This window comes from Dietzia psychralcaliphila, from assembly GCF_003096095.1.
GTDB lineage: Bacteria > Actinomycetota > Actinomycetes > Mycobacteriales > Mycobacteriaceae > Dietzia > Dietzia psychralcaliphila.
Genome location: NZ_CP015453.1, coordinates 918,912 through 975,841 on the forward strand (window position 1 = coordinate 918,912; position 56,930 = coordinate 975,841).

The following is a 56,930-nucleotide window of genomic DNA, read 5'->3' on the forward strand; positions in this document are numbered from 1 at the left end:
AACAGGGTGCGCATGGAGGACAGGTCGTACTTCCCGACCTCCCCGCCTTCCGGGTCCACCTTGCGGATCGCCCTGATGGCGGTCGGGGCGGTGAACAGGGCCACGGCCCGGTGGTCGGAGATCACGCGCCAGAACGCGCCGGCGTCCGGGGTGCCGACAGGTTTGCCCTCGTAGATGATCGACGTGGCGCCCACCAGTAGGGGCCCGTAGACGATGTAGGAGTGGCCGACCACCCAGCCGACATCCGAGGCCGTCCACCAGACCTCACCGGGGCGGACCCCGTAGACGTTCCACATCGACCACGCCAGCGCGACCGCGTGACCGCCGTTGTCCCGGACCACGCCCTTGGGCAGGCCCGTGGTCCCGGAGGTGTACAGGATGTAGAGCGGGTCCGTCGCCGTGACGGGGACCGGTGCGGCGGGTTCCGAGGAGGCGACGGCCTCATCCCAGTCGGTCCAGGTGGTGCCCGGCGTCTCGGGGAAGGTCTCGTCCGGGAACTGGTCCGGACGGCCGGCCACGATCACGGCACCCGGGGCGTGCCGCGTGAGCCCCAGGGCCTTGGCGACCATCGGGAAGTACGGCACCTTGCGGGTGGGTTCGATGCCGCCGGGCGAGGTCACCACGACCTTCGGCCGGGCGTCGTCGATCCGGATGGCCAACTCCGGTGCGGCGAAGCCCCCGAACACCACGGAGTGCACGGCACCGAGCCGGGCGCACGCGAGCATCGCCACCGCCGCACGCGGGACCATCGGCATGTAGATGACGACCCGGTCCCCGCGCCCCACCCCCTCGGCTGCGAGCGCACCGGCGAACGCCTCGACCTGCGCGAGGAGTTGGGAGTAGGTGATGGTCTCCTTGACCCCGGTCACCGCCGAGTCGTAGATGAACGCCGCCTGATCCCCACGTCCCGCCTCGACGTGGCGGTCTATGCAGTTGTAGGACGTGTTGAGTTCGCCGTCGGGAAACCAGCGGTAGAAGGGCGGTCGTGAGCCGTCGACCGCGGTCGTGGGGGGTGTGGTCCAGTCGATCCCCCCGGCCACCTCGAGCCAGAAGGCGTCGGGGTCGGCGATCGAGAGCCTGTGCGCGTCGGCGTAGGTCGACGAGGTCGGGGAATTCGACATCGGGTGGGCCCCTCACGTGCGGGAGTGTGTCCGCCGATCAGAGCCGACGGACTGTGACCCGGTTCACTCTAGTCGCAGGCCGAGCTCCCGATAGCGGGACATCCGCTCCGCGTACCTCCGCTCGGGGGGACGCCGCCGGACCTCGATCAGCGCGGAGGCGACGGCGTCGGCCATGCGGTCACAGAAGGCGTCCGGCTCGTCCGCCGCGTCCGGCCGCTCGGGTACCACCACGTCCACGATCCCCGCCTCGTGGAGGTCGGCCGAGGTGATTCCCTGCGACCGCGCCACCTCGGGTGCCCGGGAGGTGTCGTGGTACAGGATCGCGCTCGCCCCCTCGGGAGGGAGCGGGGCGAGCCACCCGTGACGGGCGCACAGCACCCGGTCGGCCGGGAGCATCGCCAGCGCGGCGCCACCCGTGCCCTGACCGAGGATCACCGAGACCGTCGGGGTGGGCAGGGTGACCAGATCGGCCAGGCTGCGCGCGATCTCACCGGCCAGGCCCCCCTCCTCCGCCTCGCGGGACAGCGCCGCACCGCGGGTGTCGATCAACAGGACCAGTGGGACCCCGACCTCGGCGGCGATCCGCATGCCGCGTCGCGCCGACCGCAGAGCGGACGGGCCGAGCGGGCTCGTCTCGTTCTCCGCGTCACGGTCCTGGGCCAGTACCACGGCGGACTGGCCACGGAACCGTGCCAGGGAGAGCAGGAGCGAGCCGCTGTCCTCGCCCTGCCCGGTACCGGACAGGGGCACCCGGTCCGGGGAGACCCGGGCGAGGAACGCGCGCGCCCCCGGGCGGTCGCCGCGGCGGGACCGGGTGATGGCGTCCCACGCGTCCGGTGCCGCGGCGTCGTCGGTCTCCGGCTCGGGGACGGGGCCGTGCGGCGGCGTCGGCTCGTCCCGGGAGGGCGGGTCCTCGCAGAGCACACGCAGTGCCCGTGCGGTGAGATCCCGGACCCCCTCGGGAGGGAGCACCCCGTCGATCATCCCGCGGCGGGCGAGGTTCTCCGAGACCTGGACGCCCTCGGGGAAGGGGGCGTCGTAGAGGGCCTCGTAGACCCGGGGCCCCAGGAACCCGATCAGGGCGCCGGGTTCGGCGACGGACACGTGGCCCAACGACCCCCACGAGGCGAACACGCCACCGGTGGTCGGGTGGCGCAGGTACACCAGGTAGGGCAGTCCGGCCGTCTTGTGTCCGGCCACGGCGGCGGAGATCTTGACCATCTGGAGGAAGGCGATCGTGCCCTCCTGCATGCGGGTCCCGCCCGACGTCGGAGAGGCCAGGATCGGCAGGCGCTCGGCGGTGGCGCGCTCGATCGCCGACACGATCCGTTCGGCCGCCGCGATGCCGATCGACCCGGCCAGGAAGTCGAACTCGCAGGCGATGAACACGACTCGCCGACCCAGAAGGGTCCCCTCACCGGTGATGACGGACTCGTCCACACCGGAGGCTCGGGCCGCGCGCTCGAGGGACGCCTCGTAACCCGGGACCGAGTCGACCTGAGGTGACCGCAGCGGGGCGCCGTCCCAGGACCGGAACGAGCTGTCGTCGAGGACCATGTCGAGGATCTGCATAGCTCCGGTTCGTGCCATGGACGCATCGTACGGTGGGCACGCTCACCAGCAGGTATCGTCGGTCGCGGGGTGCAGGGTAGTACCCCCGCGACGTACCAGCCCGCGACGTACCAGGAGGCCCCGCCGCCATGATCGACACACGCAGGGACGGTTCCGTCGCCGTCGTCACCATCGACCGGCACAGCACCCGCAACGCCCTCGACGCCGAGGTGTGTACGGCCCTGCGGGAGGCGATCGACTCCGCGGGCGCCGCGGCCGAGGGCGAGGACCCGGTTCGCGCGATCGTCGTGACCGGGGCGGGGACGGCCTTCTGCGCCGGCGCGGACCTGTCAGGTGGTGTCTACAACCTGAACTTCTACGACGCCCACGCGGCGATGCTCAGGGCCGTGGAGTCGGTGCCGGTCCCTGTGATCGCGGCCGTCAACGGGCCCGCCGTGGGCGCCGGGGTCCAACTCGCCCTGGCCGCGGACCTCCGCGTGGTGGCTCCCGGCGCGGTGTTCGCCGTCCCCGTCGTCAAGGTGGGCCTCGCACTGGACAACTGGACGATCAAGCGACTCGCCAACGTGGTCGGGGGAGGGCACGCCCGGTCGGTCCTCATGGCCGCTCGTCCCGTCGGGGCGGAGGAGGCGGCCCGGATCGGGTTGGCCAACGAGATCGGCGGCCTGGACACGGCGATGGAGCTGGCCGCCGAGATCTCGCGTTTCGCCCCGCTCAGCCTGCGGCACATCAAATCCGTGATCAATGACGACGACGCACGGCTCCTTCCCCGCGAGGAGCACACCGAGCTCCAGCAGCGGGCCTGGCGCAGCGAGGACATGGCGGAGGCGCGCGCCGCCCGCGAGGAGAAGAGGCCCCCCGTGTTCCGCGGGAGATGACCTGACCGTCTGCGGTCCCGGCCGGTTACTATTCCAGCGCCCGGATCCGCCCGAGGAGGCGATTGGCATGCGCCCCGGGGACCGGAGACCGCAGGGGGAGAGCCGAGGATGGCCGCCAGGCACAGTGCGTCGTCGCGCGGGGAGAAGTCGACGGCCCGCGGGGTCGTCCACGTGGGACTGGGGCTCCTGGCGGCGGTCCTCATCATCGGGGTCGTGGTCGCAGGCCTGTCCAGGGCCGGGGTGGGAGGGTTCTGCATCGACGCGGCCGAGGTCACCGTGGCCGCCGAACCCGACATCGTCGACCACGTGGAGACCCTCGCCGGCGGGGCGGGAGGGTGCTACTCCTACGAGGTCGCGGCGGCCTCCTCGGCGGACATGGCGGTTCGGTTCGTCTCCGGGCAGGATCTGCCGGACATCTGGGTCCCGGACTCCGCGGTCCGACTCGCACAGGTGTCCCAGGACGTGCAGATCCCCTTCGAGACCGTCCTCAACTCCATCGCGTCGACCCCGGTGATCATCGCCTCCAGTGGTATCGAGCTCGATTTGTCCACGTGGACGTCCGCTCTCGCCACGCCGCGGCTGGCGATGGGCGACCCGGTCCGTTCCGGATCCGCCGACGCGCCGATCCTCGCGGCGACCTCGGAGGTCGAGACGATGCGTTCGACGGCCGAGGCGCTCGCCACCTCCATGGCCGCGCTCGCGCAGGGCCAGGCCGGCCGCCAGGACGTCCCCCCGACGGCGCGCGACCTGCTCGACCGGGTCTCCGGCGCCGGCGGTGCCGCGATCGTGAGCGAGCAGCAGGCCGAGCTGGCCCGGCGGGACGCACCGGAGTCGGGGCTCGTCCTTGCTGCTCCGCGTACCGGCGCGGTGTTCCTCGGGTACCCCCTCGCCGTGACCACCCAGGACCCGGTCCGCAGGGACGAGGTCACCGAGGCCGCGGAGGAGTTGCGTGCCGCCACCGCTTCGACAGATTTCGCCTCCGGGCTCGCCGAGGACGGGTTCAGGGGCGCGGACCGGGCACCTCTGGCCGGAGGGGCAGGAGTCGGTGAGGTCGAGGCCCTGGTGGTCCGCGACCCGAACCGTCTGCACAGCGCGCTGCAGCGATGGCGGTTGCTCGCCACTCCGGGCCGATCCCTGGTCCTGGTGGACACCTCGGGGTCCATGGGTTTCCCGATGGCGGGGACGGACTACACGAGGATCCAGGCACTCGTCGACACCGCGGCGGCGGGCCTCGGACAGTTCCCCGACGACGCCGCGCTCGGAGTGTGGGCGTTCGGCGGGGCCGCGGGGCGGGACGGGAACCCGTACGTGGAGGTGGCCCCGATCCAGCGCCTCGAGGTCCCGACCGCCGAGGGGATCCACCGGGACTCGCTCGCGGCTGCCCTGGCGTCGCTGCCCGGTGTGGTCGGTGGCGGCACGGATCTCCATCGGACCGTCCTCGACGCATACGCAATGGTCCGATCCACCTACGACCCCGACATGATCAACTCCATCATCGTGATCTCCGACGGGGCCAACGACACCGTGTCGGGCCTGGCCGGGGATGATTTCCTGGACAGACTCCGTGAGATGGTCGACCCGTCCAGGCCGGTGATCGTGGTGACCGTCGGCCTGCTCGACGACGCGGATCCGGAGACCCTCGCCGAGATCTCCCGGGCGACGGGAGGCAGTAGTCACGTGGCCCGTACGCCCGAGGAGATCGTCCGCGTGTTCGCCGCCGCGATAGGCCAACGGGGCGGCGTCTGACCCGGTCACCGAGCCGCCGACCCCCCGGATTAGGTGACGGCACCCCACGGATGGGGGTGCCGTCACCACCGCATTTGCCGTCCCCGCCCATGCCGGGGGGATTCGTCTCGGCAAACTCCTGTGTCACGTGTCACACTTCTCCAGTCCTAGTCTGTGAGGCGCATCACTACAGAGGTGTGCCTCGAGAGAACCGAAACGGAGGACCTCCGTGTCCCAACCAGCTGATCCCCCGGTGGGAGGATCGTCCCGACGCAGCCCGGAAGCGGCTGACTTCGAGGCGATGCACTCCAGCCCGGAATTTCAGGAGTTGCGCAGCAAGTTCAGGGCGTTCGTCTTCCCCATGACGATCGCCTTCCTCCTCTGGTACTTCCTCTACGTGCTACTGGCGGTCTACGCGACCGATTTCATGGGGACCAAGGTCTTCGGGAACATCACCTGGGGTCTGATCATCGGGCTGGCACAGTTCGTCACGACGTTCCTCATCACGTTCCTCTACATCCGGTTCGCCAACCGCGTGATCGATCCCCGCGCGGCTGCGATCCGCCACGAGCTGGAAGGTGAGGTGGCCTGATGGACGACTGGCTGATCAACATCAACGAACTCACACCGGGAGAGCAGGTCGGAAGCACCCTGCTCAACATGGTCGTGTTCGGCGTCTTCATCGTCATCACCATGACCCTCGTGCTGCGCGCCTCCAAGTCGACCAAATCCACCAAGGACTTCTACACCGGTGGCTCGACCTTCACGGGACCGCAGAACGGGTTCGCGATCGCCGGCGACTATCTCTCGGCGGCCTCGTTCCTCGGCATCGCCGGCGCCATCGCCATCAACGGCTATGACGGTTTCCTCTACTCCATCGGCTTCCTGGTGGCCTGGTTGGTCGCACTGTTGCTCGTCGCCGAGCTGATGCGTAACACCGGTCGGTTCACCATGGCCGACGTGCTCAGTTTCCGACTCAACCAGCGGCCCGTCCGCATGGCCGCCGCGCTGGCGACCCTGGCGGTCTGCCTCTTCTACCTCATCGCCCAGATGGCGGGCGCGGGTGGACTGGTCGCCCTGCTGCTCAACATCAACGACTCGACCGGACAGGCGATCGTCGTCGCGGCCGTCGGACTCCTGATGATCGTCTACGTCCTTGTCGGCGGCATGAAGGGCACGACCTACGTGCAGATGGTCAAGGCCGTTCTGCTCGTCGGCGGCGTGCTGATCATGTGTCTGTTCGTCCTGGTGGCGGTGCGGGGCAACTTCTCGGCCCTCCTCGGCGAGGCCGTGGCCAATTCCGGCAAGGACCTCCTCAGCCCGGGTCTCCAGTACGGTGCCACCGAGACCAGCAAGCTCGACTTCATCTCGTTGTCGATCGCCCTGGTCTTCGGTACCGCCGGCCTCCCGCACGTGCTGATGCGCTTCTACACCGTCCCCACGGCCAAGGAGGCCCGTCGCTCGGTCACCTGGGCGATCGCGCTCATCGGGTCCTTCTACCTGTTCACCCTCGTCCTCGGCTTCGGTGCCGCGGCGATGGTGGGATCGGACGTCATCGAGGCGGCGCCGGGCGGCGTGAACTCGGCGGCCCCGCTGCTGGCCTTCGCGCTCGGCGGCGAGATCTTCCTCGGAATCATCTCGGCGGTGGCCTTCGCGACGATCCTCGCGGTGGTCGCGGGCCTGGCGATCACCGCGTCGGCGTCGTTCGCCCACGACATCTACAACGGGGTGATCAAGCACGGGCAGGCCACCGAGAAGGACCAGTTGCGCGTGTCGCGGATCACCGTGGTCGTGATCGGTATCGCGTCCATCATCATGGGCATCGGGGCCATGGGGCAGAACATCGCGTTCCTCGTCGCCCTCGCCTTTGCCATCGCGGCCTCGGCGAACCTGCCGACGATCCTCTACTCGCTGTTCTGGAAGCGGTTCAACACGACCGGTGCGCTGTTCTCCATGTACGGCGGTCTGATCAGCACACTCCTGCTGATCGCGCTGTCGCCGGCGGTCTCCGGCAGTGAGAAGTCGATGATCCCCAACATGGACTTCGCGCTGTTCCCCCTGTCCAACCCGGGCATCGTGTCGATCCCGCTGGCGTTCCTGCTCGGCATCATCGGTACGTTCCTCGGCAAGAAGGACGAGTTCCCGCAGAAGCGGGTCGAGATGGAGGTCCGCTCCCTCACCGGCGTCGGTGTGGAGAAGACGATCAACCACTGATCCACCCGCCCGGGCGAACCCGGTACCGACCCGCCCGACCGTGGACAACGGTCGGGCGGGTCGCGTCGTCGGGGAAGTGCACCGTCGGGACGGAACCTCGACGGGAGGGAAGTCGTGGGGGAAAGGGACTACCCTCGGTGACCACCACACCGATTCGGAGGCGGTTGAAGCAGATGTATCCCGGACAAGACGACCAGACGCGGCGCATGGGGCAACCCGATTCGCGCGCGTACTCGCAGATGGGCGGAGACCCAGGGTACGACGAGCCCTACTCGAACGAGGCCGCGTATCCGGAGCGCCGCGAGTCCCGCGGCCCCGCACTCGACGTGGGGAAGTTCCTGGGCAGCGTCGCCGCCACGGCACTCGTGGCGGCGATCGCCGGGTGGCTGATCGCGTGGGTGGTCGACGCGGTGTTCGGCCGCTTCGGGCACCAGTGGGCGAACGGTGGCAACACCCCCACCATGTACGCCGTGTACGGGGCGGTGGCCGCGATCCTGGCCGGGCTCCTGTGGTACCTGCTGCTGGTGGGCACCGCCAACCCCCAGCAGTTCTTCTCCTGGACCGTCGGATTGCTGATCATCGCCGCGGTGGCGCTGCCGTTGCTCGTGACGGTGCCGTTCCTCGACGGGTTGGCCGCAGCCATAGTGCACCTGTTCATCGGCCTGCCGATCCTCGCGCTCACCGGGGCGTTCTCCGCGACCCTGCGACGCTGACCCCCGTGATGCACCCGAGCCCGCTGATGACTCATCAGCGGGCTCGGGTGCGTTAGACGGGTCAGACGGGGTGACTGCAGGTCAGGCGGCGTGCTTGCAGGTCGCGCAGGTGCAGTCGTCGCAGACGCAGTTCGCGCACTCGTGGCGCTCCCCGCAGTTGTCGCATGAGCACACGTTGTGATTGCAGGTCGGGCACGTGCAGTCCGTGCAGGTGCACACGGCGCAGCTGTCAGTGCAGTTGTCACACGAGCAGGTGGTGCACTCGTCGTAGTGGCCGTCGTGCTCCCGGTGCAGGTGGCCGTCGTGCAGGTAGTCGACGTGGTCCTCGTGAACCACGGCCTCGTGGCCGCAGCCGGGTCCGTGGGTGTGTGAGTGGGACTCGGCGGTGGGGTGGTCGGTCACGGTCATGGCTGTTGCTCCTGGTTGTGGCGGAAGGCGTCGGGTCACACGTGGCTCACGTGCTCGTCGGTCAGGGGGTGACTGGCGTCCCGGCCCTGGCGCACCGAGGTCGCGCGCCGCGCGCCGCGCGCCGCGCGGCAGCCGGAGGCGGAGGCGGTCACCCTGACATGCACAGATCATTATACGTGCATGAAAGCGTGTCAAGGGCTCGCGCGGGCCACCCCGGCGGGCGCGGTCCACTCCTGGCACTCCTGCGATCCTGACCGGCTCGGCAACGCCACGCGGCCGGTGGAGCCGGTCGGGTCGGGGCCCCGGGTCTGTCGACGGTGGGAAACGGCGGTGGGAAACGGCGGTGCGGAACGGCGGTGCGAATCAACGGTGCGAAACGGCGGTGCGAAATGACGGGGCATGCCGTCGGTGCGTCCCGTCGGTGCATCGGGGGTCTCGGCACGTGCAGTCTCGGTTCGCGCCGACTCGTGATGTGCGGTCTCGTCACGTGCGCTGTGGTGCCCTCGAGAGGAATCGAACCTCCGACACCGGCTTTAGGAGAGCCGTGCTCTATCCACTGAGCTACGAGGGCGGGAACCGGGGGAGAGTCTAACTGATGGTCGCCGGTCGCCGTGATCGGCGAGTTGGAGTGTCGTCCCCCGGGCGGTAGGCTAGGCCGCTGGCGTCCGTGTCGTCCCCGTTGCCGGGGATCGACGGACCGCCTCCGCGGGTCACCACCGGCCGCCGCGCGAGGGGGTGGGCGTCCGACAGGCCGGCAGCCCCACTAGACAGACAGAGGTATCGCCTGTGTCCACGTACACCCCCAAGCCCGGGGACGTGACGCGCGCCTGGTACGTCATCGACGCCACTGATGTGGTTCTCGGTCGACTCGCCGTACAGGTCGCCAACATTCTCCGCGGCAAGCACAAGCCGCAGTTCGCCCCGAACGCCGACACCGGCGACTTCGTCATCATCATCAACGCCGACAAGGTCGCGATCTCGTCTAACAAGCGCGAGCGCGTCATGCATCACCGCCACTCCGGTTTCCCGGGCGGGCTCAAGTCGCAGTCCCTCGGCAAGGCCATGGACACGCGCCCCGACCGCGTCGTCGAGAAGGCTGTCAAGGGCATGCTCCCGAGCAACAAGCTCGGTCGTGCCGTTGCCTCCAAGCTGAAGGTGTACGCGGGCCCCGAGCATCCGCACGCCGCCCAGCAGCCCGTGCCCTACGAGATCAAGCAGGTGGCCCAGTGACCGACGAGAACATCACCCCCGAGGCCGAGCTCGCCGATGACACGGTGGCGGAACTCGCCGCCGAGGTCGCCGAGGACTACAGCGAGGCCGACTACGCCGGTGGCAGCGACTTCGTGGCCGACGCCGAGACCCAGCTGGCGCCGATCGTGTCCTCCGGTCCGACGCAGGCGGTGGGACGTCGCAAGGAGGCCGTCGCCCGCGTCCGCCTCGTGCCCGGCTCCGGTCAGTTCACCCTGAACGGTCGTACTCTCGAGGAGTACTTCCCGAACAAGGTGCACCAGCAGCTCGTCAAGTCGCCGCTGGTCCTCGTCGAGCGCGAGGAGCAGTTCGACATCGTGAGCCTCCTCCACGGTGGTGGGCCCTCGGGTCAGGCCGGCGCGCTGCGCCTGGCCATCGCCCGTGCGCTCATCGAGTACGCCCCGGACGACCGCCCGGCCCTCAAGAAGGCCGGCTTCCTCACCCGGGACGCCCGCGCCGTCGAGCGCAAGAAGGCCGGCCTCAAGAAGGCCCGTAAGGCACCGCAGTACTCGAAGCGCTGATCTACGCGCTCGATACCCCAGAGCAGGCGCCCGCACTCGCGGGGGCCTGCTCTGGCTCGTTTTCCAAGGGACCTCACGGCCGGGGATATCCTTACCCGGCCCGGTACACCCACCTCGCGTGCGGTGGCGGTCCCACTACCCCGGAGGATCACGCACCATGACCCGACTTTTCGGCACCGACGGGGTTCGCGGACTCGCCAATCGGACGCTCACCGTGGACCTGGCGGTCCGCCTCGGGGCGGCTGCCGCGTCCGTCCTGGCAGCCGAGACCGGTGCCACCCTGGCGCGGAACACCTCGACCCGCCCACTGGCGGTGATCGGCCGGGACCCCCGGGCGTCGGGGGAGATGCTGGAGGCGGCCCTCGCCGCGGGCCTGGCAAGCCAGGGCGTGGACGTCCTGTGTGTCGGTGAACTCCCGACCCCGGCCGTCGCTCATCTGACGGCCCAGCACGGCGCGGAGCTCGGTGCGGTCATCTCGGCCTCACACAACGCGATGCCCGACAACGGGATCAAGTTCTTCGCCGCGGGCGGGCACAAGCTCGGCGACCACATGGAGGACCGGATCGAGGGTGCCCTGACGGAGGGCGCGATCACCGGCCCCACCGGGGCGGCGGTCGGCCGGATCTCACGCGCATCGTCGGAGGACGCCCTGGACGGTTATGTCCGGCACCTGCTCGACGCCACGCCGGGACGGCTGGACGGTCTCGTCGTCGTGGTCGACTGCGCCAACGGCGCGGCCAGCGTCGCGGCGCCGCGTGCCTACCGTGACGCGGGGGCGACCGTGATCGAGCTCCACTCCAGCCCCGACGGCTACAACATCAACGACGGGTGCGGTTCCACCCATCTCGACGACGTCCGGGCGGCGGTACGCGAGCACGGCGCGGACCTCGGCCTGGCACACGACGGCGACGCCGACCGCTGCCTCGCCGTGGACGCCTCGGGCGAGGTCGTCGACGGCGACCAGATCATGGCGATCCTCGCCCTGGCGATGCGGGACTCCGGAGAGCTCGCGGGGGACACCCTCGTGGCGACGATCATGAGCAACCTCGGTCTCAAGGTGGCCATGCAGGCCGCCGGGATCCAGGTCACCGAGACCAAGGTGGGGGACCGATACGTCCTCGAGCGTCTCCGCGAGGGCGGGTACAGCCTCGGTGGCGAGCAGTCCGGACACCTCGTCCTCCCTGCGCACGCGACCACCGGCGACGGCGTCCTCACCGGTCTCCGCATCATGGCGCGGATGGCGGAGACGGGCAGAGCACTGGCCGAGCTCGCCGCCGTGATGACGGTGCTCCCGCAGGTACTGATCAACGTGCCGGTGGACGACAAGGCAGCGGTCGTGGCGTCCTCGGTGCTCGGCGACGCCGTGGCCGCCGAGGAGGCGCGACTCGGTTCGAGCGGCAGGGTGCTCCTGCGCCCGTCGGGAACCGAGCAGCTGGTCCGTGTGATGGTCGAGGCCGAGGATGCGCACTGCGCCCGTGAGGTGGCCGAACGACTGGCGGGGCTGGTCACCGCGGTCTGAGCCGGCCGGGGCAGGTCTGACCTGTCCGGGGCGGTGAGCCGCCCTCAGGTGCCGGTGACGCTCTTGACCAGCCTGAGCAGCGGCGGTGCGCCGGCCACCAGGTCGCCGTCTTCATCGTCCAGCAGCTGGTCGGTGACAGTGACGGTGTCCTTGAGCTTCTCCTCCGGGTCCGCGAACACCGAGTAGGTGTCGTCACCGGCGAGCGTGGTCAGGAGATACCCCGCCAACAGTGGGCGCACCGCGCGTTGCGTGCGGCGGTCCGGGTCCGCGAGCCCGACGTACTTGAGCAGTGGCGCGCCCTCGACCAGGCCGGTCTCGATGGCCTTCTCGAGGCGTCGGTGCACGATCGGGCCGCGCCATGCCAGGTGGAGCGCCTTCGCGTCCTCGGCGTGGACACCACCGGACGCCGACAGCAGCAGTGCCGGTGCGTCGATGGTGATCGCGCGGTCGGCGGCGTCGGGAACGGTCTCGGTGGGGAAGACCATGGCCACCGCCTCGATATCGGTGCGTTGGGAGGCCAGTAGGGCGCAGACCCCGCCGCCGAGTCCGTGCCCGGCCAACCCGATCCGGCGCGGATCCGCACGGACGGTCCCCCGGCCGAGTCTGGCCTGCAGGACGTCCTCGATCGCGGCCGACAGGTGGTCGGCGAAGTGCTGGTGGTTCGGGCGGGGGGACCTGTCGGTCGCCGGCGCCACCACGACGAAACCCCACGACGCGAGGTGTTTGAGCGTGTCGACGTAGTCGCGGGGCCCCTTGGTCCAGTCGTGGGCGAAACCCACCAGTGGGGCGGGCGACGGCGCGTCACGCGGGACGAACACGGCGCCGGGCGTCCCGGTGAACCCGAGGTCGCCGGTGTCGACCCCGTAGGGGCCCCGCCGGTTCACCTTGTTGAGCAGTTCCTTGGTCTTGGTGGCCACGAGGGCAACAGTATCGCCTCTGGGGGGCCGACGGTGCCGGGGCGTCGGGGCGGCCTGGCTACACTTAGCGGCCATGTGCGGAATCGTCGGTTATGTGGGGCATCAGGCTGCCCTCCCTGTTGTGGTCGAGGCCCTGCGGCGGATGGAGTACCGCGGATACGACTCGTCGGGCGTGGCCGTCCTCGACGGCTCGGGCTCCTCCCGTGTCGAGAAGAAGGAGGGCAAGCTCGCCAACCTCGAGGCCTCGCTCGACTCCGCCGGGCACGACAGTTTCCCCGGGACCACCGGGATCGGCCACACCCGCTGGGCGACCCACGGACGCCCCAGCGACCGCAACGCGCACCCGCACGTTTCGGGCGATGTGGCGATCGTCCACAACGGCATCATCGAGAACTTCGCGCCGCTCCGTGCCGAGCTGGAGGCCGCGGGGGTCGAGCTGGAGTCCGACACCGACTCCGAGGTCGCCGCGCACCTGCTCGCCTGTGAGATGGCGTCCGGGCCGAACGCAGGCGACTTCGTCGCCTCGTGCCGTGCCGTGTTGAACCGCCTCGAGGGCGCCTTCACGCTCGTGTTCAGCCACGCCGCGCACCCGGACATCCTCGTCGCGGCGCGCCGGTCCACCCCGTTGGTCCTGGGGGTGGGGGAGGGCGAGATGTTCCTCGGCTCGGATGTCGCCGCCTTCATCGAGCACACCCGCGAGGCGGTGGAGCTCGGACAGGACAACGTCGTGGTGCTGCGTGCCGACGGGTACGAGATTACCGACCTCGCCGGCGAGCCGACGGAGGGGCGACCGTTCCACATCGACTGGGATCTCGCCGCCGCCGAGAAGGGCGGCTACGACTACTTCATGCTCAAGGAGATCGCCGAGCAGCCGAAGGCCGTGGCGGACACCCTCCTGGGGCACTTCCAGGACGGTCGCATCGTGCTGGACGAGCAGCGGATCAGCGACCAGGACCTGCGGGACATCGACAAGGTGTTCATCGTGGCCTGCGGCAGCGCCTACCACTCCGGGATGGTGGCCAAGTACGCCATCGAGCACTGGACCCGCCTGCCATGCGAGGTGGAGATCGCCTCGGAGTTCCGCTACCGCGACCCGGTCCTGGACCGGTCCACCCTCGTGGTGGCCATCTCCCAGTCGGGCGAGACCGCCGACACCCTCGAGGCGGTGCGACACGCCAAGGCCCAGAAGGCCCGCGTACTGGCGGTCTGTAACACCAACGGTTCGCAGATCCCCCGGGAGGCCGACGCCGTGCTCTACACGCACGCCGGTCCCGAGATCGGGGTGGCCTCCACCAAGGCCTACCTGGCCCAGATCACCGCCAACTACCTGGTCGGACTGGCGTTGGCGCAGGCCCGGGGCACCAAGTACCCCGACGAGGTGGCGGCCGAGTTCCGTCAGCTCGAGCGGATGCCCGAGGACATCCAGAGGGTCGTCGACTCCCTCGACCCCGTTCGGGAGATCGCGCGCGAGCTGGCCGACTCGAAGTCGGTGCTGTTCCTCGGCCGTCACGTCGGGTACCCGACCGCGCTCGAGGGAGCGCTCAAGCTCAAGGAGCTCGCGTACATGCACGCCGAGGGCTTCCCGGCGGGCGAGCTCAAGCACGGGCCGATCGCGCTCATCGAGGACGGACTGCCCGTCTTCATCGTGATGCCGCCGGTCGAGGGTCGCGGGGTCCTCCACTCCAAGCTGGTGAGCAACATCCAGGAGATCAGGGCGCGGGGTGCGCGGACCATCGTGATCGCCGAGGAGGGGGACGAGGTGGTGCGACCGCTGTCGGACTACTTCATCCCGATCCCCGCCTCGACCACCTTGTTGCAGCCGCTGCTCGCGACGATCCCGTACCAGGCGTTCGCCGCCGAGGTCGCCGCCGCTCGCGGGTACGACGTGGACAAGCCCCGCAACCTGGCCAAGTCCGTCACGGTGGAGTGACCCGACGCAGGGTCTGAGACCGAGCAGGGACTGACGATCATGATGCGTGCGCACCCGGTCGAAGCGATCAGGGCCGCCGAGCACCCGCTACTCGAGGCGGCGACGGCGGCCGGTGACCCGGACGCCGTGATGCGCGTCGCGGCGGCGGGCGTCGCCCACCACACCGCCGCGCTCCTGCGGGAGCGGGCCGGAGGGGTCTACGGGCGTTCGGTCCTGCTGATCGTGGGCAGCGGGGACAACGGCGGTGACGCCCTCTACGCCGGCGCGGTCCTGCGTGGGCGGGGTTGTCGCGTGGAGGCGGTGTTGCTCGACCCCGACCGGGTCCACGGGCGGGCCCTCCGGGCCCTGCGGAGAGCAGGGGGGCGGACGGTCGTCGGGGGGACCGGGGCGATCGCGCGCACGGCGAGCACCCCGGACGTGGCGATCGACGGAATCGTGGGACTCGCAGGGAGGGGCCCGCTGCGGGAACCCGCGGCGTCGACGGTGGCGGCGCTCACCGGGGCCGGGGTCCCGTTCGTCGCGGTGGATCTCCCGAGCGGGGTGGACGCCGACACCGGCACGGTTCATGAGGCGCACGTGCGAGCCGACGTCACCGTCACCTTCGGCGCCCTCCGGCGCGCTCATCTGCTCGCCTCGCCGACGTGCGGGAGGGTCGAGGTGGTCGACATCGGTCTGGCCGGGTTACGGTCCGGACCGCAGACGATGTTCGGCCCGGTCCGGGCCGAGGTGGGTAGGGCGTGGCCGGTTCCGGGGCCGGGCGACGACAAATACACCCAGGGTGTGGTCGCGATACGCGCCGGATCCGGCCGCTATCCGGGTGCCGCCGTGTTGTGCGCCTCCGCGGCGGTGGCGGCCACCTCCGGGATGGTCCGGTACGTGGGCCCGGGCGCGGCGGACGTGCTCGCGGGCCGTCCGGAGGTGGTGTGCCACCCCTCGGTCGCCGAGGCCGGGACCGCGCAGTCCTGGGTGGTGGGCCCGGGAGCGGGGACCGGAACCGGGGCGGTCGCCGACATCGACGCGGTACTGGGCCGGGGACGGCCGACCGTGCTCGACGCGGACGCGCTCACGTGTGTCGCGAGCCATCCCGTGTTGCTACGGAGCGCGAGCGCGCCGGTGCTTCTCACGCCTCACGCCGGCGAGTTCGATCGGTTGACCGGAGGGTGGGACCGAGCGGACCGACCCGGCGCGCTGCGCCGCTACGTCGCGGGTCTGCGGGACCGGGGGATCGAGGCGACGGTGCTGCTCAAGGGGCGGGTGACGCTCGTCGACGACGGCGAGACCACCTGGGCGATAGACGCAGGTTCCTCCTGGGCCGCTACGGCGGGTTCCGGGGACGTGCTTTCCGGAGTAGTCGGCGCGTTGCTCGCGAACGGCATGGGGGCCGGAGGGACGCCCGCGTGGCCGGCGGTTGCGGCGGCGGTGGCCCATGGTGAGGCCGCGCAGGTCGCCGCGCGGCGTACGGGCGGTGCGGGCGCGCCCATCGGGGCCGGTGATCTGCTGTCCGCGTTGCCGGCGGCGATCTCCGCGCTCCGCGGTGCGTGAATGGCCTACGGCGGCCGGAGTTTGGCAGAATGGACAGAATGGGTCCAATTGTCCCGCTGTCCGTCCCGCCGTCGCCGTGCCGCGCCGAGATCGATCTGACCGCGATCGAGCACAACTCCCGCGTCCTGGTGCGAGCTGCGCGCGGTGCGCGCGTCATGGCGGTGGTCAAGGCCGACGCCTATGGCCACGGAGCCGTACCCGTCTCGCTCGCCGCGTTGCGCGGGGGAGCGGACGCGCTGGGTGTCACCACGATCGGTGAGGCGGTGGAGTTGCGCGAGGCGGGGATAGACGCCGAGATCCTGGCCTGGTTGTTCGCGGTCGGGGACGACGTCGGTGCGGCGCTCGAGGCCGGTGTCGACCTGGCGGTCCCGAGCCCGGGCCACCTCGACACGGTGCTCGACGCCGTCCGCCGCACCGGACGCCGCGCCCGGGTGACCCCCAAGATCGACACCGGGCTCGCCCGCTCCGGCATCACCCTCGATGAGTGGCCCGCACTGCTCGATCGGCTCGTGGGCGCGTCGGATGGGGGGCTCGTCGAGGTCACCGGGCTGATGGCGCACTTCGCGCACGCCGACGATCCGGGCAATCCGGTGATCGACCACCAGGTCGACCGGCTGCACGCGTGCGTGGCGCAGGCCCGTGCCCGGGGCCTGGACTGCCCGGTCAACCACCACGCCAACTCCGCGGCCACCCTGACCCGTCCGGAGGACGGTTTCGAGATGGTCCGCCCCGGGATCGCCCTGTACGGGCTCAACCCCGTCGACGGCCTCGAGGCCGATCTGGTCCCGGCGATGACGTTCTCCGCCGAGGTACTGATGGTCAAGCGCATCGCCGCCGGTCAGGGGGTGAGCTACGGGCACACCTGGCACGCCCCGCGGGACACCACCGTGGCGCTCGTGGCGGCGGGCTACGCCGACGGGGTGTGGCGCCTGCTCTCGGGCAGGCTCGACGTGTCGATCGACGGACGCCGGTACCCGAACGTCGGACGGGTCTGCATGGATCAGTTCGTCGTCGACCTCGGCCCCGACCCGGGCGAGACGGTGCGGGCGGGTGACACCGCCGTCCTGTTCGGCACCGGTGCCGACGGCGGCCCCACCGCCGCCGAATGGGCCCGGACCCTGGGGACCATCCACTACGAGGTCGTCACAGCCGTCCGCGGCCGAGCGGCCCGACATCACGTTCTCGGGGCCCGCGGCGTTCCCGGTGGGCAGAGGGAGGGGTCACTATGAGTGGAGAAGACGACTCGACCGGGCGCCGGAGGTCGATGCCCCGACTCCGGCTACCCCGCCGTCCCTCCCGGTCCAATGCGGGGGAGCCGGTCGAGATCCGGTCGCCCGAACTCGTCGGCGGAGCGACTCGGGACGCCGACGCCGTCGATGAGCAGATCCGGGCCCCCGGAGGTCTCGCCGCGGGTCTGAGTGCACTCGGTGCCGCCACGATCGGCTCCGTGGGCACGCTCCTGCCCGGTCGCCGGGCGGGCGACCCGTGGGTCGGCGAGGACATGTGGGAACTCGGTGTTGACCGCGGCTCGATGGTCGCCGCCTCGGACGGCGTCCCGCTCGCCGTGCGGGAGGCCGGACCGACCGATGCGCCGATGACCGTCGTGTTCGCCCACGGGTACACACTCTCGATGGATTCCTGGCACTTCCAGCGCCGTCACCTCCAGGACCGTTTCGGTTCCGAGGTCCGGCTGGTCTTCTACGACCAGCGTGGTCACGGACTCAGTGGTAAGAGCTCCCGCGACAACTCGACCATCGCCCAACTGGCGTCCGATCTCAACTCGGTCATCTCGGCCACCGCACCGACGGGTCCGATCGTGGCGATCGGCCATTCCATGGGTGGGATGTCTGTTCTGGGTTACGCCGTGCGCCACGAGGAGGCGGTCCGCGAGCGGGTGCTCGGCGTGGGTCTGGTCGCCACGGCGATGGCGGAGCTGTCGGAGTCGGGCCTGGGAGCGGTGCTCGACAGCAGGGCGGTCAGCAGGTTCGTCGGGCTCGCCGGCCGCACCCCCGCGGTGTTCACCAGCAGCCGCAAGGCCCTCGGCGCGATCATCTCGCCGTTCATCTACGGCGGGTCGTTCGGCGACCCGGCCAAGATGAGCCCGACCGTCGCCAGGTTCGTGGACAAGCTCATCGCCTCGACGGACGTGCTGACCATCGCGAACTTCTTCGAGACCCTCACCCGGCACGACGAGTCCGCGGCCATGCCCGTGCTCCGGGACGTGCGCACCACGGTCCTGTGCGGCGACCGCGACCTGCTGACCCCTCTCGACCGCTCGGTGGACATCGCCGAGGAGTTGCCGGACGCCGAGTTCGTCGTGGTCCCCGGCGCCGGACACATGGTGATGCTGGAGGAGCCGGCGCACGTGTCGGAGGTTCTCGGTGACCTCATCGCGGACGCCATCGTCGAGTGGCGCGCACGTACCCGCGGGCCTGCGGTCGACACCGGGCCTGCGATCAAGACCGGGCCGGCGGCCGGCAGCGGTCCGTCGATGGGCCGCAGCAAGGCGTCGTGACGATCGGGGTGCCGGGACAGCGGACGCTGCCCACGGTCGAGGACACCCGTGCACTCGGCGCCGAACTGGCGGGACTGCTGCGGGCTGGTGACGTCGTGGTGCTCGACGGACCGCTCGGTGCCGGCAAGACGGCGCTCACCGTGGGGATCGCCGCCGGACTCGGTGTCCGTGGCAGGGTGACCTCCCCGACCTTCGTCATCGCCCGCCGCCACGCCCCCGGCACACCGGACGGCCCGGGGATGGTCCACGTGGACGCCTACCGGCTGGTGGGGGGCCAGAACCCCGACGGGTCGCACCCCTCGTCGGTGGACCTGGCCGACCAGTTGGAATCCCTGGACCTGGACTCCGCGCTCGACCATGACGTGGTGGTGGTGGAGTGGGGCGCCGGGTTCGTCGATTCCCTGGTCTCCGCTCCGCTCGTCGTCACCCTCGCTCGCGGCGCCGACACCGAGGTGCGCTCGGCCGCCTGGCACCGGGCCGGTCGGCCGCCCGGCCCGGCGGTACCCTGACCCCGTGCTGGTCCTCGCCGTCGACACCTCGACCCCCTCCGTCACCGCAGGGGTCTGCCGGCTCGTCCACGGTGACCACGATCCGGTCGTCACGACCCTGGCCACGCGGGTCACCGAGGATGCGCGCGCCCATGCGGAGCTGCTCACCCCACACATCCTGGACAGCCTCGCGGAGGCGGGACTGACCCCGGCCGACCTCGACGCCGTCGTGGTGGGAGTGGGACCGGGACCGTTCACCGGGCTGCGGGTGGGGATGGCCACCGCGGCCGCGTTCGCCGACGCCGTCGGCCGACCCGTGTACGGAGTGGGTTCGCTCGACGGGCTCGCGGAACGGGCGCGCGCCGCCGGGGTGGCGGGAGAGCTCGTCGTCGTCACCGACGCCCGGCGCCGCGAGGCGTACCACGCCCGGTACTCCCCGGACGGAACCCGCGTCTCCGGTCCCGCGGTCGGACCCGCGGCCGACATCCCCACCGACGGAGTCGATCACCTGGTCGGCGACGCCACCCGACTCGCTGAGATCGCCGGCGGGACGCGACACGCAGAGGCCGGCGGCGAGGTGTCCACGGCGTCGGACGGGGTGACCGCACCGGACCCGGCCGGGCTCGTGACCGTCGCCGCCGTGGACATCCTCGGCGGAGTGGAGCCGGCCCCGCTCGAGCCCCTCTACCTGAGGCGACCTGACGCCGTACCGCCCCGCCGGGTGGAGCCGTCCCCGGCGTTGCGGGGCGTCGACCGCAGTGGAGGGACACAGCCGTGAGTGGTCGGGTGCCGGATGGCGCCGCGGCGGATCGTGACGCCACGGATGGCGCCGCCCCGGACCGTGCCGCCACGAACAGTGTGATCTACGATCCGCTGGTCGCGGGCGACGCGGTGCGGTGCGCGGAACTCGAACTGGTCCTCTTCCGCGGTGACGGGCCGTGGTCTGCTGCGTCGTTCCTGTCCGAGATCGGCTCCGGACACACCACCTGCCTGGCCGCCCGGTCGGGCGACCTGCTGGTCGGTTACGCGGTGTTGGCGGCGCTCGGGCGGGAGGGTGACCGCGAGTTCGAGGTCCACACCATCGGGGTCGCCCCCGCGCACCGGGGCCGGGGGATCGGACGCACGATGTTGCGGCGGCTGCTCGCCGTGGCGGATGCGGAATCGGCTCCGGTCGTCCTCGACGTGCGTACCGACAACGTCCCGGCCCGCTCGCTGTACGAGTCACACGGTTTCGAGGTGGTGGGGCTGCGACCCCGGTACTACCGTCCGAGCATGGCCGACGCGCACCTGATGGTGCGCCCGGCGCGCTACGGGCCCGACGGGGGAGAGGGGAACGGCTCGTGAGGACCGTACTGGGGATCGAGAGTTCGTGCGACGAGACGGGCGTGGCGATCGCGCGGGTGCACGACGACGGACGAACCGAGCTGCTGTCCGACGTGGTGGCCTCGTCGATGTCCGAGCACGCGCGCTTCGGCGGGGTGGTTCCCGAGATCGCCTCACGCGCCCACCTCGAGGCGCTCGTGCCGACCGTCCGGGCCGCGCTCGCCGAGGCGGGCGTGGACCGGCCCGACGCCGTGGCGGCGACCATCGGTCCCGGACTGTCCGGCGCGTTGCTGGTGGGCTCGTCCGCGGCCAAGGCCTACGCCGCGGCGTGGGGCACGCCGTTCTACGCCGTCAACCACCTGGTGGGCCACGTTGCCGTGGCCGGGTTCGACGGCGGACCGCTCGGGGAGTGCGTGGCGCTGCTGGTCTCCGGTGGTCACACCCAGCTCCTGCACGTGCGGTCGCTCACGGAACCGGTGGTGGAACTCGGCTCCACGGTCGACGACGCGGCGGGGGAGGCCTACGACAAGGTCGCGAGGCTCCTGGGGTTGGGATATCCGGGCGGTCCGGTGATCGATCGACTCGCGGCATCCGGTGACCCCGCGGCCATACCCTTCCCACGCGGGATGACCGGACCCCGGGACGCACGACACGACTTCTCCTTCTCCGGGCTCAAGACCTCGGTCGCGCGCCGGATCGAGGCCGCCGAGCGCGACGGGTCACACCTCGAGGTGGCCGACGTGGCCGCGTCCTTCCAGGAGGCGGTGGCGGACGTGCTCACCATGAAGGCCGTGCGCGCCTGCACCGACCTCGGGGTGCGGACCCTGCTCATCGGTGGAGGCGTGGCGGCGAACTCGCGGCTACGGGAACTGGCGGCCCAGCGGTGCGCCGACGCCGGGATCCTCCTCCGTGTCCCCCGGCCGCGGCTCTGCACGGACAACGGAGCGATGGTCGTGGCGGTGGCGTCCGCGCTCCTCGCCGCGGGTGCCGAGCCCAGCGCCCTGACCGTGGCGGCGGATCCTGGACTCACGGTCGAGGTGACCCAGGTGGTGTGAGGTGAGTGCGTCAGAAGCCGAGTAGGGCGAAGCCGTACCCGGTGAACAGCAGCATCCCGCAGACCAACAGAGCGATGAGGGCCAGCCAGAGGTATCCCACCGCGAGGGCGGTGAGGGCGAGTCCGCGCCCGCCCTGTCCGGTCTGACGGATTCGGACCAGGGCGAGATGGCCGAGCAGAACCGACGTGAGGGCGAAGACTGCGGGGAGCAGGGGCAGGAACAGCCCGAGGAAGGACCCGAAGACGACGTTTCCCACCGCCAACACGACCGCGGCGAGTGCCGTCCCGTTGACCGCGGGAGGGCTCGCGTGCGAGTCGTGAACGGGCTCGTCCGGTCCCCGGCGATCACGGTGATCGGACGCGTCCGCATCACCGGAGGGTGGACGGGGCATGGGCGACGACTCCTCCCGGGGGCGGCGGGACCTGTCGCCGATCGTACGCGTGGGCCCGGCTCCCGTCGGGGTCCGGAACCGGGCGTGTGGGGTCCGGGTGTTGTTCGCCGTCCGCGAACGCGGCAGGGTCGTGCACCCGGGACACTTGAGTGCTGGCACTCGCGCATATAGAGTGCCAATAGGCATGGACCCCGGCTGCGTCACCCGCGACGACGCCTACCCGGTGCCCCGCCCCCTGAACACACCAGTCATCTACACACGGAGGATCCATCGTGGCGATCAAGCCGCTTGAGGACAAGATTCTCGTCGAGGCCACCGCTGCCGAGACCACCACGGCATCCGGCCTCGTCATTCCGGACACCGCCAAGGAAAAGCCCCAGGAGGGCACCGTCGTCGCGGTCGGCAAGGGCCGATTCGACGAGGACGGCGACCGCATCCCCATGGACATCAAGGAGGGTGACAAGGTCATCTACTCCAAGTACGGCGGAACCGAGATCAAGTACGAGGGCAAGGAGTACCTGATCCTCTCCTCGCGCGATGTTCTCGCGGTCATCGACTGACGTGAGCTCGTAACCCCCGCCCCGGTGGCGCCGGCCAGTGTCCGGCCCGCCGGGGCGGTGGTGTCTCACCGGTGTCTCACCGGTCTCATACGCAGAACGACCCGTCCGTCCCGAACACCCTCTTCCCTCCAGGAGTCCCATCAATGTCCAAGTTGATAGCGTTCGACGAGGAGGCCCGTAAGGGCATGCTCGCCGGTGTCGACCAACTCGCCGACACCGTCAAGGTCACGCTCGGCCCCAAGGGTCGGCACGTCGTGCTGGCCAAGGCCTTCGGTGGTCCCACCGTCACGAACGACGGTGTCTCCATCGCCCGCGAGATCGAGCTCTCCGAGCCGTTCGCGAACCTCGGTGCCCAGCTGGTCAAGAGCGTCGCCACCAAGACCAACGACGTCGCCGGTGACGGCACCACCACCGCGACGGTGCTCGCGCAGGCGCTCATCCGTGAGGGACTGCGCAATGTTGCCGCCGGCTCCAACCCGATGGCCATGGGCAAGGGGATCGAGAAGGCGTCGGCCGCCGTCGTGGAGTTCCTCAAGTCCGCCGCCACCCCGGTGTCCGGGTCCGAGGGGGTGGCGCAGGTCGCCACCGTGTCCTCGCGAGACCCCGAGGTGGGCCGGATGGTCGCCGAGGCCATGGACGCCGTCGGTGTCAACGGCGTCGTGTCCGTCGAGGAGTCCCAGGGCCTGCACACCGAGGTCGCCGTGACCGAGGGCATCGCCTTTGACAAGGGCTATCTGAGCCCCTACTTCGTCACCGATCCCGACGAGCAGAAGGCCATCTACGAGGATGTCCTGATCCTGCTGCACCGCGAGAAGATCAGCTCCCTCCCGGACCTGCTCCCGCTGCTCGAGAAGGTCGCGGAGACCGGCAAGCCCCTGCTCATCGTGGCCGAGGACGTCGACGGTGAGGCGTTGTCGACCCTGGTCGTCAACTCGATCCGCAAGACCGTCAAGGTCGTGGCGATCAAGGCCCCGTTCTTCGGAGACCGGCGCAAGGCCTTCCAGGACGATCTCGCGATCGTCCTCAAGGGTCAGGTCGTCAGCCCGGACCTGGGCATGAAGCTCTCCGACTGTGGCCTCGAGGTGCTCGGGCACGCCCGCCGCGTGACCGTCTCCAAGGACGAGACGATCATCGTCGACGGCGACGGAGACCAGGCGGACGTCGACGCCCGGGTGGCGCAGCTGCGCCGCGAGGCCGAGAACACCGACTCCGACTGGGACCGCGAGAAGCTCGAAGAGCGCATCGCGAAGCTCTCCGGTGGCGTCGCGGTGATCCGCGTCGGTGCCGCCACGGAGACCGAGCTCACCGAGCGCAAGCTCCGCGTCGAGGACGCGGTCAACTCGGCCAAGGCCGCCGTCGAGGAGGGCGTGATCGCCGGAGGCGGCTCCGTGCTCGTCCAGGCCGCGGCGTCGCTCGCCCGGCTCGCCGAGGACACCGCCGACGCCGACGAGGCAGTGGGCGTGAACGTGGTCCGCAAGGCGCTCTCGGCCCCGCTGTTCTGGATCGCCGCCAACGCGGGCGAGGACGGTTCCGTGGTCGTGAGCAAGGTCGCCGACCTCGGTCCGCGGGACGGTTTCAACGCCGCCACCGGCGAATACGGCGACCTCATCTCGGCGGGCATCATCGACCCGGTGAAGGTCACCCACTCGGCCGTCGTCAACGCGTGCTCCGTCGCGCGGATGGTCCTGACCACCGAGACCGCGATCGTGGAGAAGCCCGAGCAGGAGGGTTCCGGCGCGCACTCGCACACCGGTCACTCGCACTGATATCGGTCAGACCGGGCCCCGGCCCCCGCACCCGCGGGGCCGGGGCCCGCTCCCGTCTCCGGGTCGTCGTGTGGTCCCTCCGGGCGCCCAGCGGTTACGCTGGGCCCTCACCAGACGGCCTCCGAACAAGGGACGCGTAAGTATCCTGTGGCCACGCCCCGCCGGCCACCGACGGCCCCGACGCGAGACCGCGACGGCGGCGTCCCAACCCAGACAGAAAGGCCGTGGCCCGTAGCACACCCGTGTAACGAGAGGCCCCCCTAATTCGATGACAGGTATAGCAGACGAGTTGGAGCTCGCCGTCTCGGCTGCGGTCAAGGGAGACCGCACCGCGGCGACGCGGGTGCTGGAACTGGTCCGTCCCGGTGTGGTGCGGTATTGCCGTTCCCGCGTCGGGGGCGCGGAGAGGGTCAACCTGTCTGCTGACGATGTCGCACAGGAGGTGCTGATCGCGGTGCTCTCGGCGCTTCCGGGGTATCGGGATCAAGGACGCCCCTTCATGGCGTTCGTGTACGGGATCGCGGCCCACAAGGTCGCGGACGCCCACCGAGGCGCCGCACGGAACAAGTCGGATCCCGTGGAGTACCTCCCCGAGGTGCTCTCCACCGAGACGGGGCCTGAGGAACACATCCTCGACGGCGAGGTGACCAGGGCGATGAGCCGACTACTGGGAACCCTGCCCGAGAAGCAGAGAGAGATCATCCGACTGCGAGTGGTGGTCGGACTCTCCGCGGAAGAGACCGCGGAGATCGTGGACAGTACGGCCGGAGCCGTGCGGGTGGCCCAACACCGGGCCATGAAGCAGCTCCGGGCGAGGATCGAGCAGGACGGAGAGGAGCGATGGCGATGAACGACGACGATGTCGACCCCGGCACCCGGGACGACGCCGCCTCGCTCGACGAGCCCGGTCCGGACCCGGAAGCGCTGCAGCGTGACGACGAGCTCCTCAGCGTCCTCGGGGCGGGCGACCGCCCCGCCGACACCGATGCCCTGGCCGCGATACTGGCCGACTGGCGCGGCGAGGTCGACTCCGCACCCCTGCCCGCGTTGCCGGGTGACGAGGAGATCGAGGTCGCGCTCGCGTCCAACGTCTCGCGCCTGTGGCCTCGACGTGGCTGGGCCAAATCCCATGAACACCATCACGGGCAGCGCCCCGCGTTGTGGCAGGCGGTCACCGGGGCCGCGGCCGTGGCGGCGGTGATCGTCGGAGGCCTGTCCGTCGCCGCACACAGTGCGATGCCCGGCGACCCGCTGTGGGGGGTCTCCAAGACGATCTTCGCCGACCGCGCCGGTGAGGTGGAACTGGTCAGTGACCTGAGCGAACACCTGGCCGCCGCGGACCTGGCAGCCCGCGAGGGCGACCGTGAGAGTGCCGAGCGTCTCCTCGAGGAGGTGTCCGGCCGGCTGGACGAGGTCTCGGACGCCTCTGAACGGGTCGAGTTGATGAAGCGACGCGATGCGATCAGGCGTGACCTGAGCAGGGTCACGCCCAGTTCGGTCCCGTCCCCCGCACCTGCTCCGGCTCCCGCCCCCGCTCCGGGCCAGGGACCCGCGACACTCGTGCCCGGGGTTCCTGTCCCACTGCCCTCGAATCTCATCCCGCCACCGCCCGCCGGTATGCCGGTGATCCCCCTTCCGCTGGACGGGCTGCGGATCTCCACGACACTGCAGATCCCGATCGACACCCAGCGCATCCAGGACTTCCTGGCGCCCACCACGGGGCGGCCGCAACCAGACGACGTCGACGGGACGGTTGCGCCGCCGTCACCGACGCGGACCACCGTGACCCAGGTTCCGACGTCGGCTCCGGCCGCGACCAGTGCGCCGGCGACGACACGGTCCGTGCCGCCCACCAACTGACCTCATCCACCAATTGACCCCATGCTCCAACGGGTCCCGTCATGCACCAACGGGTCCCGTGGACCACCTGATCGCGCCCGACATCGTGGCTGTGGACCGGTAGCTGATCGGCTCCTGTCGCAGGTCAGTAGTTCATCGACGCCAGTAGAGGCGGCGCGGGCGCATCGTGCGCACCGCGTCCGCGTATCCACGGCAGTAGTCCCACGTGACGTAGTCGTCCGGGATCGGGTCGAAGGCGGGCTCGTGGGGTAGAAGCGAACCGTCCTCGAGGAGCTGCATGAGGTTGGCGCGGAGCATGTCCCACTCGTGGTAGTGCTCCTCGGCGCAGTCCTCGCACTGCACGGCGACCCCCTTGACACCGGTGGGGGCCAGGAGCTCCCGGAACTCGGCGAGATCAGCCAGGTCCTCCTCGATCGCACGACGTTCCTCCGCGTCCAGCGGACCCGAGGGGAAGCCGTCATCGACGGGGTCGAGCTCGGCCAGTTCCGCGGTCGGATCGTCCGGATCTCCGGCGAACGGGTCGGGCGGCATGCCGTGCCGTAGGGGATCGTTCACGCCCCCACCGTACCCGTGGGCACCACCTGGCGGGGCCGACGGTTCGAGCCAGGGCCCTCGGACGCACTATCCTCGGACTCCAGACCGAGACGACCCCCAGGAGGACGGCAGATGAGCGAGTCGCGAGGCCCCGTGCGCACCGGCGGCGACGATCCGAACAAGGTCGCCATGGTGGGCCTGACCTTCGACGACGTGCTGCTTCTTCCAGCCGCCTCCGAGGTGGTCCCCAGTGAGGTCGACACGAGTACCCGTCTCACCCGCGACATCACGTTGCGGGTGCCGCTGGTGTCGTCCGCGATGGACACCGTCACCGAGGCGCGCATGGCCATCTCCATGGCCCGCCAGGGCGGGATCGGGGTGCTGCACCGCAATCTCTCCGTGGCCGACCAGGCGGCGCAGGTGGACACGGTCAAGCGCTCGGAGGCGGGCATGGTCACCGATCCGGTCACCTGTGCTCCCGCCAACACCCTCGCCGAGGTCGACGAGATGTGCGCCCGCTACCGGATCTCCGGCCTGCCGGTGACCGACGAGCGGGGCGAACTCGTGGGCATCATCACCAACCGGGACATGCGTTTCGAGGTGGACAAGTCGCGGCGGGTCGACGAGGTCATGACCCGCGCTCCGCTGGTGGTCGCACGGGAGGGTGTCACGGCGGAGGCAGCCCTCGGGCTCCTGCGTCGCCACAAGATCGAGAAGCTGCCGATCGTGGACGGCGACGGTCGGCTCACGGGGCTCATCACGGTCAAGGACTTCGTCAAGACCGAGAAGCACCCGGACGCCACCAAGGACTCCGACGGACGACTGCGTGTGGCCGCGGCGATCGGCACCGGCGAGGACGCCTGGCAGCGTGCCGGCACCCTCACCGACGCCGGGGTGGACGTCCTCGTCGTGGACACCGCACACGCCCACAACCGCAACGCCCTCGAGATGGTCGCCCGCGTCAAGCGCGAGCTCGGCGACAGGGTCCAGGTGATCGGCGGTAACCTCGCCACCCGCGGCGCGGCGCAGGCGATGATCGACGCGGGCGCCGACGCGATCAAGGTGGGCATCGGTCCCGGTTCCATCTGCACCACCCGAGTCGTCGCGGGGGTGGGCGCACCGCAGATCACCGCGATCCTCGAGGCCTCCGTGGCGGCCCATGCCGCAGGTGTGCCCGTGATCGCCGACGGCGGTATGCAGTACTCGGGCGACGTGGCCAAGGCCATCGCGGCCGGGGCGTCGGCCTGCATGTTCGGCTCGCTGCTCGCGGGCTGCACCGAGTCGCCGGGAGAGCTGATCTTCGTGGACGGCAAGCAGTACAAGGTCTACCGCGGTATGGGATCGGTCGGCGCGATGCGCGGCCGCGGCAAGCCGGGGCAGGAGAAGTCGTTCTCCAAGGACCGTTACTTCCAGGACGACGTGCTGTCCGAGGAGAAGCTGGTCCCCGAGGGCATCGAGGGGCGGGTGCCGTACCGCGGCGACGTCGCTCAGGTCCTGCACCAGCTGACCGGCGGACTCCGCGCGGGGATGGGCTACACGGGATCGGCCACCATCCCGGACATGAACCGCGCCCAGTTCGTCCAGATCACGGCGGCGGGGCTCAAGGAGAGCCACCCCCACGCGATCCAGATGACCGTCGAGGCCCCCAACTACAACGTTAAGGACTGAATGCGCGTGCGAGACGTCGTGGAGATCGGAATGGGCCGTGAGGCCCGACGGATGTACGGACTCGGCGAGGTGGACATCGTCCCGTCCCGCCGGACCCGTAGCTCCAAGGAGGTGTCGACGGCCTGGCAGATCGACGCCTACCAGATGGAACTCCCCGTGATGACCCACCCGACCGACGCGGTGGTCTCACCCGCGTCGGCCGTGGAGTTCTCGAGGCTGGGCGGCCTGGCGGTGCTCAACGGTGAGGGCCTGTGGGCGCGTCACGAGAATCCGGAGGCGGCGATCGCCGAGCTGCGCGAGATCGCGCTCGAGGACGTGACCGGCCACCGGGCGGTGGCGCGCCTCCAGGAGTTGCACCGCGCCCCCATCGACCGGGAGCTGCTCGCGGCGGCGGTCCGGCGTATCCGCGACGAGGGCGGTACCGTCGCCGTCCGGGTGTCGCCGCAGCACGCTCGTGACCTCACCCCCGGTCTGGTCGCGGCCGGGATCGACATGCTGGTCGTGCAGGGCACCATCATCTCCGCCGAGCACGTGAGCGGCGAGGACGAGCCCCTGAACCTCAAGGACTTCATCCACGGGCTCGACGTGCCCGTGATCGCGGGCGGCGTCGTGGACTACAAGACCGCCCTGCACCTCATGCGCACCGGCGCGGCCGGCGTGATCGTGGGTTACGGCGGGGTCGAGGGGGTCACCACCACGGGCTCCGTGCTCGGTATGGAGGTGCACATGGCCACCGCGATCGCCGACGCGGCGGCCGCGCGTCGTGACTACCTGGACGAGACGGGCGGCCGGTACGTCCACGTCCTGGCCGACGGTGACATCTACACCTCCGGTGACATCGCCCGTGCGGTGGCCTGTGGCGCCGACGCCGTGGTGTTGGGTCCGCTGCTGGCCGGTTCGCTGGAGTCTCCCGGGCGCGGCGTGTACTGGGATTCCGTGTCCGCCCACCCCAAGGTCCCCCGCGGCCACGTCGCGGAGATCGACGACGAGACGGAGCTGGCCCCACTGGCCGAGGTCCTCGAGGGTCCGACGAGTGTCCCGGACGGAACCCGGAACCTGATGGGCGGTCTCCGTCGCGCGATGGCCAAGTGCGGGTACTCGGACGTGAAGGGATTCCAGAAGGTGGACCTGTCCGTCCGCCCCTGACGCGGTGGACAAAACGGGAGCTACTGTCGGGTAAGTTCGTGGTGCTCGGGTACTGTGACCTACACCTCGACCACCAGGGAGCCCCACCATGACGTCAGCGACGCCGTCGCCCTCGACCACCGCCTCCTCCGCGAGCCCCGACACCGACGTCATCGTCATCGGTTCCGGATTCGGCGGCAGCGTCACAGCTCTGCGTCTGTCGGAGAAGGGGTACCGCGTCACGGTGGTCGAGGCCGGTCGTCGGTTCGAGGACTCGGACTTCCCCAAGACCTCGTGGCGGCTCAACCGGTACGTCTGGGCGCCCAAGCTCAAGCTGTTCGGTCTCCAGCGCGTGCACCTGCTGCGTGACGTCATGGTCCTCGCGGGGGCGGGCGTCGGCGGTGGCTCGCTCAACTACGCCAACACCCTCTACAAGCCCACATCCCCGTTCTTCAAGGACCGGCAATGGGGGCACATCACCGACTGGGAGGACGAACTCACCCCGTTCTACGACCAGGGTCGCCGCATGCTCGGGGTGGTCACCAACCCCACCCACACCCACTCGGACGAGGTCATGAAGTCCGTCGCCAGGGATATGGGCGCCGAGGACACCTTCGTCTACACGCCGGTCGGCGTGTTCTTCGGGGAGAAGACCGGGGGAGAGGGCAAGCCGGGTGAGACCGTCCCGGATCCCTACTTCGGTGGAGCCGGTCCCGATCGGACCGCCTGCATCGAGTGCGGCGAGTGCATGACCGGATGCCGACACGGGGCCAAGAACACGTTGCTCAAGAACTATCTCGGCCTGGCCGAGCGGGCGGGGACCCGCGTGCTCGACCGTACGACCGTCAGCGGCCTGAACGAGCGGGCCGACGGCACGTGGGAGGTGACGCTCGAGCGCACCGGCGCCTGGACCGCGCGGGGCAAGCGCTCCACCACCATGACCTCCTCGCACGTCGTGGTGGCGGCCGGCACCTGGGGCACACAGCACCTGCTGCACTACGCCAAGGACGACGGCTCGCTGCCCCGGTTGTCGGACGCGCTCGGGAAGCTCACCCGCACCAACTCCGAGTCGATCCTCGGAGCGATGCGCCCCAACTACCTGCCGGAACAGGACTTCTCGGAGGGTGTGGCCATCACGTCGTCGTTCCATCCCCGGCCCGACACCCACATCGAGCCCGTCCGCTACGGCAAGGGCTCCAACGCCATAGCGATCCTGCAGACCCTGCTCACCGACGGTGACGGGCCGCTCCCGCGGTGGCGCACCCTGCTGAACGAGATCCGGCGCGAGCCGGCCATGTTCCTCCAGCTGTTCCACCTGCGGCGCTGGAGCCAGCGGTCGGTGATCGCCCTGGTCATGCAGAACCTCGACAACTCGCTGGAGACCTCGGTCAAGCGCCGCGGCCCGATCCGCTACGTCACCAGCAAGCAGGGCCACGGTGAGCCCAACCCGACCTGGATCCCCGCCGGAAACGAGGCCACCCGGAGGATCGCCGAGAACATCGGCGGCCTGGCCGGCGGGACGTGGGGCGAGATCGCGAACATGCCGCTCACCGCGCACTTCCTGGGTGGATGTGCGATCTCCGACTCGCCCGAGAACGGCGTCGTGGATCCCTACCACCGGGTGTGGAACTACCCCACGATGCACATCGTGGACGGGTCCGCGATCTCCGCGAACCTCGGGGTGAACCCCGCGCTGAGCATCACCGCGCAGGCCGAGCGGGCCATGTCCCTGTGGCCCAACAAGGGCGAGGCCGACCCCCGGCCCGCCCAGGGCGAAGCCTACCAGCGCGTGACCCCGGTGGCACCCGTGTCGCCGATCGTGCCGGAGGCGGCGCCCGGCGCGCTGCGCCTGCCGATCGTCGGAATCTCTAGCGGGGGCGCTCCCGCTCGCGCGTGAGCTCGACCAGCTCGTCGAGCGCGGCCTCGATCCCGCGGGCGATGACCGCGGGGTCCGGCACGAGGTGCTCGCACGAGATCACGCCGAGGTCCAGGTGGCCGTCGATCGACACGCTGGTCACCGACAGCCCCGCACCGTGGAGAAGCGGGCCGAAGGGGTGCATGTGCGTGATCCGTGCGCCGAGGAAGTAGAGCGGTTTCCGCGGCCCGGGCACAGTGGAGATGATCAGGTTGTAGATCACCGGGTGGACGTCGGCGAGTCTGAGTGATTCGTAGACCTGCATCCCCGCGTCGAGGAGCCACCAGGGGCTCATCCGGCCCCAGTTGTCCAGCAGGGCCGGGCGGATACTCGCGGCCTGCCTCTTGGCCGTCTCCGCCGCGGCGCCTATCGTCCTGTACCGCTCGACCGGATCGGGCAGGTCCGTGGCGAGGGAGGCGAACATGGCCGAGACCTGGTTCGCGCCGCCGGTGGCCAGATCCTCGCGAGTGGACATGGGGACTATCGCCACCATGGACGAGGTCGGAGGATCACCGTGGGCCTCGAGGTAGGACCGGACGGCGCCGCCTACGACGGTGAGCAGGACATCGTTGACCGTGCCGCCCAAGCGCGTGGTGACCAGCTTGACGGCCTCCAGATCGAGCGTCGCGGTGGCCACCGCGCGGTGCGGGGTCAGAGAGCGGTTGAACAGGGTCCGCGGCGCCGTGAACGGAGCGGGCATGGACTGCCCGTCATCCGTCCGGCCCCGGGCCCGCTTCATCGCCATCGGTACGGACAGCGTCTCCGGGAGTAGGCGGAGGAAGGCCAGGGGGCGGCCGATCAGGTCCCGGGCGCCCCCGGCGATGAGCTGGACGGTGTTGGCGCGGCCGACGTGGGTGCGCACGAGCTCGGGGTCCTGGGCGGGCGTGGAGGCGTCCGTCGCGGCGAGGGTGGCGAGCAGTTCGGCGCCCAGCATGCCGTCGATGAGCGCGTGGTGGACCCGGCAGAACGCGGTGACGGTGGGGGCGGCCGGGTCGCCCCGCTCGATGATCCACACCTGCCACAGCGGGTGGGCGCGGTCAAGCGGGGTGGAGGCGAGCCGCCCGCACGTGGCCAGCAGGTCGTCCTCGTCGTCGCCCGGTCCGAGCTCGATCCGGTGGACGTGATGTGCGATGTCGAAGTCGAAGTCCTCCACCCACGCCGGGTGTCCGAGGTTCAGACGCGAGTCGTGGATCTTGCGCCGGAACGGCGGAACGGCCTTGACCCGCCGGGCGAGTCCCGACCGGAGGCGCTCGAAGGAGTACCCCTCCCCGATGGTGGAGACGTCGAGGTGGACCACACCGTTGATCACCATCATCTGTTCGTCGGTCTCGAGGTACAGGAAGCTGGCGTCGAGGCCACTCATCCTCTCCATCGGTGTCCCTTCCCGTCGGTGGTCTCGGCCGAGGAGGCCCCGGTCGGGATGTGGTCCATTGTGAACACCTCGGTGGGCGGACGTGGCCGAGTTCGGCAGAGAGGCCACGGGGCCTAGACTCTGGTCGTGGCCGAGAACGCACAGACCGACTCCCAGATCACCGCCGGTACGACCGGAGCCCCCGCCCCGCCCCGGCCGGTGCTGGTCGTGGACTTCGGCGCCCAGTACGCGCAGCTCATCGCGCGGCGGGTGCGCGAGGCGCGGATCTACTCCGAGGTGATCCCGCACACCGCCACGGTGGAGGAGATCCGGGCCAAGAACCCGGTGGCCCTGATCCTGTCCGGGGGGCCGGCCAGCGTCTACGCCGAGGGTGCCCCCTCGCTCGACCCCGCCGTGCTCGAGCTCGGGTTGCCGGTGTTCGGGATCTGCTACGGCTTCCAGACCATGGCGGGCGCGCTGGGCGGCGAGGTCGCGCACACCGGCAGCCGTGAATACGGGCGCACCGACGTGACGGTGGCCGGAGGGCTGCTCCACGCCGGGCTCCCCGAGCATCACCCGGTGTGGATGAGCCACGGCGACGCGGTCACGTCAGCCCCCGAGGGGTTCACTGTGACCGCCTCGTCCACCGGCGCCCCGGTCGCGGCATTCGAGTGTGTCGATCGACGGATGGCCGGCGTCCAGTACCACCCCGAGGTCCTGCACTCGCCCCACGGGCAGCAGGTACTCACCCGCTTCCTCACCGAGATCGCGGGCCTGGAGCCCACGTGGACCGCGTCCAACATCGCGGAGCAGCTGGTGGATGCCGTTCGCGACCAGATCGGTGACGGTCGGGCGATCTGCGGCCTGTCCGGCGGCGTGGACTCCGCCGTCGCGGCCGCGCTGGTCCAGCGCGCCATCGGCGACCGGCTCACCTGCGTGTTCGTCGACCACGGACTGCTGCGCGCGGGGGAGCGCGAGCAGGTGGAGAACGACTTCGTGGCCGCCACCGGCGCCCGACTCATCACACTCGACGATTCCGAGACCTACCTGGGGCACCTGGCCGGCGTCACGGACCCGGAGTCCAAGCGCAAGATCATCGGCCGGGAGTTCATCCGGTCGTTCGAGCGTGCCGTGACCCAGGCCCTCGAACTCCAGGATTCCGCCGATGGGGTGGACTCCTCTGTCGATTTCCTCGTCCAGGGCACCCTCTACCCGGACGTCGTCGAGTCCGGCGGGGGCGCGGGAACGGCCAACATCAAGAGCCACCACAACGTGGGCGGCCTGCCGGACGACATCGAGTTCTCGCTCGTGGAGCCGCTGCGCCTGCTGTTCAAGGACGAGGTCCGCGCGGTGGGCCGCGAGCTGGGCCTGCCCGAGGCTATCGTCGGCCGGCACCCCTTCCCCGGTCCGGGCCTGGCCATCCGGATCGTCGGCGCCGTCGACCGGGACCGGCTCGACACCCTGCGTGCGGCGGACGCGATCGTGCGGGAGGAGATGACCGCCGCCGGTCTCGACTCCTCGGTGTGGCAGTGCCCGGTCGTGCTGCTGGCCGACGTCCGCTCCGTGGGCGTCCAGGGCGACGGTCGGACGTACGGACATCCGATCGTCCTGCGCCCGGTGAGCTCCGAGGACGCCATGACCGCGGACTGGACGCGGGTGCCGTACGAGACCCTCGCGCTGATCTCCAACCGCATCACCAACGAGGTCCCGGACGTCAACCGGGTCGTGCTGGACGTGACCAGCAAGCCGCCGGGCACCATCGAGTGGGAGTGAGTCGACCCCGGCTCTGACAGATCCGCCCCCGTCGATGAACTCCAGTCGTCGCCGAAGCGCACGCGAGAGGTCATCGACGGAGGCGGCTCCGGGCGATGGGGTCAGCGTCGGACGATGGGCTCAGCGTCGGATGACCATCGCCAGCCCGACCAGGACCAGCAGTACCAGTGACGCGGTGATCACCACGGTCGTCGTGATCACCGGTGCGCCCAGGATCGCCCACACGGCGACTCCCAGCGAGAGCAGTCCGGCCACCGCGAGCACCGGCGATCCGGAACGCTCGCGCCGCGCCACCGTGTCGGTGGCGGGCTCGGGCTCGTAGGCGACCCCGTACCCGGTAGAGACCCCGTACCCGGAGGGCATCCCGTACCCGGAGGCGGTCCCGTACCCGGGGGCAACGCCGTACCCGAACCCCTGCGGGTCGGTGAAGCCGGTTCCGTAGGGGAGCGGGTCGTGGAGCGGCTGGTCGGGACGGGTGGTGGTGTCGGCGTGCAGGTCGTGGCTGGTCATCTCATCGCTCCCGGTGGGTTGCGGGCCGGTGTGGCCGGTGTGGTCATTGTGATCGGTGTGGTCGTCGTCGGATCGGCGGCTCATCGTGTCACCGTGACCGATCCGACGCCGGTCGCGACGTCCAGGCTCAGGACGGGTCCGCCCGGTTCCCGGACGGGGAGATCCGGACAGTCCACCGATCCGAGGTCGGCGCGACAGTTCAGGTCCACCTCGAGGTCCGGGGGGAGTATCACCCGCACCTCGCCCATGTCGCTGGCGACGCTGTAGTCGCGGTCCCGGTCCAACTCCAGCCCGCGCATGTCCACGGTCAGGCTGCCGATCTCGTGGGCCACGGGGGTGCCGAGCTGGACGGGGTCGGTGATCTCCACGAACTGGTCACCGGTGCCCTCCCAGCCGCCCTCGGGGACCTGGACCAGTGAGGCGAGGAGCACGAACCCGGCGAGCGGACCGGCCACCACCAGTAGTCCGTGGCCCCTGCGGGTGACCGCACCGATGAGCAGCCCACCGGCCACCACGGCGAGCGCGATCGCGGCGATCCTCGTGGAGTCGAGCCAGGTCAACCCGCCCAGCGTGGACAATCCCGCGGACACGGCCACCGCGATGAGGGCAAGGCCCAGGGTGACCTTGGTCAAGCGGGACCGGGACCTGGGGCCGGACGGCTGGGGTGCGGGTGCGGGTGCGGGGATGGTCCCGGGGTCGGGCAGGTCCCAGGCGAACGGCGCGGCACCGAGGGGGTCCCACGAGGGCGGCACCGGCGGGCCGTACGGGGCCCCGGGGCCGGAGCCGGGCTCCTGCGATGCCCCGGCGGAACGGGTGGTGCCGGCCCGCGGCGACGGGGGCCGCACGGCGGACACCTCGGACCACCCGGTGGGTGGCACGGGGGTGCGGCGGTGGAGTCCGTACCAGCCGGCGAGCATCGCGACGGCCATGAGGAACCCGGCCCCCACCACGAGGCTGTCCCCGGAACCGCCGAAGGTGGGGGCGCTGAGGAGGACGACGACGACGAGGATCACCGCCGTGACCTTGGAGCCGGAGGCCCGGCCCTTCCCGATCAGTGCCTCCCCCTTGGACGCCTCGTCACCGGCGGAGCGCAGGAGGAGCCACAGCAGTGCGTACAGGAACACCCCGGCCCCGCCCCAGAGGGCGGCGATCACGAAGGCGATGCGGAAGAGGACGGGGTCTACCCCGTAGCGACGGCCGAAGCCGCCACAGACGCCGGCGATCTTGGCGTCGTCCGGGGTCCGGACGGGTCGGGTCCGCCACAGGGAGCGGAGCTCTGATGGGACGTCGGTGGTGCTCGTGCTGGACATGACTCCATCGTGGTGGGCGGCCCGTGTTTCCACATCGGGGGCCGACCCTGATATTCGACCCTGAGAGCACCGGGCAGGGATGATGGCGGCATGGTCGACACCGTCGTGGGATTCCTGAGCTCCGACGAACCGCTGCGGCTCTTCGGTGTGACGATGGTCGGCGTCAGCGGTCGTACCGTCCTCAAGGTGCTCCTCAGCGCGCTGCTGCTGGTGGTGCTCTCGCTGTTCAACTCGGTGTCGCGGACGGTGATGCGGACTGTCACCGGTCCCGCGGGGTCCGCGTCCAGGTTCTGGACCAAACAAGGGCTGCAGCTCCTCACCGCGGTCGCGGCCGTGCTGGGGCTCTTCTCCATCTGGGTGACACCGGGCACCGACCTGACCGTGGGTATCGGGCTCGTCACCGCGGGGCTGGCCTTCGCGCTGCAGAAGGTCATCGCGAGCCTCGCGGGGTACTTCGTCATCCTCCGGGGCAGGGTCTTCGCCGTCGGTGACCGGATCGCCGTCGGCGAGGTGCGTGGTGACGTGATGTCCCTGGGCTTCCTTCGGACGACCGTCATGGAGATGGGGGCCCCGTCATCCATGACCGGGTCGGAGACCGGGAACTGGGTACCGAGCCGCCAGTTCACCGGACGGGTGGTGACGGTGTCCAACGGTGTGATCTTCGACAAGGCCGTCTTCAACTACACCCGCGGCTTCCCCTTCCTCTGGGAGGAGATCTCGGTCAACCTCCCGTTCGACGTGGATCTGCGCGCCGTGGACGAGTTGTTCCACACGTGCGCCGACCGGCACACGCGCCAGCTGAGCGACGAGGCGATGACGAGCATGCAACGGATGAGCCGCGTCTACGCGGTCGACGTGCGCGAGTTCGGACCTCAGGTCTTCGTGTCCCTGCAGGAGGACTGGATCCTCGTGACCGTCCGCTTCGTCGTCGGCAGTCACGGTGCGCGGGCGGTCAAGGACGCCATCTCCCGCGACCTGGTAGCCGGGATGACGGAGTTCGGGATCACTCCGGCAAGCGTGGTCTACGACATTCGGGCGGTCGGCGGGACCGCTCCCGGCAGGGACGAACCGGGGGATGTCCCCGATACCTCTCGGGGCCGCGATCTGTGACCATGGCGGGTATGAGTGAGAACGCGATCGATCCGGTGTCGGCCGCCGCGCCGCGCCCGCCGGTCGCCCCGGTGTCGCGCCCTCCCGCCGTGCAGCCGGCGGGGTTCCGGTGGTACCCGTCCCTGACCCGGATCTCCGACGGGTCCGTGGTCGCCGGCGTGTGCGCGGGGCTCTCCGCCCATCTCGGGGTGCGTGTCACCTATGTGCGACTGGCGATGGTGCTGCTCGCCACCCTGTCCGGCGCAGGCGTGCTGTTCTACGCCGCGCTGTGGGCGCTGACCCCGTCGGCACGGGTGCAGGTCGGATCCGCCCCGACGGACGCGAGGGAGCGGCGACGTGGCATGGCCCTCGCGGCCGTGGCACTGGTGGGGTCGGTGCTGTCGATCATGGTGACCACCGCGACGGGGTTGCACGTGATCGTGCCCGTCCTGATCGTGGCCCTGGGAGCCGGTCTGGTCTGGCAGCAGTACGACGGCGGGGGACGGGTGGCGCCCAGGTCCGTCTTCGATTGGGCCAGGGTCACCGCCGGTGCGACCCTCGTCGTCGTCGGACTCGCCGTCGTCGTCCTGGGCCAGGTCGAGTTCGCCGCCCTCCGGTCGTCGATTCTCGCTGTGCTGGCGACCCTCGTGGGTGTGGTGCTGCTCAGCGTCCCCGTGGGGCTGCGGCTGTGGCGGTCACTGGAGGAGGAACGCTCCGCCCGCATCCGCGAGGCAGAGCGCAGCGACATCGCCTCGCACCTTCACGATTCCGTCCTGCAGACGCTGGCGTTGATCCAGAAGCGCTCCGACGACCCCGGCCAGGTGGCGCGGCTGGCCCGCCGGCAGGAGCGCGAGCTGCGGCAGTGGCTCTTCGGGGCCGGGGCGCGGATGTCCTCCGGCGCCACCACCTTCGCCGGGGCCGTCGAGGTGATCGTCGGGGACGTCGAGGACGCCTACGGGCTGCGCGTGGACCAGGTGGTGGTGGGTGGCGACGGCCCGGTGGGCGACGCCGAGGAGGCAGTCCTGGGTGCCGTCCGCGAGGCCCTGGTCAACGCGGCCAAGCACGCCGGCGTCGACACCGCCGACGTGTTCGTGGAGAACGACGGCCTGGTCCTCAGCGCCTTCGTCCGTGACCGCGGTTGCGGCTTCGACCCCGACGAGGTCGACGGTGATCGCCACGGGCTGTCCCAGTCCATCCGGCACCGCGTGGAGAGCCGGGGCGGCAGCGTGACGGTGCGCAGTACCCTCGGTCGCGGGACGGAGATCGGGATCGAGATGCCGCTGGAGGGCGAATGACCGACGAGCAGGAGAGCAGCGTCAGGATGTGCAGGGTCTTCCTCGTCGACGACCACGCGGTGTTCCGCAGCGGAGTCCGGGCGGAGCTCGCCGGACAGGCCGGGATCGAGGTGGTCGGCGAGGCGGGATCGGTGGCCGAGGCCGTCGCCGGCATCGGGCGGGTGCGGCCCGACGTGGTCCTGCTCGACGTGCACATGCCCGATGGTGGCGGGGTGGCCGTGCTCCGCTCGGTGTTGGGTTCCGTCGCCGGTGGACCGGCCGCTGTCGGTGGACCGGCCACTGTCGGTGGCCCGGCCGTTGCCGGTGGCCCGGCCGTTGCCGGTGGCCCGGCCGTTGCCGGTGGCCCAGCCGCTCCGGGCGGCACCGGCACCGCGACCGATGACGTCACCGCGACCGCCACCGATGACGCAGCCGCCACCGGGCCCACCTTCCTCGCGCTGAGTGTCTCGGACGCCGCGGAGGACGTGATCGCCGTGATCCGCGGCGGGGCGCGCGGTTACGTCACCAAGACCATCTCCGGTGGGGAGCTGGCCGACGCCGTGCGCCGCGTGGCCGATGGGGACGCGGTGTTCTCCCCGCGCCTCGCCGGGTTCGTCCTGGACGCGTTCGCCCGCGCCTCGCCCGGGCCGGTGGAGCGGGGTGAGCCCGTCCACGACCCCGAGGTCGACTCCCTCACGCCGCGGGAGAAGGAGGTGCTGCGGTTGCTGGCCCGCGGCTACACCTACAAGGAGATCGCCGAGAAGCTGTTCATCTCGGTCAAGACCGTGGAGACGCACGCCTCCAACGTGCTGCGCAAGACCCAGCAGTCCAACCGGCACGCGCTCACCCGGTGGGCGCAGTCCCGTCACCTGGACTGACGCGCGGCCCCCCCGGCGCGCTCGGCGCGCTCGCACCCCGGCGCGCTCGGCGCGCTCGCACCCCGGCGTACCCCGGCGCACCCCGGCGAAAGGTCACCTCTGATCACATTTTCCCAGGGGCGGGTTCAGGTGGCCGGGCACATTTGTGACCCCTCGCCGAGGCAGCTGATCCGCTGGGGGCGCGGTCCCGCCACGAGGACTGGTGCTGGGCCGCTACCGTGGCGTCGTGAGCGAACCGCGCGACCTCCCCGTCTGCATCATCGGTGACTCGTTCGTGGCAGGCTACGGCGACGAGACCGGCCGCGGCTGGACCGCGCACCTGGTCGAGGATGGTGCCCGGGCCGGTCTGCGTCTCCACACCGCGGTCGCCGGGATCGGTGGTGACACCTCCGAGATGATCCTGGCCCGCTGGGACGAGGTCGACCGCAGGCGGGCCGCGTTCCCGACCACGGCGGTGATCGCGGAGTTCGGGGTCAACGACGTCATGGAGCACGAGGGTGCCCTGCGCGTGGACGAGGCTGGCACGGTCTCGGCACTGTGCGGGATCATCGACCGGGCGCCCGTGGGGCGGTTGCTGATCGTGGGGCCGCCTCCGGTGGTGTGGGGCGATGTCAACGCGCGGATCACCGCCCGGGCCGCGGCCATGGCCGCGGTGTGCGACGAGGCCGGGGTGCCGTTCGTACCGACCTTCGATTCCCTGCGGCCCGGCGGGGCCTGGATGCGAGAGGTCGCCGCCGGCGACGGCGCACACCCCGGCCCCGCGGGATACGAGGAGTTCGCACAGGTGGTCTCCGGTCCGGTGCTCGAGTGGCTGCGCTCCCTGCCGGACGTCGAGCCCGGTTAGCGGGAGCTCTTCATCGCGGACCTGACGGTCACCGTCGGGTCGGACTCGAGTTCGGTCACACGGTCGGAGCCCATGCGCAGCAGCGCGATCCGCCCGCCGGAGTCGAAGTGCAGCGCCCAGCCGTACGTCTTGGCCAACGGGGAGGTGCGCAGGCAGGGCTGCCCCTTGGAGAAGAACCGTTCGCGTTCGGCCGCACGGTCTGCGTCCCCGATGCCCTTGCGTACGCAGTGCACGTCGAAGATCAGGTCATCGCTGGTCCACGTGTAGTCCGCACCCGAGAGCCTCTCGTACTGCAACTCGGCGATCGAGCGTTTCCCGGTCGGCGGTTCCGTGGCTGACTCCGCCCTGGTGTCGGGTGCGGGAAGGATCAGCGTGTCGGTGTAGTCGGTGCTGTGCATGGCCGTTTCTCCAGTTCCTGTAGTGGATCAGGCGGTGGCGTCCGTCGCCGCCGGGGCCTGCGGTGTCCGGTAATCTGAGTATCGCCGCACGCCCCGTACGGCCGCAGGAGGTTGAATCATGACGAGTCCGCAGAACCCCGACCGCACCGGCGAGCATTCCGAGGAGCCCGCGGATCAGGCCAGGTACGAGCACGACGACGCTATCGCTGACGAGTGGGGCGACGAGTCCTTCCCGGCCAGCGATCCTCCCGGGGCCCTCTGACTCAGCGCAGTATCTCGAACTGCTCCGACACCGCCCGCAGTGCAGACGCGCTGCGGGCGAACTGTTCCCGCTCGGTGGCGTCGAGGTCCAGTTCCACCACGCGCTGGACGCCGGTCCGGCCGATCACCGCGGGGACGCCGATGTAGATCCCGTCCTCGCCGTACTCGCCCCGCAGCAACGTGGAGACCGGTAGCGACACCTGCTCGTTGCGCAGGACGGCGCGCGTGATGCGGGCCAGTCCCATGCCGATGCCGTAACTGGTGGAGCCCTTGGAGTCGATGATCCGGTAGGCGGCGTCCCTGGTTTCCGTGAAGATCTGGGCCAGTCGATCCCGCTTCGCCGGGTCCCCGTCGAGGTCTCGGCGCAATGGAACCCCGGAGACGTTGGCCGAGGAGAAGACCGGCAGTTCGGTGTCGCCGTGTTCACCGATGATCGAGGCGTGCACGCTCATCGGGGCGACGTCGTAGTACTCGCCCAGCATGAACCGGAAGCGCGCCGAGTCGAGGATCGTGCCGGAACCGATGACCTGCGCGGCGGGCAGCCCGGAGTAGCGCCATGAGGCCTGGGTGAGGATGTCGACGGGGTTGGTGGCCACCAGCAGGATGCCGTCGAAACCGGTCGCCATGACGTCACCGACGATCCCCTCGAAGATCGCCATGTTCTTGCCGACCAGGTCGAGCCGCGTCTCGCCGGGTCGCTGGGCGGCGCCGGCGCAGATCACCACCATAGTGGCGTCCGCACAGTCGTCGTAGGTGCCCTCCGTGACGAGGGTGGGGGAGGGCGCCCACACGACCCCGTGGTTGAGGTCCATGACCTCGCCGACCAGTTTGTCGTGGTCTATGTCGATGATGGCCAGGTGGTCGGCCAGGCCCTGGTTGACGAGCGCGTAGCCGTAGGCGATGCCCACGTCCCCCGCGCCGATGAGCACGATGCGGTTCCCGATGGAGGCTTTCATGCTCGCCAGGGTAGGGGCGGGGGATGGCCGCCCGGGCGACACCGGGTGAACGCAGGCCACGTCCGCCCGGCCCTCTCTCCCGCCTGGCCCTCCCGCCCGCCCCTTCCGCCCGCCCCTTCCGCCCGGCCCTGCCACCTGGCTCGGCCGGGTTATCCGGCGGCCTCGAGCACGGCGCGGTGACGACGCTCGATGGTGACCCGGTCGTCGGCATTGCGGGTGGCGTCGAGGGCGTCATCACGGAGCTTCGTAGCGTGGTGGGTGACGACCGCTCGTCGGCCGGGGTCGTCGAGGACTCGTGCCGCTACGGCGAGGACGTCGAGGATCCTGATGCTGACGGCCGGAGAGCCCGCACCGAACTGCCGTATCTGGTCGAACATCGCTGCGACGAGGCCCTCGAAATCGGAGGTCGCCACGACGAGGCGGACCTTGTCGTCGCTCGAGTACACCCCGGTCGGCCACTCCCGATCCTCGAGGGTGCACAGTGCGTCCCCGAAGCGGTCGATGACGTCGACCGCGGTGAACGGGTCGTTGGTGCCCGGACTCAGCGCTCGAGTGCCCACCTCGGTGAGCAGACGGACGGCGTGTTCGACGTCCTGCTCGCGGGTGCGGGAGTCGCCGACCGTGAGCCGGGAGTAGATGCCGTCGGGCAGGGTGGGGACGGCCTCGGCGACGGGGGAGTTGGGGTAGAGGTAGTCCCCCGGTCGGACGAGGAGCCGGATCGTCGTCCCGGTCTCGACGGCGAGATCGACGAGCCCCTCGTGGTCGACCAACTGCAGGTGTCCGCCCTTCTCCGCGAGGAGGGTCTCCGCCTCCGCCCAGAACTCCTCCGCCGGAGGCGACTGCACGTTGCGGTCCGGGTCTGTGAGCTCGGTGGCGTTGAGCAGGGAGGACCGGAGGTCGGCGGTGAGGAGGTTGACCACGCGGGTGGTGTTGATCGAGCCGGTGACATGGCCGATGAAGTACACGAGCGCGCCGATACAGCAGAGCGCCAGGACGAGCGCCAGGGTCACGTTGTAGTGGGGGACGAACGGTGTTCCCTCGTCGCCGCCGGTGACCGTGCGCAGGCTGTAGAGACTGAAGGCGAATGTGGAGATGAAGATACCCAGCGTGACCTGGTTCCCGCGGTCCTCCGTGAAGTTCTGGAGCAGCCGCGGACCCATGGTGCCCGCGGCGTAGGAGAGGGCGGCGATGGTGATGGAGAAGACTGTGCCGCCCACACCGATGGAGCTGCTCGCCACGGCGGCGAGGATGCTCCGGGAGCCGTCCACACCACCGCCGTAGAGCCAGGCGGGAGCGTCGTCGCTCGTCCCCGGGTTGGTGGACAGCCACGTCCCGAGCTGGGCGAGGGCAAGCGCGACGAGGGTCATGACGGCGGGCAGGAACCAGAATCGCCGGCTGATCTGGCGGAGTCGGAAGCGTAGTCCGGCCATGCCTCTCCTCTCGCTGGTGGACACAGCGTATCCGGTTGGTCCGACGGTGACCTCCGGTCGGCCGTGTCGAACAGGTGTTCTTGCGCCGTGTCGTACCGGTGGTGTTCACTGATCGCGTACTCGAAAGATCATTCGATCCACGCGGTGTTCGGCGTGTCGGCCTGGGCGGGAGTTGGTGGTGATGGTATTGACGGCATCTTCTGTCGACCTGGCCGGTCTCGGGCGTGCGGAGCGCGTCACCGAGCTGCGTCGGCGTCTGGCCGCGATGCCCGGCGGAGGTGTACCCGCGGCGGCGCGTGCCCAGACCCCGGTGGGAACGACTCCGGCCGTATCCGTGTCTGTCGCGGCCGCTGGTTCCGAGGAGGCGGAGGCCTCTGCGGTGCCGGAGGTCGCGGTTCCCGGCGTCGCGGTGCCGGGGGTCGTGGTGCCGGGATCGGTGGCGCCCCTGCTGCCGGGCGGGGTGCTGCCCGCGGGCCGCGTCACCGCGGTGTCCGGCAGTGCCACTCTCCGGGTGGGCCTGCTGGCCGCGGCCACGGCGTCCGGGGTCAGATGTGCGGTGGTGGGTTGGCCGGAGCTCGGGGTGGCCGCGGTGGCCGAACAGGGCGGCCGGTTGGACTGTCTGGCGTTGGTTCCGGATCCCGGACCGGATCCCGCCGCGGTGGTGTCGGTGCTGCTCGACGGCCTGGACCTGGTGCTGCTGGGTCCCGGTGTCGCGTCGGTTGCCCCATCCCGGGCTCGTGTGCTCGCGGGGCGGGTTCGTGCCGCGGGAGCGGTGCTCCTCGTGGGCCCGTCCTGGCCCGGGCCGGAGGTCACGTTGGCGGGCCGACACTGCCGGTATGGGGGGCTGGGTGCGGGTGCCGGCCGGCTGGCCTCGGTGTCCACCGTGGTGCGATGTTCGGGCCGGACTGCCCCTTCCCGAACTGCGGAATGGGTGGCGGCGGGATGAGCGCACGGGTCATGGCGGTGTGGTGTCCGGACTGGCCGGCGGTCGCGGCAGCGCGGGCCGAGGGGCACGGTCTTCACCTGCCGCTCGCGGTCATCGGTGCGCGCGGGGTGCTCGCGTGCAACGCCGTCGCGCGTGCGGTCGGGGTGCGGCGCGGGTTGCGCCGGCGCGAGGCGCAGTTCCGATGCCCGGAGCTGGTCGTGTCGGTGGCGGACCCGGCACGGGACGCCGTGTGGTTCGAGCCCGTGGTGCAGGCGCTGGACGCGGTGGTGCCGGGCATCGAGGTGCTGCGGCCCGGCCTGTTCGTGTTCTCCGCGGCCGGGGCACTGCGGTTCCACGGCGGAGTGGAACAGGTCGTCACCCGGGTGGTGGACGCGGTGGCGGCGGCCGGGACCGAATGCCAGGTGGGGTTGGCGGACGAGCTGCCCACGGCCGTGCTCGGCGCGCGCGGGTCGGCGCTACTGGAACCGGGAGGGGACGCCGACTACCTCGCCGGGTTACCCGTGGACGCGCTCGTGGTGGAGCCCGCGCTGGGCGACCCCGAGGTGTTGACGGAGCTGGTCGGGCTGTTGCGCCGGCTGGGCGTGCGGACGCTGGGTGACTTCGCCGCGCTCCCACCACGAGACGTGTCCACCCGGTTCGGTGAGGTGGGCGCGGTGGCTCACCGCATCGCGCGCGCTGTGCCGTGGCGGCCGCCGTCGGTCTCCGCGGTGCCCACGGGATCGGCGGTCGAACACCGGTGCGATCCGCCCCTGGAGCGGGTCGACGAGGCGGCGTTCCTCGGGCGACGGTTGGCGGGGGAGCTGCACTCCGTACTCGCCGCGGCCGGGGTCGCATGCCTGCGTCTGTCCATCACCGCGCGGGTCGAGGGTGGCGTGGAGGTCAACCGGGTGTGGCGGTGTTCCGCTCCGCTCACCCCGGAGGGCACCGCTGACCGGCTGCGCTGGCAGTTGGAGGGTTGGCTCACCGGTACCGCGATCGCCGGAGGTGTCGGAGGGGCGGTCACCGCACTCGTCCTGGAGCCGGTGGAGGTGGTCCCCGCCGGCCGCGTCCAGGAGGGGTTGTGGGGCGAGGCGGGGTTGGCGGAGGCACGTGTGCACCGCGCACTCGTGCGGGTGCAGGGACTGCTCGGACCGGAGTCGGTCCGTGTCCCCGTGGAGGTCGGTGGCCGAGGTCCGGGCGATCGCGTGCGGTCCCTGCCGTACGGGGACGCCCCGGCCGACCCTGTCACGGAGGGGCCGTGGCCGGGGTCTCTGCCGGCACCGTCGCCGTCGGTGGTGTGGCCGGGGCCGGGGTACCGGCTGGAAATCCGTGAGAGCCGTGACCCCGGGTCAGGGGTCGTGGCACGGGTCCCCCTCGCCGGGGGGGTCCTGCTGCGCACCGCGGCGGGAGCGCCGGTCGGGGTCGGTCCACGCGGTCTGCTCACCGGGCGGCCCGAGTCGGTAGAGATGACGGGCCATCGATGCGCGTTGCTCGGCTGGTCGCGGCCGTGGCAGGTCGACGAGGCCTGGTGGGAGCCGGGCCCCGGCGGTGAGCCCCGCCGGCCGAGGGCCCGGATACAGGTCGTCCCCGAGCGGGCGGCCGCATTGCTGCTGTGCTGCCTGGTCGGGGACGAACCGGGGAGTTGGACCGTCGAGGGGATATACGAATGAACCGTCCACGAATGAACCGTCCACGAATGAACCGTCCACGAATGAACCTGTTCATGGCCCCCGTCGTTCGTCGGGTGTGCTCAGCGCTCGATGTCGACCACCAGGCGGGTCGGGTTCTGGAGGAGGAACGCCGAGAAGGCGCGGTCCGAACCCTCGAGGCCGATGACCGATTGCGCCTGACCCTCGAACTGGCCCGCGAAGGCCACTCCGGACACCCCGGTCGCCTCGTCGCTCGAGACGGTGCCCACGGGGACCTCCGACATGGAGGCCGTGGTGGGCAGGACCTGGTCGCGGATCATCACCTGGAGGAACGAGTCCCCGGACACCTCCACAGGGAAGCCGCTGCCCTGCTGGGCGGGGGCGTCCACGTAGTCCACGGAGTACCCCGGGAGGCCCTGGCCCTCGAGCTCGAAGACCACACGGTCCTTGCCCTGGAAGTCGCCCACGCGGATCTCGGTCACGACGAGCTGGGCGCGCTCGGCGACGTCGCCGGGGTCCTCGCTCTTCGGAGCGGAGTCCGCGGGCCTGGCCGCGGGATCGGAGGTCTCGGTCTCGTCCGGCGCCAGGGCCCGGGCCAGCGCGGCCGGGGAGGATTCCGCGGTGGTCGATTGGCTCGTGGCGGGGGTGTCGGTCGAGGTGTCGGCCCCGCATCCCGCCAGGCCCAGGGACGCGACAGCGGTGAGAGCGGCGGCCGCGGCGAGGCGGCGGTGTCGGGTATACATACCCCCAGCCTAGGTCCCTCTGGTCACTTTTGTCCCACAAGGTGGCTACAGTTACGCCTCTCCGCGGGATGGGGCACCATGGGGTCGTGTCAGATACCGATTCCGCCACACAACCGGACTGGTGCTCCTTGCAGTCGGCCGACGAGCCGCCGGCCGGCACCGCCGCCCACGAGGAGTCATGGGTGCTGCTGGAGGTCCCCGGGCGGTGGGGACGCGACATCTTCGACGGTGAGGCGCTGGGCGAGGACCTGTCCCGACGTCTCAAGGAGCACGTCGCGGCCTGTGGATCGCGCATGCTCTTCATCCGGCGGCCCGGCCGCGAGGGCCAGCGCCTCGACCGGCACCGCTTCTACCTCTGCGACACCCGTCCCGGCCGGCGGAGCATCCGCACCGGCCGTGTCGACGGGCCCGGGGAATTGCTCGGTCTGGACCTGTCGCCCGACGGGCACGTGGCCGGCACCCGTGAGGTCGCGGCACCTGTCCCACTCGTGTGCACCCACGCCAAGCGCGACCAGTGCTGCGCCGTGCGGGGACGCCCGGTCGCGGCCGGCCTGGAGACCCTGGTGGGTGGGCGCCTGGCCGCGCTCGATCCCGATGCCGCGGTGTGGGAGTGCTCCCACACCGGAGGGCACCGCTTCGCACCGGTTCTGCTACTGCCCGGCACCGGCTACACCTACGGGCCCGCGGAGGTGGCCCACGCGGCCGGGGTCGTCGAGGCGGCGCTGGACGGCCGGGTCGTCACCGAGAACCTGCGGGGCCGCAGCACGTGGCCATCGGCCGGTCAGGTGGCGGAGGTCGCCGTGCGGAACTCCGGAGTGGAGGCGGGGGTGGACGACCTCGTCGTCACCCTCGACCCCGACTCCCCGCGCGTGGCCGTGGTCCGGCACACCGACGGGCGCGCCTGGCGCGTCGAGGCGGGTACCCGCCCGCTCCCTCCGCGATCCCAGAGTTGCCGCAAGCCGCCCGGCGAGGCCTCGGCGTGGGTCGTGGAGTCGTTCACCCAGCTCTGAGCCCACGCATCGGACCAAGGCGGGTGGGGCCCGGTGAACTGGTACCACGGACCCAGGACCTGGACCGAGCTCGAGAGGGTACTGTCCGGGAGACCGAACCCGCGTGGGCCCCAGAACCCGCACCCCGGCGACGGCAGCGACGCCCCCGCCTGGTCCCGTCGACGGGGTGAGTACACCCCTCCGCAGCGGCCCCGGACGCAGGGACGCGTGCCCTACGCCGAGCTCCACGCCCATTCCGCCTTCAGTTTCCTGGACGGAGCCTCCTCACCCGAGGCGATGGCGGAGGCGGCAGCGGAGCTGGGACTGACCGCGCTGGCGATCACCGACCACGACGGGTTGTACGGGGTCGTCCGCTTTGCCGAGGCGGCCTCCGAGCTGGGGCTGGCGACCGTCTTCGGTGCCGAACTCTCGCTGCCAGGGGGCGAGCACCTGCTCGTGTTGGCCCGCGGAGGGGAGGGTTACCGCAGACTCTCGCGTGCGATCGCCCGCGCCCACCTGCGGGGCGGGGCCAAGGGCGAGCCGCGGTACGAGATCGCCGAACTCGCGGAGGCCGCCGGGGGCCACTGGTACGTGCTCACCGGCTGCCGCCGGGGACGGGTGCGGCGGGCCCTCGAGCGGGGCGGCGCGGGCGCGTCCGACTTCGACACCGCGGCCGCGGGCACGGCGCTGACCGAGCTCGTCGAGCTGTTCGGCAGGGACCGGGTGATCGTCGAACTGACCTGCCACGGAGTGCCCGAGGACACCGAGCGGTGTGATGCGCTGGCCACGCTCGCCGCCGCGGCGGGTCTGCCCGTCGTGGCCACCACCGCCGCGCACTGTGCGGGCCCGGAGGACGCCCGTCTGGCCTCGGTCATGGCTGCGCTCGGAGCCCGCAACGCCCTGGAGGCCCATGCCGCGCACCTGCCCGCAGCCGGCGGGGCGTACCTGCGCTCGGGGGAGGAGATGGCGGAGCTGTTCGACCGCTGGCCGGACGCCGTCACCGGCGCGGCGGGACTGGGCCGCGAGTGCGCGTTCGACCTCCGGCTCATCGCCCCCGAGCTGCCGCCGTTCGACGTCCCCGAGGGCCACACCGAGGACACCCGGCTCGCCGAGCTCACCTATGCGGGAGCCGCACGCCGATACGGGAAGCGTGGGGCGGCACCGGAGGCCTACGCCCAGATCGACCGCGAGCTGGGGGTGATCGCCGAGCTGGGGTTCCCCGGCTACTTCCTCGTCGTCCACGACATCGTCGAGTTCTGTCGTAGAGAGGGCATCCTCTGCCAGGGCAGGGGTTCGGCCGCCAACTCGGCGGTCTGCTACTCCCTCGGCATCACCAACGTCGACCCGGTGGGTGCGCACCTGCTGTTCGAGCGATTCCTGTCCCCGGAGCGGGACGGCCCGCCCGATATCGACGTGGACATCGAGTCCGGCCGCCGGGAGGAGGCCATCCAGTACGTCTACTCCCGCTACGGCCGGGACCACGCCGCGCAGGTGGCCAACGTCATCACCTACCGGGGACGGTCTGCCGTACGGGACGTGGCCCGGGCACTCGGCTACTCCACCGGGCAGCAGGACGCATGGTCCAAGAGTGTCGACCGGTGGTCGGGGCTGAAGAACCACGATCGGGAGGTCACCGAACACACCGTCCCGGCCGACGTGCTGGCGCTGGCCCGCAGACTCGTCGGACTGCCCCGACACCTCGGCATCCACTCCGGGGGCATGGTGATCTGCGACCGGCCGGTAGCCGACGTGGTGCCCGTCGAATGGGCACGCATGCCCGGGCGGACCGTCCTGCAGTGGGACAAGGACGACTGCGCGGCGGTCGGCCTGGTCAAGTTCGACATGCTGGGGCTGGGGATGCTCACGGCGCTGCACCACGCCATCGACCTGGCGGCCGAGCACAAGGATCTCGAGGTGGACCTGGCCCGACTGGACCTCGCTGACCCCGAGGTCTACGAGATGCTGTGCCGGGGCGATTCCGTGGGGGTGTTCCAGGTGGAGTCGCGGGCGCAGATGGCCACGCTGCCCAGACTCCGGCCGCGGACGTTCTACGACCTCGTGGTGGAGGTGGCGCTCATTCGCCCCGGCCCCATCCAGGGCGGTTCCGTGCACCCCTACATCCGCAGGCGCAACGGGCGGGAGGAGGTGGTGTTCGACCACCCCGCGCTCGAGGCGGCCCTGGGGCGGACGCTGGGGATCCCGCTGTTCCAGGAGCAGCTCATGCAGATCGCCACCGAGATCGCCGGGTTCACCGGGGCGGAGGCGGACCAGCTCCGCCGGGCGATGGGGGCCAAGCGCTCACCCGAGCGGATGGCGCGGCTGCGCGAACGGTTCTTCGCGGGCATGCGTGAACTCCACGGCATCGGTACGGGCGCGCCCGGGACGCCGGTCACAGGGCCGGAGGTGGGGGAGCGGATCTGGGAGAAGATGTGCGCGTTCGCCAACTACGGCTTCCCCGAGAGTCACTCCCAGTCCTTCGCGGCGATCGTGTACTACTCGGCGTGGTTCAAGTGCCACCACCCGGCCATCTTCTGTGCGGCTCTGCTCCGCAGCCAGCCGATGGGGTTCTACTCACCGCAGTCCCTCGTGGCCGACGCCCGGCGGCACGGCGTCACCGTGCACCGTCCCTGCGTCAACCGCTCGATCGGCGGTGCCACGTGTGAGAACCGGGGCACCGAGGTGCGCCTCGGCCTGGAGTCAGTGCGGGCGATCGGCACCGACCTCGCCACGGCGATCGCCGACGAGCGCGACACCCACGGCCCGTACCTCTCGGCCGCCGACCTCGCCGGCCGCACGGGACTGACCGTCCGGCAGATGGAGGCGCTGGCCACCGCGGGGGCACTCGACGCGCTCGGCGTCGGGGGGCGGCGGGCGGCCCTGTGGTCGGCGGCCACCGCGGCCCGGCAACGGCCCGGGATGCTGCCCGGACTGAGTCAGGTCGACGCCCCGGCGCTGCCGGGGATGAGTGTTCTGGAGCTCACCTCCGCGGATCTGGCCGCCACCGGGATCAGCCCCGAGGAGTACCCGACGGTTCACGCGCGACCCTGGCTCGACTCCCGGGGGGTGTGCACCACCGCCGGGCTCGCCCACGTCCCCGACGGCAGCCGGGTCGAGGTCGCCGGTGCGGTCACCCACAGGCAGCGGCCCGCCACCGCCGAGGGTGTGACCTTCCTCAGCCTCGAGGACGAGACGGGCATGACCAACATCGTGTGCTCGGTGGGACTGTGGGCGCGCTACCGCCCGATCGTCTCCTCGGCCCCGGCGCTCATCGTCCGCGGCACCGTGGAGAACCGCTCGGGCGCGGTGAGCGTGGTGGCGGACAAGATCGAACGCCTCCACCTGGGCATGGCGATCGGCCGTAGCCGGGACTTCCGGTGATCGGTCACTCAGCCACGATCGATCACTCAGCCACGATCGATCACTCCGCCACGATCGGTCACTCCGCCACGATCGATTACTCCCCAACGATCGATGCTGTGCAACGAACGGCAGCTCCGAAGCGATTGGTCCCCAGGTGGTCGCTCCCCGCCACCGGCCGATTCCGGGTTCAGACGTAGCGGAAGTCCTCCCCGCGCGCCCAGCGCACCAACCGGTCGGCGGTGTCCCGGCGCGACGGCGGGTGATAGCCGAACACCTGGACGGCCTCGAAGGCGTAGGCGAGTTCCGGGTCCTGCATGTAGGCGAATCCCCCGACGGCCTCGCGGACCATGGACTGCACCCTGACCAGGGCGTCGCGCATCGACCACCGGACCAGCGCGAGTCGTGCCGAGACATCGCCACCGCGGGCCCCCTCGTCGAACTCTCGAGCCACGGCGTGCAGTGCGGTCCGCATGGTCTCGACCTCGGCGAGCGCAGAGGCGAACAGCTTCGGATCGAGTCGGTCACGCTCGGTGAGCCGCTCGACCATTCGCGTGGCCACCCCGAGATAGCAGGCGCTGATCAGCAAACCGAACCACAGATAGCCGGTCATCTCGTGGACGTCGTCGGGATCGTTCTCGGAGGTGAGGAAGACCATGTCAGCCCCGACCCGGACGTCGTCGAGGACCAGCGCGTCGCTCTCCGCCGCCGCGAGGACGGGGCTCTTCCAGAACTCCTCCCGGCTCAGCCCCTCGGCCCCGTCGAAGACCAGGACGACGGCCCGTTCGGAACCGTCCACGAGGGCACTCGCCACCAGCAGGCTCATGGATCTCGACAGACTGCAGGGAGCCTTGCGACCCGAGAGCAGGTAGTCGTCACCGTCCCGGCGGGCGGTCATGGTCGGACGGAACACAGACCCCCCGGGGGAACCCTCGGAGAAACCGGAGGCCATCACGGTCCCACCCTCGACCAGTGCCCTGATGAGATCGCGCTCGTCCTGCGAGGCATCCTCGGCGGCCTCGAAGAGGGTCGCGCACGACAGGTGGTGCATCGTGGTCGCGGCCGCGAGCGAGGGGGCGACCGCGCCGATGGCGGTCTGGAACCGCACCGCGTCAACCGCGCTCGCGCCCGCACCGCCCAGTGAGGTGGGGACGATGAGACTGGTCCCGCCGGTGGCCGACCAGTCGGCCACGGCGGTGCTCCCGGCGCCCTCATTGGCGAGGAGGCCGTGGTCGTACAGGCGCTCACGCAGCCCTGGGGCGTAGGAATCGAGGGTCTGGTTCTCCGAGGTGAGGAGCATGGGGTCCTTTCGGTACGTGTTCGGGTGGCGACGGACTCGGGTCGGGATCAGCCTGCGAGCATGAGGCGCGCGGCCTCGGTGCAGTCGTACCGCGGCTGCCACCCGGTGGCGTCCCGGAGTCGTCGTGAGGTGGTGACCGGCTCTCCGCAGGTCACCCAGTGTGAGGAATAGGGCAGCAGTCGCAGCCGGAAACCGACGTCGGCCAGACGTCGGGCGGCGCGCAGTGGCACAGGAATGCACACCGAGTGGTTCAGTCGGCACAGCTCGGAGACGGTGAGCGCGCCCTCCGGGCCGAGGTTGAACTCCCCGTCGACGCCGGCGAGGACCACCCGCAGGTAGGCGTCGACGAGGTCGTCCTGGTGGAGGAACTGGAAATAGGACCGCCCGGGGCTCGGGTGCAGGACGACGCGCGAACGCATGGTCTCCAGTCCGGAGTTGGACATGTCCGGCCCCACCACGTAGGTGGGCCGCAGGACCGCCATCGCCATGCGGCCGTCGGAACCCCGCCGCCACCGGCGCACGTCCTCCTCCACGAGCGCCTTGTGGTGGAAGTAGTAGTTCTCCTGGCTGGCACCGATCGGCGCCGTCTCGTCGATCACCTCGGGGCCGCCGCGGGGGCCGTAGGCGTTGATGCTCGACGTCATCACGCACACCCGGGCGCCGGCGGAGTCGGCCGCCCACAGGACGCGTCGTGAGCCGTCGACGTTGACGACCCGCGCCGACTCCTTGTCGCGCGGCTCCTCGACCATGAAGGCACAGTGGATCACCGCGTCGGCGCCCGCGAAGGCCTCGTCGAGGTCGTCGGTGGTGATATCGATGGTCCGTTGTTCGATCTTCGGGTCCTGGACCCGCAGCGGCGACCGCGCCAGGGCCACCACGTGGTCGACCTCCTCACGCAGGATCAGACCGCGCAGGAGGGCCGTGCCGAAATCACCTGACGCCCCGGTCAGCACCACCCTCATAGGGCGGAGAGCTCGCGGGTGACGGCGAGGACGTCGGCGATCGCCGTGGCCGCCTCGACCAGCTGCTCCTCCGTGTGATCCGCCGTGACGCACAGGCGCAGGATCGCACCGGCCGCCGGGACGGCCGGGTGGACCGCGACACCGGTGTAGACGCCCCGCTCGAGCAGCAGGTTCCACACGTGGACCGCGCGGAGGTCGTCGCCCACGGGGACGGGCACGATGGGCGACCACTCGTCGCCGGTGAGGCCGGATGTGCACTCGATCCCCTTGGCCCCCAGCTCGGCTCGCAGCAGGATCGAGTTCCGGCGCACCGCCTCGGTGCGCGCCGCACCGTCGTCGGTACGCATGATCCGGATCGAGGCGAGGGAGGACGCGGTCGCGGCGGGGACCGAGGAGGTACTGAAGATCATCGGCCGCGCCGTCACCCTGAGCCCGGTGACGAGGTCGGAGCTGCCGGTGATGAACCCACCGCAGGACGCCGAGCACTTGGAGAACGACGCCATGGTCACGTCCACGTCGTCCACCGTCCCGGTCTCCTCGACCCAGCCCCGCCGGGTCGGACCGAACAGGCCCATCGCGTGGGCCTCGTCGACCATGAGCGCGGCCCCGAACGATCGGGCGAGCTCCGCGACCCCGGACAGGGGCGCGAGGCTGCCCTCCATGGAGTAGAGGGAGTCGACGACGACGAGGATCTGCTCCGGGGACCCGCGGCGGGCCGTGATCAGGGCCTCCTCGAGCGCGCCCAGGTCGTTGTGGCGGAACGGGTGCACTGAGGTCCGCGCCATGCGGAGGCCGTCGCGGAGCGATGCGTGGGCGTACTCGTCGATGACGACCGCGTCCCGTTCACCGACGAGGGCGCCGAGGGTGCCGAGGTTGGTCTGGTACCCGGTCGAGAAACACAGCGCGTCCTCGGTGCCGAACCAGTCCGCGATCTCCGCCTCCAGCTCCTCGTGCAGCGCCATCGTCCCGTTGAGCAGGCGGCTCCCGGTGCTCGCGGACCCGAATCGACGGACCGCCTCGGTGGTGGCCTCGATGACCTCGGGGTGACGGGCCAGACCGAGGTAGTTGTTGGAGCCGAGCATGATCCGGTCCACACCCTCGACGTTGCTCGTGGCACCGGAGCTCGAGTTCATGGTCCGGTAGTAGGGGCTCTGACCGGCGTCCTGGAGGGACGAGAAGATCTGGACCCGTTCGTCGGCGGCGAGGCGGTCGATGAGGGGATGGTTCACGAGAAGTCCTTCCGATGGGCTGTCCGGGTGGTTCGGCCCCTCTTCCGGGGCGGATGGGTCGGGCCAACGAATCCTCACCTGATCGCCCGATGGCACCGTCGCCCATCCGCCTCCGGATCCGGAACGAATGAAGGGGACGTCTGAGTGAGGGAGACCGATGAGTCATAGAGCCGACACCGGGACGCGGCGACCCGCTCGCCGCTGGCCGATGGTCCTGGTGAGAGGGTGGCCGCTCGTCGCGGCGCTGGTCCTCGCCGTGCTCGGGGCGCTCTCCGCCGGAGGCGTGCAGGAACAGTTGACACCCGGGGGGTTCCGGGCCGAATCCACGCCATCCGCCGTCGCCGAGCAGCGGCTCGACGCGGAGGTCGGGGCGGGCACCCCCGACCTGCTCGTGGTGGTTTCGGGCCCGGAGCCCGCCGCCGTGGCCCGCGACGCCGATGCGGTGGCGTCCTTCCTCACCGGCGCCGGGGGAGTGGGCCGCGTGACCGTCTCACCCGCACCGGGAGACGGGCCCACGGTGGTGTCCGCGGTGTTGTCCGGCGACGACGCCGAGTCGAGACGCACCCTGGATGAGGTCCGCGAGGCCCTGCCCCCGCCCGGCGAGGGCGTCGAGAGGCAACTGACCGGCCGGGCCGAGGTGCTCCGTGAGGACGATCTGATCGCGCGGGACGATCTGGTCCGCGCCGAGCTCATCGCCGTCCCCGTGACCCTCGTCCTGCTCGTGCTGTTCTTCGGCTCCGTGGTGGCCGCCGCGGTCCCGGTGGCGATCGGGGTGCTCGCCATGCTCTCGACCTTCGTCGTCCTGTCCGGCCTGGTCCACCTGATCGATGTCTCCGTGTTCGCCCTCAACCTCGTGATCGGTCTCGCGCTGGGTCTCTCGATCGACTACAGCCTCCTCGTGGTCACCCGGTACCGCGAGGAGTTGGCGGCCGGAGCGGACCCACCGGAGGCCGTCAACCGAACGATGCGCCGATGTCGGAGGACCATCGTCGTCTCGGCGGCGACGGTAGGACTGTGTCTGGCCGCGCTCACGGCGGTCGACATGCCCTACCTGAGATCCATGGCGATGACCGGTGTCGCCGTCGTCGCGCTGGTCGCCACCCTCACCCTGGTGGTCCTGCCCCCGGTCCTGCGGGTTCTCGGTCGGAGGATCGACGCCTGGTCCGTGCGACGGGTCGATCCGACCCGACCCGGCCGCTCGGTCACCGCGATGCTGGGGGTGTCGCGCAGACACCCGGTGGCGGTGGCGCTGGGGGTGTCGGCGCTCCTGTTGATCCTGTTGACGCCCGCTTTCGGCCTCAGGTTGGGCACTCTCGACGACAGGGTCCTGCCGCCGGACGCCTCGTCCAGGGTGGCGGCCGAGCGACTGCGCGACGAACGCCCGGACCTCGGATCCGATCCCCTGGTGATCCTGGCGGACGGGGTCGACCCCGGAGCGTTGGCGGAGCGGGTATCGCGCATCGACGGCGTGACGGTGGCGCGGGGCCCGGACGACACCGTGTCCGACGGGCTCGCAGTGGGGCCCGGCGACCCCGGCCTGAGACGGGGCTCCGTGGCCGCGGTGGAGGTGGTGACGGCCCCGGGGTTGACGCAACCGCAGCAACAGGACCTCGCCGAGCGGGTCCGCGAGGAGGTGGCCCCGGCCCCGGTGGCGGGAACCTATTCCGACGATGTCGACACCCGCCAGGCAGTCACGGACCGGGCGGTCCCGGTGGCTCTCCTCGTGATGGCGGTGGTCCTGCCCCTGGTCTTCCTGCTGACCGGTGGTGTGCTGGTCACGCTCAAGACGCTGGTCATGGCGGCGCTCAGTCTCACCGCGACCTTCGGAGTGATGGTCCTCGTCTTCCAGGAGGGTTATCTCGCCGACCTGGTGGGCGTGACGGCCACGGGGGTGGTGGACAGCTCCGCGCCCCTGCTCATGGCGTGCCTGGCCTTCGGACTGTCCATGGACTACCAGTTGTTCCTGCTCTCCCGTGTCCGGGAGGAATACGACCGGCACGGCGACACCACCCGGGCCGTGGTCGACGGGGTCGGACGCACCGCTCCCGTGGTGGGCGCCGCGGCGATACTCGTCGCCGTGGTGTTCCTCGCCATCGGCACGTCGGACATCAGCGTGGTCCGGATGCTCGGACTCGGCATGGCGCTGGCCGTGCTGGTGGACGCGTTCGTCATCAGGTTGTTGCTCGTGCCCAGTGCC

At 70.8% G+C, this 56,930-nt stretch carries 50 protein-coding genes, 1 tRNA gene and 1 pseudogene (2 of these 52 cut by a window edge); 35 read left to right on the forward strand and 17 right to left on the reverse strand.

All coding sequences use genetic code 11. The features are described 5' to 3' along the window. Both A6048_RS04100 and A6048_RS04105 read right to left on the reverse strand, forming a co-directional pair. Window positions 1-1,121: the 5' portion of a propionyl-CoA synthetase gene (locus tag A6048_RS04100; protein WP_107748661.1), read on the reverse strand. 799 nt of this gene lie to the left of the window's left edge; the window shows 1,121 of its 1,920 coding nt (coding positions 1-1,121); it begins with the start codon at window positions 1,119-1,121; the stop codon falls past the left edge of the window. A 63-nt stretch (window positions 1,122-1,184) separates the two neighbouring features. Continuing rightward, window positions 1,185-2,711, reverse strand: a complete 1,527-nt coding sequence (locus tag A6048_RS04105; RefSeq protein ID WP_107748660.1) for a carboxyl transferase domain-containing protein — start codon at window positions 2,709-2,711, stop codon at window positions 1,185-1,187. A gap of 110 nt (window positions 2,712-2,821) precedes the next feature. On the opposite strand from A6048_RS04105, the gene A6048_RS04110 reads away from it, so the two are divergent. From A6048_RS04110 to A6048_RS04130, 5 genes are all read left to right on the forward strand, one after another. Beyond that, window positions 2,822-3,568 carry an enoyl-CoA hydratase gene (locus A6048_RS04110; RefSeq protein WP_107748659.1) on the forward strand — a complete coding sequence of 249 codons (747 nt, stop codon included), beginning with the start codon at window positions 2,822-2,824 and terminating at the stop codon, window positions 3,566-3,568. 108 nt (window positions 3,569-3,676) lie between these two features. Continuing rightward, window positions 3,677-5,314: a VWA domain-containing protein gene (locus A6048_RS04115; RefSeq protein WP_162845728.1), complete on the forward strand. Its 1,638-nt coding sequence runs from the start codon at window positions 3,677-3,679 to the stop codon at window positions 5,312-5,314. Window positions 5,315-5,594: 280 nt separating this feature from the next. Beyond that, a complete protein-coding gene (locus A6048_RS04120) occupies window positions 5,595-5,885 on the forward strand; it encodes a DUF485 domain-containing protein (protein ID WP_235027368.1) in 291 nt (96 codons plus the stop codon). Next, complete coding sequence (locus tag A6048_RS04125) at window positions 5,885-7,507, forward strand: solute symporter family protein (protein ID WP_107748657.1); 1,623 nt, start codon at window positions 5,885-5,887, stop codon at window positions 7,505-7,507. Before A6048_RS04120 ends, A6048_RS04125 begins: the two co-directional genes overlap by 1 nt. A 206-nt stretch (window positions 7,508-7,713) precedes the next feature. Further along, window positions 7,714-8,220 carry a hypothetical protein gene (locus A6048_RS04130; protein WP_235027366.1) on the forward strand — a complete coding sequence of 169 codons (507 nt, stop codon included), beginning with the start codon at window positions 7,714-7,716 and terminating at the stop codon, window positions 8,218-8,220. Between the two features lie 81 nt (window positions 8,221-8,301). Here the strand turns inward: A6048_RS04130 and A6048_RS04135 are convergent, their stop codons facing one another. Further along, a complete protein-coding gene (locus A6048_RS04135) occupies window positions 8,302-8,628 on the reverse strand; it encodes a hypothetical protein (protein ID WP_107748655.1) in 327 nt (108 codons plus the stop codon). A gap of 495 nt (window positions 8,629-9,123) precedes the next feature. Continuing rightward, a tRNA-Arg gene (locus tag A6048_RS04140) sits at window positions 9,124-9,199 on the reverse strand. Window positions 9,200-9,414: 215 nt separating this feature from the next. On the opposite strand from A6048_RS04140, the gene rplM reads away from it, so the two are divergent. From rplM to glmM, 3 genes are all read left to right on the forward strand, one after another. Continuing rightward, window positions 9,415-9,858 carry a 50S ribosomal protein L13 gene (rplM, locus tag A6048_RS04145; RefSeq protein WP_107748654.1) on the forward strand — a complete coding sequence of 148 codons (444 nt, stop codon included), beginning with the start codon at window positions 9,415-9,417 and terminating at the stop codon, window positions 9,856-9,858. Beyond that, complete coding sequence (gene rpsI / locus A6048_RS04150; protein ID WP_107748653.1) at window positions 9,855-10,397, forward strand: 30S ribosomal protein S9; 543 nt, start codon at window positions 9,855-9,857, stop codon at window positions 10,395-10,397. The genes rplM and rpsI overlap by 4 nt, the downstream gene beginning before the upstream one ends. A 157-nt stretch (window positions 10,398-10,554) precedes the next feature. Beyond that, entirely contained in the window at window positions 10,555-11,916 is a 1,362-nt protein-coding gene (gene glmM, locus A6048_RS04155) for a phosphoglucosamine mutase (protein WP_107748652.1), read from the forward strand. Window positions 11,917-11,960: 44 nt separating this feature from the next. On the opposite strand, the gene A6048_RS04160 is transcribed toward glmM, so the two are convergent. Continuing rightward, entirely contained in the window at window positions 11,961-12,833 is an 873-nt protein-coding gene (locus A6048_RS04160; RefSeq protein WP_235027367.1) for a dienelactone hydrolase family protein, read from the reverse strand. Between the two features lie 73 nt (window positions 12,834-12,906). On the opposite strand from A6048_RS04160, the gene glmS reads away from it, so the two are divergent. From glmS to tsaD, 8 genes are read left to right on the forward strand one after another with little or no spacing between them, the layout of a single operon-like run. Continuing rightward, entirely contained in the window at window positions 12,907-14,763 is a 1,857-nt protein-coding gene (glmS, locus tag A6048_RS04165) for a glutamine--fructose-6-phosphate transaminase (isomerizing) (RefSeq protein WP_107748650.1), read from the forward strand. Window positions 14,764-14,802: 39 nt separating this feature from the next. Continuing rightward, on the forward strand, window positions 14,803-16,305 hold the full coding sequence (locus tag A6048_RS04170) for a bifunctional ADP-dependent NAD(P)H-hydrate dehydratase/NAD(P)H-hydrate epimerase (RefSeq protein ID WP_107748649.1): 1,503 nt from the start codon (window positions 14,803-14,805) through the stop codon (window positions 16,303-16,305). 29 nt (window positions 16,306-16,334) lie between these two features. Then, window positions 16,335-17,534 carry an alanine racemase gene (alr, locus tag A6048_RS04175; protein ID WP_107748648.1) on the forward strand — a complete coding sequence of 400 codons (1,200 nt, stop codon included), beginning with the start codon at window positions 16,335-16,337 and terminating at the stop codon, window positions 17,532-17,534. Further along, window positions 17,531-18,820 carry an alpha/beta fold hydrolase gene (locus A6048_RS04180; protein WP_235027557.1) on the forward strand — a complete coding sequence of 430 codons (1,290 nt, stop codon included), beginning with the start codon at window positions 17,531-17,533 and terminating at the stop codon, window positions 18,818-18,820. Before alr ends, A6048_RS04180 begins: the two co-directional genes overlap by 4 nt. Next, window positions 18,817-19,329, forward strand: coding sequence for a tRNA (adenosine(37)-N6)-threonylcarbamoyltransferase complex ATPase subunit type 1 TsaE (locus A6048_RS04185; protein ID WP_107748647.1), 513 nt, complete (start codon window positions 18,817-18,819; stop codon window positions 19,327-19,329). The genes A6048_RS04180 and A6048_RS04185 overlap by 4 nt, the downstream gene beginning before the upstream one ends. Window positions 19,330-19,333: 4 nt before the next feature. Beyond that, complete coding sequence (tsaB, locus tag A6048_RS04190; RefSeq protein WP_107748646.1) at window positions 19,334-20,086, forward strand: tRNA (adenosine(37)-N6)-threonylcarbamoyltransferase complex dimerization subunit type 1 TsaB; 753 nt, start codon at window positions 19,334-19,336, stop codon at window positions 20,084-20,086. After that, on the forward strand, window positions 20,083-20,652 hold the full coding sequence (gene rimI, locus A6048_RS04195; RefSeq protein ID WP_412523688.1) for a ribosomal protein S18-alanine N-acetyltransferase: 570 nt from the start codon (window positions 20,083-20,085) through the stop codon (window positions 20,650-20,652). Before tsaB ends, rimI begins: the two co-directional genes overlap by 4 nt. Beyond that, a complete protein-coding gene (gene tsaD, locus A6048_RS04200; protein WP_107748645.1) occupies window positions 20,649-21,686 on the forward strand; it encodes a tRNA (adenosine(37)-N6)-threonylcarbamoyltransferase complex transferase subunit TsaD in 1,038 nt (345 codons plus the stop codon). Before rimI ends, tsaD begins: the two co-directional genes overlap by 4 nt. A gap of 10 nt (window positions 21,687-21,696) precedes the next feature. Here tsaD and A6048_RS04205 read toward each other — a convergent pair whose 3' ends face one another. After that, a complete protein-coding gene (locus tag A6048_RS04205; RefSeq protein ID WP_159110350.1) occupies window positions 21,697-22,077 on the reverse strand; it encodes a DUF4190 domain-containing protein in 381 nt (126 codons plus the stop codon). A gap of 272 nt (window positions 22,078-22,349) precedes the next feature. On the opposite strand from A6048_RS04205, the gene groES reads away from it, so the two are divergent. The 4 genes from groES (at window position 22,350) to A6048_RS04225 (ending at window position 26,263) form a co-directional block, all read left to right on the forward strand. Then, on the forward strand, window positions 22,350-22,637 hold the full coding sequence (gene groES / locus A6048_RS04210; protein ID WP_017837219.1) for a co-chaperone GroES: 288 nt from the start codon (window positions 22,350-22,352) through the stop codon (window positions 22,635-22,637). Window positions 22,638-22,780: 143 nt separating this feature from the next. Then, the gene (groL, locus tag A6048_RS04215; RefSeq protein WP_107748643.1) at window positions 22,781-24,403 is read left to right on the forward strand and encodes a chaperonin GroEL; all 1,623 of its coding nucleotides are present in this window, start codon (window positions 22,781-22,783) and stop codon (window positions 24,401-24,403) included. 268 nt (window positions 24,404-24,671) lie between these two features. After that, a complete protein-coding gene (locus A6048_RS04220; protein WP_107748642.1) occupies window positions 24,672-25,253 on the forward strand; it encodes a sigma-70 family RNA polymerase sigma factor in 582 nt (193 codons plus the stop codon). Beyond that, window positions 25,250-26,263 carry a hypothetical protein gene (locus A6048_RS04225; RefSeq protein ID WP_235027556.1) on the forward strand — a complete coding sequence of 338 codons (1,014 nt, stop codon included), beginning with the start codon at window positions 25,250-25,252 and terminating at the stop codon, window positions 26,261-26,263. The genes A6048_RS04220 and A6048_RS04225 overlap by 4 nt, the downstream gene beginning before the upstream one ends. Window positions 26,264-26,395: 132 nt before the next feature. Here A6048_RS04225 and A6048_RS04230 read toward each other — a convergent pair whose 3' ends face one another. Then, a complete protein-coding gene (locus A6048_RS04230) occupies window positions 26,396-26,818 on the reverse strand; it encodes a DUF5319 domain-containing protein (protein WP_372450608.1) in 423 nt (140 codons plus the stop codon). Window positions 26,819-26,929: 111 nt separating this feature from the next. Here A6048_RS04230 and guaB point away from each other — a divergent pair, with 111 nt between their 5' ends. From guaB to A6048_RS04245, 3 genes are all read left to right on the forward strand, one after another. After that, window positions 26,930-28,465: an IMP dehydrogenase gene (guaB, locus tag A6048_RS04235; RefSeq protein ID WP_107748639.1), complete on the forward strand. Its 1,536-nt coding sequence runs from the start codon at window positions 26,930-26,932 to the stop codon at window positions 28,463-28,465. A 6-nt stretch (window positions 28,466-28,471) separates the two neighbouring features. Then, window positions 28,472-29,611 carry a GuaB3 family IMP dehydrogenase-related protein gene (locus A6048_RS04240; RefSeq protein WP_107748726.1) on the forward strand — a complete coding sequence of 380 codons (1,140 nt, stop codon included), beginning with the start codon at window positions 28,472-28,474 and terminating at the stop codon, window positions 29,609-29,611. Between the two features lie 88 nt (window positions 29,612-29,699). Continuing rightward, window positions 29,700-31,487 (forward strand): FAD-dependent oxidoreductase, encoded by a 1,788-nt coding sequence (locus A6048_RS04245; RefSeq protein ID WP_107748638.1) that lies wholly within the window; start codon window positions 29,700-29,702, stop codon window positions 31,485-31,487. Here the strand turns inward: A6048_RS04245 and A6048_RS04250 are convergent. Next, window positions 31,459-32,868 carry a WS/DGAT/MGAT family O-acyltransferase gene (locus A6048_RS04250; protein ID WP_159110349.1) on the reverse strand — a complete coding sequence of 470 codons (1,410 nt, stop codon included), beginning with the start codon at window positions 32,866-32,868 and terminating at the stop codon, window positions 31,459-31,461. The genes A6048_RS04245 and A6048_RS04250 overlap by 29 nt on opposite strands. Window positions 32,869-33,033: 165 nt before the next feature. Here A6048_RS04250 and guaA point away from each other — a divergent pair, with 165 nt between their 5' ends. After that, window positions 33,034-34,629, forward strand: a complete 1,596-nt coding sequence (gene guaA, locus A6048_RS04255; RefSeq protein WP_107748725.1) for a glutamine-hydrolyzing GMP synthase — start codon at window positions 33,034-33,036, stop codon at window positions 34,627-34,629. A 120-nt stretch (window positions 34,630-34,749) separates the two neighbouring features. Here the strand turns inward: guaA and A6048_RS04260 are convergent, their stop codons facing one another. Further along, on the reverse strand, window positions 34,750-35,223 hold the full coding sequence (locus A6048_RS04260) for a hypothetical protein (protein ID WP_107748636.1): 474 nt from the start codon (window positions 35,221-35,223) through the stop codon (window positions 34,750-34,752). Further along, window positions 35,220-36,449, reverse strand: a complete 1,230-nt coding sequence (locus tag A6048_RS04265) for a PspC domain-containing protein (protein ID WP_107748635.1) — start codon at window positions 36,447-36,449, stop codon at window positions 35,220-35,222. The genes A6048_RS04260 and A6048_RS04265 overlap by 4 nt, the downstream gene beginning before the upstream one ends. Window positions 36,450-36,539: 90 nt before the next feature. Between A6048_RS04265 and A6048_RS04270 the strand changes: the two genes are divergently transcribed. The 5 genes and pseudogenes from A6048_RS04270 (at window position 36,540) to A6048_RS04285 (ending at window position 40,534) form a co-directional block, all read left to right on the forward strand. After that, a complete protein-coding gene (locus A6048_RS04270) occupies window positions 36,540-37,559 on the forward strand; it encodes a mechanosensitive ion channel family protein (RefSeq protein ID WP_107748634.1) in 1,020 nt (339 codons plus the stop codon). Window positions 37,560-37,570: 11 nt separating this feature from the next. Further along, entirely contained in the window at window positions 37,571-38,833 is a 1,263-nt protein-coding gene (locus tag A6048_RS04275) for an ATP-binding protein (protein WP_235027659.1), read from the forward strand. A 26-nt stretch (window positions 38,834-38,859) separates the two neighbouring features. Continuing rightward, a pseudogene (locus tag A6048_RS18870) lies at window positions 38,860-39,003 on the forward strand (response regulator transcription factor); the annotation flags it as partial. A 24-nt stretch (window positions 39,004-39,027) separates the two neighbouring features. Next, window positions 39,028-39,690, forward strand: coding sequence for a LuxR C-terminal-related transcriptional regulator (locus A6048_RS04280; protein WP_425320807.1), 663 nt, complete (start codon window positions 39,028-39,030; stop codon window positions 39,688-39,690). 226 nt (window positions 39,691-39,916) lie between these two features. Continuing rightward, window positions 39,917-40,534 carry an SGNH/GDSL hydrolase family protein gene (locus tag A6048_RS04285; RefSeq protein WP_107748723.1) on the forward strand — a complete coding sequence of 206 codons (618 nt, stop codon included), beginning with the start codon at window positions 39,917-39,919 and terminating at the stop codon, window positions 40,532-40,534. On the opposite strand, the gene A6048_RS04290 is transcribed toward A6048_RS04285, so the two are convergent. After that, entirely contained in the window at window positions 40,531-40,932 is a 402-nt protein-coding gene (locus A6048_RS04290; protein ID WP_107748632.1) for a DUF6157 family protein, read from the reverse strand. The two genes, A6048_RS04285 and A6048_RS04290, sit on opposite strands and share 4 nt — an antisense overlap. A gap of 118 nt (window positions 40,933-41,050) precedes the next feature. Here A6048_RS04290 and A6048_RS18390 point away from each other — a divergent pair, with 118 nt between their 5' ends. Then, entirely contained in the window at window positions 41,051-41,194 is a 144-nt protein-coding gene (locus A6048_RS18390) for a hypothetical protein (RefSeq protein ID WP_162845727.1), read from the forward strand. 1 nt (window position 41,195) lies between these two features. On the opposite strand, the gene A6048_RS04295 is transcribed toward A6048_RS18390, so the two are convergent. Beyond that, window positions 41,196-42,149, reverse strand: coding sequence for an L-lactate dehydrogenase (locus A6048_RS04295; protein ID WP_107748631.1), 954 nt, complete (start codon window positions 42,147-42,149; stop codon window positions 41,196-41,198). Window positions 42,150-42,298: 149 nt separating this feature from the next. Further along, a complete protein-coding gene (locus A6048_RS04300) occupies window positions 42,299-43,579 on the reverse strand; it encodes a DUF2254 domain-containing protein (RefSeq protein ID WP_107748630.1) in 1,281 nt (426 codons plus the stop codon). 181 nt (window positions 43,580-43,760) lie between these two features. Here A6048_RS04300 and A6048_RS04305 point away from each other — a divergent pair, with 181 nt between their 5' ends. Continuing rightward, window positions 43,761-44,525 carry a hypothetical protein gene (locus A6048_RS04305; protein ID WP_107748722.1) on the forward strand — a complete coding sequence of 255 codons (765 nt, stop codon included), beginning with the start codon at window positions 43,761-43,763 and terminating at the stop codon, window positions 44,523-44,525. Continuing rightward, the gene (locus A6048_RS04310) at window positions 44,522-46,174 is read left to right on the forward strand and encodes a DNA polymerase Y family protein (protein ID WP_107748721.1); all 1,653 of its coding nucleotides are present in this window, start codon (window positions 44,522-44,524) and stop codon (window positions 46,172-46,174) included. Before A6048_RS04305 ends, A6048_RS04310 begins: the two co-directional genes overlap by 4 nt. Window positions 46,175-46,254: 80 nt before the next feature. Here A6048_RS04310 and A6048_RS04315 read toward each other — a convergent pair whose 3' ends face one another. After that, window positions 46,255-46,896 (reverse strand): AMIN-like domain-containing (lipo)protein, encoded by a 642-nt coding sequence (locus tag A6048_RS04315; RefSeq protein WP_107748629.1) that lies wholly within the window; start codon window positions 46,894-46,896, stop codon window positions 46,255-46,257. Between the two features lie 86 nt (window positions 46,897-46,982). Here A6048_RS04315 and A6048_RS04320 point away from each other — a divergent pair, with 86 nt between their 5' ends. Together A6048_RS04320 and A6048_RS04325 are read left to right on the forward strand one after the other, a co-directional pair. Then, on the forward strand, window positions 46,983-47,906 hold the full coding sequence (locus A6048_RS04320) for a ferredoxin family protein (RefSeq protein WP_244911053.1): 924 nt from the start codon (window positions 46,983-46,985) through the stop codon (window positions 47,904-47,906). 33 nt (window positions 47,907-47,939) lie between these two features. Beyond that, window positions 47,940-51,263, forward strand: a complete 3,324-nt coding sequence (locus A6048_RS04325) for an error-prone DNA polymerase (RefSeq protein ID WP_211310058.1) — start codon at window positions 47,940-47,942, stop codon at window positions 51,261-51,263. Window positions 51,264-51,432: 169 nt separating this feature from the next. Here A6048_RS04325 and A6048_RS04330 read toward each other — a convergent pair whose 3' ends face one another. The 3 genes from A6048_RS04330 to A6048_RS04340 are packed head-to-tail and all read right to left on the reverse strand — an operon-like array spanning window position 51,433 to window position 54,733. Then, complete coding sequence (locus A6048_RS04330; RefSeq protein ID WP_107748626.1) at window positions 51,433-52,542, reverse strand: acyl-CoA dehydrogenase family protein; 1,110 nt, start codon at window positions 52,540-52,542, stop codon at window positions 51,433-51,435. A gap of 47 nt (window positions 52,543-52,589) precedes the next feature. After that, window positions 52,590-53,504, reverse strand: coding sequence for an NAD-dependent epimerase/dehydratase family protein (locus A6048_RS04335; RefSeq protein WP_107748625.1), 915 nt, complete (start codon window positions 53,502-53,504; stop codon window positions 52,590-52,592). Continuing rightward, window positions 53,501-54,733 (reverse strand): aminotransferase class I/II-fold pyridoxal phosphate-dependent enzyme, encoded by a 1,233-nt coding sequence (locus A6048_RS04340; protein WP_235027379.1) that lies wholly within the window; start codon window positions 54,731-54,733, stop codon window positions 53,501-53,503. Before A6048_RS04340 ends, A6048_RS04335 begins: the two co-directional genes overlap by 4 nt. 157 nt (window positions 54,734-54,890) lie before the next feature. Between A6048_RS04340 and A6048_RS04345 the strand changes: the two genes are divergently transcribed. Further along, window positions 54,891-56,930, forward strand: the 5' portion of a protein-coding gene (locus A6048_RS04345) for an MMPL family transporter (protein WP_107748624.1). It continues 84 nt past the right edge of the window; only the first 2,040 of its 2,124 coding nucleotides appear in the window; it begins with the start codon at window positions 54,891-54,893; its stop codon lies off the right edge, out of view.

Coding starts and splice junctions, on each gene's coding strand:
- A6048_RS04105 (WP_107748660.1), bottom strand. CDS start 2,711: ATGGCACGAACCGGAGCTATGCAGATCCTCGACATGGTCCTCGACGAC.
- A6048_RS04110 (WP_107748659.1), top strand. CDS start 2,822: ATGATCGACACACGCAGGGACGGTTCCGTCGCCGTCGTCACCATCGAC.
- A6048_RS04115 (WP_162845728.1), top strand. CDS start 3,677: ATGGCCGCCAGGCACAGTGCGTCGTCGCGCGGGGAGAAGTCGACGGCC.
- A6048_RS04120 (WP_235027368.1), top strand. CDS start 5,595: ATGCACTCCAGCCCGGAATTTCAGGAGTTGCGCAGCAAGTTCAGGGCG.
- A6048_RS04125 (WP_107748657.1), top strand. CDS start 5,885: ATGGACGACTGGCTGATCAACATCAACGAACTCACACCGGGAGAGCAG.
- A6048_RS04130 (WP_235027366.1), top strand. CDS start 7,714: ATGGGGCAACCCGATTCGCGCGCGTACTCGCAGATGGGCGGAGACCCA.
- A6048_RS04135 (WP_107748655.1), bottom strand. CDS start 8,628: ATGACCGTGACCGACCACCCCACCGCCGAGTCCCACTCACACACCCAC.
- glmM (WP_107748652.1), top strand. CDS start 10,555: ATGACCCGACTTTTCGGCACCGACGGGGTTCGCGGACTCGCCAATCGG.
- glmS (WP_107748650.1), top strand. CDS start 12,907: ATGTGCGGAATCGTCGGTTATGTGGGGCATCAGGCTGCCCTCCCTGTT.
- A6048_RS04170 (WP_107748649.1), top strand. CDS start 14,803: ATGATGCGTGCGCACCCGGTCGAAGCGATCAGGGCCGCCGAGCACCCG.
- alr (WP_107748648.1), top strand. CDS start 16,335: ATGGACAGAATGGGTCCAATTGTCCCGCTGTCCGTCCCGCCGTCGCCG.
- A6048_RS04180 (WP_235027557.1), top strand. CDS start 17,531: ATGAGTGGAGAAGACGACTCGACCGGGCGCCGGAGGTCGATGCCCCGA.
- A6048_RS04205 (WP_159110350.1), bottom strand. CDS start 22,077: ATGCCCCGTCCACCCTCCGGTGATGCGGACGCGTCCGATCACCGTGAT.
- groL (WP_107748643.1), top strand. CDS start 22,781: ATGTCCAAGTTGATAGCGTTCGACGAGGAGGCCCGTAAGGGCATGCTC.
- A6048_RS04220 (WP_107748642.1), top strand. CDS start 24,672: ATGACAGGTATAGCAGACGAGTTGGAGCTCGCCGTCTCGGCTGCGGTC.
- A6048_RS04225 (WP_235027556.1), top strand. CDS start 25,250: ATGAACGACGACGATGTCGACCCCGGCACCCGGGACGACGCCGCCTCG.
- guaB (WP_107748639.1), top strand. CDS start 26,930: ATGAGCGAGTCGCGAGGCCCCGTGCGCACCGGCGGCGACGATCCGAAC.
- A6048_RS04245 (WP_107748638.1), top strand. CDS start 29,700: ATGACGTCAGCGACGCCGTCGCCCTCGACCACCGCCTCCTCCGCGAGC.
- A6048_RS04250 (WP_159110349.1), bottom strand. CDS start 32,868: ATGAGTGGCCTCGACGCCAGCTTCCTGTACCTCGAGACCGACGAACAG.
- A6048_RS04260 (WP_107748636.1), bottom strand. CDS start 35,223: ATGAGCCGCCGATCCGACGACGACCACACCGATCACAATGACCACACC.
- A6048_RS04265 (WP_107748635.1), bottom strand. CDS start 36,449: ATGTCCAGCACGAGCACCACCGACGTCCCATCAGAGCTCCGCTCCCTG.
- A6048_RS04270 (WP_107748634.1), top strand. CDS start 36,540: ATGGTCGACACCGTCGTGGGATTCCTGAGCTCCGACGAACCGCTGCGG.
- A6048_RS04275 (WP_235027659.1), top strand. CDS start 37,571: ATGAGTGAGAACGCGATCGATCCGGTGTCGGCCGCCGCGCCGCGCCCG.
- A6048_RS04280 (WP_425320807.1), top strand. CDS start 39,028: ATGCCCGATGGTGGCGGGGTGGCCGTGCTCCGCTCGGTGTTGGGTTCC.
- A6048_RS04290 (WP_107748632.1), bottom strand. CDS start 40,932: ATGCACAGCACCGACTACACCGACACGCTGATCCTTCCCGCACCCGAC.
- A6048_RS18390 (WP_162845727.1), top strand. CDS start 41,051: ATGACGAGTCCGCAGAACCCCGACCGCACCGGCGAGCATTCCGAGGAG.
- A6048_RS04295 (WP_107748631.1), bottom strand. CDS start 42,149: ATGAAAGCCTCCATCGGGAACCGCATCGTGCTCATCGGCGCGGGGGAC.
- A6048_RS04300 (WP_107748630.1), bottom strand. CDS start 43,579: ATGGCCGGACTACGCTTCCGACTCCGCCAGATCAGCCGGCGATTCTGG.
- A6048_RS04305 (WP_107748722.1), top strand. CDS start 43,761: ATGGTATTGACGGCATCTTCTGTCGACCTGGCCGGTCTCGGGCGTGCG.
- A6048_RS04310 (WP_107748721.1), top strand. CDS start 44,522: ATGAGCGCACGGGTCATGGCGGTGTGGTGTCCGGACTGGCCGGCGGTC.
- A6048_RS04315 (WP_107748629.1), bottom strand. CDS start 46,896: ATGTATACCCGACACCGCCGCCTCGCCGCGGCCGCCGCTCTCACCGCT.
- A6048_RS04330 (WP_107748626.1), bottom strand. CDS start 52,542: ATGCTCCTCACCTCGGAGAACCAGACCCTCGATTCCTACGCCCCAGGG.
- A6048_RS04335 (WP_107748625.1), bottom strand. CDS start 53,504: ATGAGGGTGGTGCTGACCGGGGCGTCAGGTGATTTCGGCACGGCCCTC.